The organism is Streptomyces sp. NPDC055140, assembly GCF_053607285.1.
The window spans coordinates 1-56652 of record NZ_JBSGTG010000026.1 but is presented as its reverse complement, the minus strand read 5'-3'; the positions used below and the strand labels follow the sequence as shown (position 1 = coordinate 56652).

General features: G+C 70.5%; 48 protein-coding genes and 1 pseudogene (1 of these 49 only partly in view). 16 read left to right on the top strand and 33 right to left on the bottom strand.

The annotated features are described in order from the left end of the window. Positions 1 to 116 carry the 3' end of a ferritin-like domain-containing protein gene (locus tag ACWFR4_RS36415; protein WP_453463606.1) on the top strand. The gene continues 367 nt to the left of window position 1, outside the view, so only the last 116 of its 483 coding nucleotides appear in the window; the start codon falls outside the window, past its left edge; the stop codon is at positions 114 to 116. Between the two features lie 65 nt (positions 117 to 181). Further along, on the top strand, positions 182 to 1075 hold the full coding sequence (locus ACWFR4_RS36410) for an aminoglycoside phosphotransferase family protein (RefSeq protein WP_453463603.1): 894 nt from the start codon (positions 182 to 184) through the stop codon (positions 1073 to 1075). A gap of 85 nt (positions 1076 to 1160) precedes the next feature. Here the strand turns inward: ACWFR4_RS36410 and ACWFR4_RS36405 are convergent, their stop codons facing one another. The 18 genes from ACWFR4_RS36405 to ACWFR4_RS36320 form a co-directional block, all read right to left on the bottom strand. Beyond that, a complete protein-coding gene (locus tag ACWFR4_RS36405; protein WP_453656137.1) occupies positions 1161 to 2855 on the bottom strand; it encodes a proline--tRNA ligase in 1695 nt (564 codons plus the stop codon). Positions 2856 to 2934: 79 nt separating this feature from the next. Continuing rightward, the gene (locus tag ACWFR4_RS36400) at positions 2935 to 3477 is read right to left on the bottom strand and encodes a GNAT family N-acetyltransferase (protein WP_453463598.1); all 543 of its coding nucleotides are present in this window, start codon (positions 3475 to 3477) and stop codon (positions 2935 to 2937) included. A gap of 40 nt (positions 3478 to 3517) precedes the next feature. Beyond that, entirely contained in the window at positions 3518 to 4282 is a 765-nt protein-coding gene (locus ACWFR4_RS36395; RefSeq protein WP_453463596.1) for an ABC transporter ATP-binding protein, read from the bottom strand. Beyond that, positions 4279 to 5079 carry an ATP-binding cassette domain-containing protein gene (locus tag ACWFR4_RS36390; protein ID WP_453463593.1) on the bottom strand — a complete coding sequence of 267 codons (801 nt, stop codon included), beginning with the start codon at positions 5077 to 5079 and terminating at the stop codon, positions 4279 to 4281. Before ACWFR4_RS36390 ends, ACWFR4_RS36395 begins: the two co-directional genes overlap by 4 nt. Next, the gene (locus ACWFR4_RS36385; RefSeq protein ID WP_453463591.1) at positions 5076 to 5894 is read right to left on the bottom strand and encodes an ABC transporter permease; all 819 of its coding nucleotides are present in this window, start codon (positions 5892 to 5894) and stop codon (positions 5076 to 5078) included. Before ACWFR4_RS36385 ends, ACWFR4_RS36390 begins: the two co-directional genes overlap by 4 nt. Beyond that, positions 5891 to 6856, bottom strand: a complete 966-nt coding sequence (locus tag ACWFR4_RS36380) for an ABC transporter permease (RefSeq protein WP_453656136.1) — start codon at positions 6854 to 6856, stop codon at positions 5891 to 5893. Before ACWFR4_RS36380 ends, ACWFR4_RS36385 begins: the two co-directional genes overlap by 4 nt. After that, entirely contained in the window at positions 6856 to 8379 is a 1524-nt protein-coding gene (locus tag ACWFR4_RS36375; protein ID WP_453656135.1) for an ABC transporter substrate-binding protein, read from the bottom strand. Before ACWFR4_RS36375 ends, ACWFR4_RS36380 begins: the two co-directional genes overlap by 1 nt. Before the next feature lie 44 nt (positions 8380 to 8423). Beyond that, positions 8424 to 9146 (bottom strand): DUF1684 domain-containing protein, encoded by a 723-nt coding sequence (locus ACWFR4_RS36370; RefSeq protein ID WP_453656134.1) that lies wholly within the window; start codon positions 9144 to 9146, stop codon positions 8424 to 8426. A 160-nt stretch (positions 9147 to 9306) separates the two neighbouring features. Beyond that, on the bottom strand, positions 9307 to 10155 hold the full coding sequence (locus ACWFR4_RS36365; RefSeq protein ID WP_453463580.1) for a GNAT family N-acetyltransferase: 849 nt from the start codon (positions 10153 to 10155) through the stop codon (positions 9307 to 9309). 251 nt (positions 10156 to 10406) lie between these two features. Next, on the bottom strand, positions 10407 to 11561 hold the full coding sequence (gene ispG / locus ACWFR4_RS36360) for a flavodoxin-dependent (E)-4-hydroxy-3-methylbut-2-enyl-diphosphate synthase (protein ID WP_453656133.1): 1155 nt from the start codon (positions 11559 to 11561) through the stop codon (positions 10407 to 10409). Positions 11562 to 11805: 244 nt separating this feature from the next. Next, positions 11806 to 13098: a M50 family metallopeptidase gene (locus tag ACWFR4_RS36355; RefSeq protein ID WP_453656160.1), complete on the bottom strand. Its 1293-nt coding sequence runs from the start codon at positions 13096 to 13098 to the stop codon at positions 11806 to 11808. Positions 13099 to 13106: 8 nt separating this feature from the next. Continuing rightward, positions 13107 to 14381 (bottom strand): 1-deoxy-D-xylulose-5-phosphate reductoisomerase, encoded by a 1275-nt coding sequence (gene dxr / locus ACWFR4_RS36350; RefSeq protein ID WP_453454957.1) that lies wholly within the window; start codon positions 14379 to 14381, stop codon positions 13107 to 13109. Positions 14382 to 14439: 58 nt separating this feature from the next. Further along, positions 14440 to 17169 carry a preprotein translocase subunit SecA gene (gene secA, locus ACWFR4_RS36345; RefSeq protein ID WP_453656159.1) on the bottom strand — a complete coding sequence of 910 codons (2730 nt, stop codon included), beginning with the start codon at positions 17167 to 17169 and terminating at the stop codon, positions 14440 to 14442. 103 nt (positions 17170 to 17272) lie between these two features. After that, complete coding sequence (locus tag ACWFR4_RS36340) at positions 17273 to 17665, bottom strand: hypothetical protein (RefSeq protein WP_453656132.1); 393 nt, start codon at positions 17663 to 17665, stop codon at positions 17273 to 17275. Between the two features lie 60 nt (positions 17666 to 17725). Beyond that, positions 17726 to 19666 carry an acyl-CoA dehydrogenase family protein gene (locus ACWFR4_RS36335; RefSeq protein ID WP_453656131.1) on the bottom strand — a complete coding sequence of 647 codons (1941 nt, stop codon included), beginning with the start codon at positions 19664 to 19666 and terminating at the stop codon, positions 17726 to 17728. Between the two features lie 266 nt (positions 19667 to 19932). Next, complete coding sequence (locus ACWFR4_RS36330; RefSeq protein ID WP_100595112.1) at positions 19933 to 21378, bottom strand: aldehyde dehydrogenase family protein; 1446 nt, start codon at positions 21376 to 21378, stop codon at positions 19933 to 19935. A gap of 170 nt (positions 21379 to 21548) precedes the next feature. Next, entirely contained in the window at positions 21549 to 23246 is a 1698-nt protein-coding gene (locus ACWFR4_RS36325; RefSeq protein WP_453469061.1) for a PucR family transcriptional regulator, read from the bottom strand. Between the two features lie 139 nt (positions 23247 to 23385). After that, the gene (locus ACWFR4_RS36320; RefSeq protein WP_453656130.1) at positions 23386 to 25647 is read right to left on the bottom strand and encodes an ATP-binding protein; all 2262 of its coding nucleotides are present in this window, start codon (positions 25645 to 25647) and stop codon (positions 23386 to 23388) included. A 229-nt stretch (positions 25648 to 25876) separates the two neighbouring features. Between ACWFR4_RS36320 and gabT the strand changes: the two genes are divergently transcribed. Both gabT and ACWFR4_RS36310 read left to right on the top strand, forming a co-directional pair. Further along, positions 25877 to 27211, top strand: a complete 1335-nt coding sequence (gene gabT / locus ACWFR4_RS36315; RefSeq protein WP_116509281.1) for a 4-aminobutyrate--2-oxoglutarate transaminase — start codon at positions 25877 to 25879, stop codon at positions 27209 to 27211. 271 nt (positions 27212 to 27482) lie between these two features. Continuing rightward, positions 27483 to 28163 (top strand): phosphatase PAP2 family protein, encoded by a 681-nt coding sequence (locus ACWFR4_RS36310; RefSeq protein ID WP_453461844.1) that lies wholly within the window; start codon positions 27483 to 27485, stop codon positions 28161 to 28163. Between the two features lie 18 nt (positions 28164 to 28181). Here ACWFR4_RS36310 and ACWFR4_RS36305 read toward each other — a convergent pair whose 3' ends face one another. The 7 genes from ACWFR4_RS36305 to ACWFR4_RS36275 form a co-directional block, all read right to left on the bottom strand. Continuing rightward, on the bottom strand, positions 28182 to 28649 hold the full coding sequence (locus ACWFR4_RS36305) for a hypothetical protein (protein ID WP_453461841.1): 468 nt from the start codon (positions 28647 to 28649) through the stop codon (positions 28182 to 28184). A 116-nt stretch (positions 28650 to 28765) separates the two neighbouring features. Further along, positions 28766 to 30193: an NAD(P)/FAD-dependent oxidoreductase gene (locus ACWFR4_RS36300; RefSeq protein WP_453656129.1), complete on the bottom strand. Its 1428-nt coding sequence runs from the start codon at positions 30191 to 30193 to the stop codon at positions 28766 to 28768. Between the two features lie 13 nt (positions 30194 to 30206). After that, positions 30207 to 31004 carry an ABC transporter permease gene (locus ACWFR4_RS36295; protein WP_453461836.1) on the bottom strand — a complete coding sequence of 266 codons (798 nt, stop codon included), beginning with the start codon at positions 31002 to 31004 and terminating at the stop codon, positions 30207 to 30209. Further along, the gene (locus ACWFR4_RS36290; protein WP_453656128.1) at positions 31004 to 31936 is read right to left on the bottom strand and encodes an ABC transporter permease; all 933 of its coding nucleotides are present in this window, start codon (positions 31934 to 31936) and stop codon (positions 31004 to 31006) included. Before ACWFR4_RS36290 ends, ACWFR4_RS36295 begins: the two co-directional genes overlap by 1 nt. Continuing rightward, positions 31933 to 33087, bottom strand: coding sequence for an ABC transporter ATP-binding protein (locus tag ACWFR4_RS36285; protein ID WP_453461830.1), 1155 nt, complete (start codon positions 33085 to 33087; stop codon positions 31933 to 31935). Before ACWFR4_RS36285 ends, ACWFR4_RS36290 begins: the two co-directional genes overlap by 4 nt. Positions 33088 to 33135: 48 nt before the next feature. Then, entirely contained in the window at positions 33136 to 34383 is a 1248-nt protein-coding gene (locus tag ACWFR4_RS36280) for a polyamine ABC transporter substrate-binding protein (protein ID WP_453656127.1), read from the bottom strand. Positions 34384 to 34453: 70 nt separating this feature from the next. Further along, the gene (locus ACWFR4_RS36275; RefSeq protein WP_453656126.1) at positions 34454 to 35983 is read right to left on the bottom strand and encodes a gamma-aminobutyraldehyde dehydrogenase; all 1530 of its coding nucleotides are present in this window, start codon (positions 35981 to 35983) and stop codon (positions 34454 to 34456) included. A 206-nt stretch (positions 35984 to 36189) separates the two neighbouring features. Here ACWFR4_RS36275 and ACWFR4_RS36270 point away from each other — a divergent pair, with 206 nt between their 5' ends. Continuing rightward, positions 36190 to 36777: an NADAR family protein gene (locus tag ACWFR4_RS36270; RefSeq protein WP_453656125.1), complete on the top strand. Its 588-nt coding sequence runs from the start codon at positions 36190 to 36192 to the stop codon at positions 36775 to 36777. 70 nt (positions 36778 to 36847) lie between these two features. Here the strand turns inward: ACWFR4_RS36270 and ACWFR4_RS36265 are convergent, their stop codons facing one another. Further along, positions 36848 to 37864: a DUF4190 domain-containing protein gene (locus ACWFR4_RS36265; protein WP_453656161.1), complete on the bottom strand. Its 1017-nt coding sequence runs from the start codon at positions 37862 to 37864 to the stop codon at positions 36848 to 36850. Between the two features lie 61 nt (positions 37865 to 37925). On the opposite strand from ACWFR4_RS36265, the pseudogene ACWFR4_RS36260 reads away from it, so the two are divergent. The 3 genes and pseudogenes from ACWFR4_RS36260 to ACWFR4_RS36250 form a co-directional block, all read left to right on the top strand. Beyond that, positions 37926 to 39034, top strand: a pseudogene (locus ACWFR4_RS36260) (adenosine deaminase); the annotation flags it as partial. A 21-nt stretch (positions 39035 to 39055) separates the two neighbouring features. Beyond that, positions 39056 to 39736: a glycerophosphodiester phosphodiesterase gene (locus tag ACWFR4_RS36255; RefSeq protein ID WP_453461817.1), complete on the top strand. Its 681-nt coding sequence runs from the start codon at positions 39056 to 39058 to the stop codon at positions 39734 to 39736. 247 nt (positions 39737 to 39983) lie between these two features. Beyond that, a complete protein-coding gene (locus ACWFR4_RS36250) occupies positions 39984 to 40376 on the top strand; it encodes a hypothetical protein (RefSeq protein ID WP_453461815.1) in 393 nt (130 codons plus the stop codon). 43 nt (positions 40377 to 40419) lie between these two features. Here ACWFR4_RS36250 and ACWFR4_RS36245 read toward each other — a convergent pair whose 3' ends face one another. Beyond that, on the bottom strand, positions 40420 to 41613 hold the full coding sequence (locus ACWFR4_RS36245; protein ID WP_453656158.1) for a polyamine ABC transporter substrate-binding protein: 1194 nt from the start codon (positions 41611 to 41613) through the stop codon (positions 40420 to 40422). 198 nt (positions 41614 to 41811) lie between these two features. Then, positions 41812 to 43251 (bottom strand): gamma-aminobutyraldehyde dehydrogenase, encoded by a 1440-nt coding sequence (locus tag ACWFR4_RS36240; protein ID WP_453461813.1) that lies wholly within the window; start codon positions 43249 to 43251, stop codon positions 41812 to 41814. Positions 43252 to 43432: 181 nt separating this feature from the next. Between ACWFR4_RS36240 and ACWFR4_RS36235 the strand changes: the two genes are divergently transcribed. The 6 genes from ACWFR4_RS36235 to ACWFR4_RS36210 all read left to right on the top strand — a co-directional run bounded on the left by ACWFR4_RS36235 (position 43433) and on the right by ACWFR4_RS36210 (position 49115). After that, positions 43433 to 43930, top strand: coding sequence for an Lrp/AsnC family transcriptional regulator (locus ACWFR4_RS36235; RefSeq protein WP_100595184.1), 498 nt, complete (start codon positions 43433 to 43435; stop codon positions 43928 to 43930). After that, a complete protein-coding gene (locus ACWFR4_RS36230) occupies positions 43915 to 45294 on the top strand; it encodes an aspartate aminotransferase family protein (protein WP_453461811.1) in 1380 nt (459 codons plus the stop codon). The genes ACWFR4_RS36235 and ACWFR4_RS36230 overlap by 16 nt, the downstream gene beginning before the upstream one ends. Before the next feature lie 194 nt (positions 45295 to 45488). Then, entirely contained in the window at positions 45489 to 46235 is a 747-nt protein-coding gene (locus ACWFR4_RS36225; protein WP_453461809.1) for an ABC transporter ATP-binding protein, read from the top strand. After that, positions 46217 to 47383, top strand: a complete 1167-nt coding sequence (locus ACWFR4_RS36220) for a hypothetical protein (RefSeq protein ID WP_453656124.1) — start codon at positions 46217 to 46219, stop codon at positions 47381 to 47383. The genes ACWFR4_RS36225 and ACWFR4_RS36220 overlap by 19 nt, the downstream gene beginning before the upstream one ends. A gap of 152 nt (positions 47384 to 47535) precedes the next feature. Then, positions 47536 to 47943: a VOC family protein gene (locus tag ACWFR4_RS36215; protein ID WP_453461803.1), complete on the top strand. Its 408-nt coding sequence runs from the start codon at positions 47536 to 47538 to the stop codon at positions 47941 to 47943. A 32-nt stretch (positions 47944 to 47975) separates the two neighbouring features. Beyond that, on the top strand, positions 47976 to 49115 hold the full coding sequence (locus ACWFR4_RS36210; RefSeq protein ID WP_453461801.1) for an LOG family protein: 1140 nt from the start codon (positions 47976 to 47978) through the stop codon (positions 49113 to 49115). A 52-nt stretch (positions 49116 to 49167) separates the two neighbouring features. Here the strand turns inward: ACWFR4_RS36210 and ACWFR4_RS36205 are convergent, their stop codons facing one another. From ACWFR4_RS36205 to rlmN, 5 genes are all read right to left on the bottom strand, one after another. Beyond that, positions 49168 to 49980, bottom strand: coding sequence for a maleylpyruvate isomerase family mycothiol-dependent enzyme (locus ACWFR4_RS36205; protein ID WP_453656123.1), 813 nt, complete (start codon positions 49978 to 49980; stop codon positions 49168 to 49170). 10 nt (positions 49981 to 49990) lie between these two features. After that, complete coding sequence (locus ACWFR4_RS36200) at positions 49991 to 51046, bottom strand: ABC transporter ATP-binding protein (RefSeq protein ID WP_453656122.1); 1056 nt, start codon at positions 51044 to 51046, stop codon at positions 49991 to 49993. Then, positions 51046 to 52656, bottom strand: a complete 1611-nt coding sequence (locus ACWFR4_RS36195) for an ABC transporter permease (protein WP_453461792.1) — start codon at positions 52654 to 52656, stop codon at positions 51046 to 51048. Before ACWFR4_RS36195 ends, ACWFR4_RS36200 begins: the two co-directional genes overlap by 1 nt. A gap of 107 nt (positions 52657 to 52763) precedes the next feature. After that, positions 52764 to 53849 (bottom strand): thiamine ABC transporter substrate-binding protein, encoded by a 1086-nt coding sequence (locus ACWFR4_RS36190; RefSeq protein WP_453656121.1) that lies wholly within the window; start codon positions 53847 to 53849, stop codon positions 52764 to 52766. Between the two features lie 209 nt (positions 53850 to 54058). Further along, a complete protein-coding gene (gene rlmN / locus ACWFR4_RS36185) occupies positions 54059 to 55165 on the bottom strand; it encodes a 23S rRNA (adenine(2503)-C(2))-methyltransferase RlmN (RefSeq protein ID WP_453656120.1) in 1107 nt (368 codons plus the stop codon). A gap of 290 nt (positions 55166 to 55455) precedes the next feature. Between rlmN and ACWFR4_RS36180 the strand changes: the two genes are divergently transcribed. Then, positions 55456 to 55659 (top strand): hypothetical protein, encoded by a 204-nt coding sequence (locus ACWFR4_RS36180; RefSeq protein WP_453656119.1) that lies wholly within the window; start codon positions 55456 to 55458, stop codon positions 55657 to 55659. Further along, a complete protein-coding gene (locus ACWFR4_RS36175; RefSeq protein ID WP_453656118.1) occupies positions 55656 to 55871 on the top strand; it encodes a LexA family protein in 216 nt (71 codons plus the stop codon). Before ACWFR4_RS36180 ends, ACWFR4_RS36175 begins: the two co-directional genes overlap by 4 nt. Positions 55872 to 56652 lie beyond the last annotated feature (781 nt).

The following is a 56652-nucleotide window of genomic DNA, read 5'->3' as shown; positions in this document are numbered from 1 at the left end:
ACGCGCTGCGGGAGGCGGCGGTGCGGGCGGTGCGGTGGCGGGGCGGCAGCGTAGCCTTCCCTGGTCTCGCCGAGCGGTCCGCGGCGCCCGAAGCGTCCGCGACACCGAAGGCGTAGCAGGCACGGTCACACGTACGGTCCGCGGTGACGGGGACGGTCACGGGGAAGGGAGTTACTCACGCATGTCTTTCGAACCGCCGAAGCGGCTGGTCAACGCGCTCGGCGAGGTGCGGGACGACGGGGCGTCCGCGTGGCTGGCCAGGGTGCCGGAGATTCTTCAAGAGGCCGTGGAACGGCTTGAGTTGACGGTCGAGCGGGTGCATGTGCCGGGCGGGCGCAGCAGTCTCGTCGTCCTGGTGCGGCGGGCCGACGGGTCGCCCGCCGTCCTCAAACTGGCGCCGGAGCGCTTCCGCCCGGAGGCGGAGCACGCGGCTCTCACGCACTGGAACGGCTTCGGGGCGGTGCAACTCCTCGGCGACGGGGGCGATCTGCTCCTGGAGCGGCTGCATCCCGAGGTGTCGGTGCGCTCGCTGCCCGAGGCGAAGGCGCTGTTGGAGGCGGCCGGCACGCTACGCAGGCTGTGGGTGGACCCGCCGTCCTGGCGTTCCTGCGAGACGGTCGCCGACCGGACGGGCCGTCAGGCCGGGGCGATGCGGGCCACCGCCGCCGCGGAGCCGGATGTCGTGCCCCTGGTCGATGCGGCGCTCACGGCGCGGGACGAGCTGCTCGTGGCTCCGCCGGAGGTACGGCTGCTGCACGGGACTTTCCGGCAGAGCAAGGTGCTGGCCGGGGAGCGGACGCCGTGGCTCGCGGTCGGGCCCGACCCGGTCGTCGGCGAGTGCGCCTTCGATCTCGCGCGGCTCGTCAGGGACCGGGTGGAGGACCTGATCGCGTCGCCGTCCGGTGCGGCGACGACGCGGCGGCGCGTGAAGCGGCTCGCGGAGTCCCTCGAGGTGGACCAGGAGCGGCTGCGCGGCTGGACGCTCTTCCGTGCGGTGGAGTCCGGTGTACGGGCACTGCGCGTGGGGCGTGGGCGGGACGCGGAGTTGTTGCTGGAGTTCGCGGGCTGGCTCTGACGGTTGTCGGTGCGGGCCGGACGGGCTCATCGCGGAACATGACTGAGGGCCGGGACATCACGTCCCGGCCCTCAGTGCTCGCGTATCAGGCCGTGAGGCGCGCGATGGCCTCTTCGACCGTCACTTCCTCGCGCTCGCCGGTCCTGCGGTCCTTCAGTTCCACGATGCCCTCGGCCGAGCGGCGGCCGGCGACGAGGATCTGCGGGACACCGATCAGTTCGGCGTCGGTGAACTTCACGCCCGGCGAGACACCGGCGCGGTCGTCGACCAGGACGCGGACCCCGGCGGCGCCCAGCTTCTGGGAGACGTCGAGCGCCAGCTCCGTCTGGAGGGCCTTGCCGGCGGCGACCACGTGGACGTCGGCCGGGGCGATCTCCTTGGGCCAGCACAGACCCTTGTCGTCCGCGGTCTGCTCGGCGAGGGCGGCCACCGCGCGGGAGACGCCGATGCCGTACGAGCCCATGGTCACGCGGACCGGCTTGCCCTGGTTGCCGAGGACGTCGAGCTGGAAGGCATCGGCGTACTTGCGGCCGAGCTGGAAGATGTGACCGATCTCGATGGCGCGGTCGAGGCGCAGGCCGGTGCCGCACTTGGGGCAGGGGTCGCCCGCCTCGACCACGACGACGTCGAGGTAGTCGTCGACCTCGAAGTCGCGGCCCGCGACGACGTTCTTCGCGTGCTTGCCGGGCTTGTTGGCGCCGGTGATCCAGGCCGTGCCGGCGGCGATGCGCGGGTCGGCGATGTAGCGGACCTTCTCCAGGCCCTGCGGGCCCACGTAGCCGCGTACGAGGTCGTCGCGGCCCTCGAAGTCCTCGGCCGTGACGAGCTCGACGACGGCCGGGGAGAGGTGCTCGCCGAGCTTGCCGAGGTCCACCTCGCGGTCGCCGGGCACGCCCACGGCGACGATCTCGCCGTCGACCTTGACCAGGAGGTTCTTCAGGGTCTCCGAGGCCTGGACGCCGAGGTGGGCGGCGAGGGTCTCGATGGTCGGGGTGTCGGGGGTGTCCAGCTCCTCGACGGCCGGGTGCTCGGCGCTCTCGGGGGCCGGGGCGACGAAGGTGACGGCCTCGGTGTTGGCGGCGTAGTCGCAGGCCGGGCAGTCGACGAAGGTGTCCTCGCCGGCCGGGGCCGGGGCGAGGAACTCCTCGGAGGCCGAGCCGCCCATCGCGCCGGAGACGGCGGAGACGATGCGGTGGTCGAGGCCGAGGCGCTCGAAGATCTTGATGTACGCCGCGCGGTGCAGGGCGTACGACTCGGCCAGGCCCTCGTCGGTGGTGTCGAAGGAGTACGAGTCCTTCATGAGGAACTCGCGGCCGCGCAGGATGCCGGCGCGCGGGCGGGCCTCGTCGCGGTACTTCGCCTGGATCTGGTAGAGGATCACGGGCAGGTCCTTGTAGGACGAGCACTGGTCCTTGACCAGCTGCGTGAAGATCTCCTCGTGGGTCGGGCCGAGGAGGTACTCCGCGCCCTTGCGGTCCTTGAGGCGGAACAGCTCGGGGCCGTACTCCTCCCAGCGTCCCGTCGCCTCGTAGGGCTCCTTGGGCAGCAGGGCGGGGAGCAGGACCTCCTGGCCGCCCATGTCGTCCATCTCCTCGCGGACCACGCGGGCGACGTTCTCGAGGACCTTCTTGCCCAGCGGCAGCCAGGACCAGATGCCGGCGGCCGTGCGGCGCACGTACCCGGCACGGACGAGCAGCTTGTGGTTGAGCGTCTCGGCGTCGGCCGGGTCGTCACGCAGTGTCTTGACCATCAACTTGGACATGCGCTGGACCTGGGCCATGATTTTGACTCCTGCTGCGAAAGGTAGGGATGTGCAGGAGGTTAGCCGGGTCCGTCCCGCGCCCGGAAATCGGCTGCCTTCAGCGACGCAGCGGGAGCGGTGCGCCCATGACCGCGTAGGGCCGTGGAGCGCTGGGGAAGACGACCTGCCGGGCGAGGTCCTCGTAGCCGAGCGAGTGGTACAGGCCGCGGGCCGGGCTGTCGAAGTCGATGGCCGAGAGGATCGACCTGGGCTCGTCGGCGCTGTCCGTGATCGTCGTGATGAGGGACCGGCCGATCCCGCGTTTCTGGTACCGGGGGTGGACGTGCAGCTCGGTGATCACGAAGGAGTCGTCGAGCCATCCGTCCAGCGAGCGCGAGCGCAGATAGGGCTCCACCACCGTGGACCACCAGTGGGCGCGGTCGTTCGGCATGCCGTAGACGAAGCCGACGAGCCGGCCGCCCGCGGTGTGGGCGCCCAGAGCGCGCGCTCCGGGGTAGGTGAGGTGCCGCAGCACGATCTGGCGGCGCACGGCGATCTCGTCGTCGCTCAGGCCGAAGGCGTACGCCTGCACGGCCAGTGCCTCGTCCACGTGTTCCGCGAGGTCGAGAGGCCCGATGGTGACGACGTCGTCCTGGGTCATGACGGGGAGACTACAGGGCCGTCCGGCGCCCCTCATCTGATCAGACGGGCAGCCGGGGAACGCTGTCGAGCAGCCGCCGCGTGTAGGGGTGTTCGGGCGATCCGAGCACGTCACGGGTCTCGCCCTGCTCGACGACGCGTCCGCGTTCGAGTACGGCGGTCCGTTCGCACAGGGCGGCCACCACGGACAGGTCGTGGGAGACCATGACGATGGTCAAGCCCCGCTCCCGCTTGAGCTCGCCGAGCAGGTCGACGACCTTGACGCGGGTGGTGACGTCGAGCGCGCTGACGGGTTCGTCGGCGAGCAGGACGCGCGGATCGCACACGGTGGCCCGGGCGATGGCGATGCGCTGGCGCTGGCCGCCGGAGAACTCGTGCGGGTAGCGCGACGCCGCGTCCGCCGGGAGCCCGACCTGTTCGAGGGCCTCGGCGACCTTCGCGTGCGCGGCGGCGCCGGTGGCCACGCCGAGCGAGCGCAGCGGCTCCGCGACGATGCGGCTGACGCGCTGGCGCGGGTCGAGGGAGGCGTACGGGTCCTGGAAGACGCACTGCACGGAGCGCCGGAAGCGCCGCATCTGCTCGCGGTCGCCGAGCCGCAGCGGGTCCCCGTCGAAGCGGACCGTGCCGGTGGTGGGGCCGGCGAGGCCGAGGAGCAGCCGGAGCAGGGTCGTCTTGCCGGCCCCCGACTCGCCGACGAGCGCGAGGCTGTGGCCCGCGTCGACCTTGAGGGAGACGTCCTCGACGACGGGCGCCGCGCTCCCCCGGTAGGTGTGTCCGACCGAGTCGAGTTCCAGTACGGCGGTCATCGGGGCTCTCCCAGGTCGAGGGCTGATTCGAGCTTCCGCGCGCTGTCGACGAGCGCCTTCGTGTACGCCTGCCGGGGCGCGCGCACCAGGTCGCGTACCGTCCCGTCCTCGACGGCGCGCCCGTCCTTCATCACGAGGACGCGGTCGGTGACGCGCGAGACGACGGCCAGGTCGTGGCTGACGAAGAGGACGGCCATGCCGCGCTCGCCGACGAGGGTGTCGAGCAGAACGAGCATTTCGGACTGCACGGTGACGTCGAGCGCGGTGGTCGGCTCGTCGGCGATGAGCAGACCGGGGTCGCAGGCGAGCGCCATGGCGAGGGCCACGCGCTGGCGCTGGCCGCCAGAGATCTCGTGCGGGAACGCGCGGGCGATGCGCCCGGGTTCGGGCAGCCTGACCTGTTCGAGGGCTTCGGCGACGGCCTTGCGGAGCGCGTCGCCCTTGAGGCCGCGGCGGCGGCGCAGCGGTTCGGCGAGCTGCCTGCCCACGCGCATGAGCGGGTCGAGCGCGGTCAGCGGCTCCTGGAAGACGATCGCGGCGGCGCGGCCGCGTACGTCGACCAGCCGCTTCTCGCTCGCGCCGACGATCTGGGTGCCGTCGAGCTCGACGCTGCCCGTGGCGGTCATCCCGTCGGGGAGCAGGCCGAGCACGGCGAGGGTGGTGAGTGACTTGCCGGACCCGGACTCGCCGATGAGGCCGAGCCGTTCGCCCCGGTCGACGGAGAAGCTGAGGTCGGAGACGAGGTCGCGGCCGTCGCCGGTGCGGATGGTGAGGTCGCGTACGTCGAGCAGGCTCATGCCGCTGTCCTCCTGCGCCGGGCCGGGTCGAAGGTGTCGCGCAGGCCGTCGGCGACGAGGTTGACGCCGACGACGAGCAGCACGAGGAGGATGCCGGGCGCGAGGGCGCCCGCCGGCGCGGTCGTGAACGTCGCCTGGGCCTCCTGGAGCATGCGCCCCCACGAGGCGTTGGGCGGTGGGGCGCCGAGGCCGAGGTAGGACAGGCTCGCCTCGGCGAGGACGGCGAGTCCGAACTGGAGCGCCAGGTTGACCGAGAGTGTCGGCCAGATGTTGGGCAGCACATGCTCGCCGACGATCCGCGGCCAGGACGTGCCGGAGGTGCGTGAGGCGGTGATGTAGTCCTGCGCGAGGACGCGTTTGGCCAGGATCCGGGTGAGGCGCGCGACGATCGCGCTCTGGGCGAGGCCGATCGCGATGATCGCCGAGGTGAGGGTCGCCGAGCGGGCGGAGACGATCAGCATGGCGAGCAGCAGCGTCGGGAACGCGATGAGGATGTCGAGCAGGGCCGAGACGGTGTCGTCGAACCAGCCCTGCGCGAACGCCGCTATGAGGCCGAGCGTGATGCCGACGACGGCCGCGATCAGGACGGACCCGAGCCCGGCCGCGATCGCGATCCTGGACCCGGTCATGAGCTGCGTCAGCAGGTCGCGGCCGAGTTTGTCGGTGCCGATCAGGTGTCCGTCGCCCGGCCCGGCGAGTCGTCCGCCGGAGGTGTCCGAGGGGTCGTACGGCAGCCAGAAGAGGGAGACGAGCGCGATGAGGGCGATGAGTCCGGCGAGGACGCACCCCGTCCACAGGGTTGCGGAACGCTTCATCGGGCGCCTCCCGAGAGCCGGTTGCGCAGCCGTGGGTCGATGATCCGCTGCACGAGGTCGGCGGCGAATCCGATGAGCAGCACGGCGAGGGTGGAGACGAACAGGACGCCCTGGATGACGGGGTAGTCGTGCTGGGCGATGCCGGTGGCGAGCAGGGAGCCGAGTCCAGGAAGCGCGAACACGGACTCGACGACGACCGCGCCGAGCAGGGTCGACGCCAGTTCGATGCCGAGGATCGAGATGACCGGCACGGAGGCGTTGCGCAGTCCGTGGCGCCACATGGCCTGTCCGAAGGACGAGCCGAGGGCGCGGGAGGTGCGCAGGAAGTCGCTGTCGAGGACGTCGAGCGTCGCCGATCTGACGTAGCGGATCAGGGACGCCGACATGACCAGGGCGATGGTGACGACGGGCAGGACGAGGGAGCGGATCGCCTGTGCGGGGTCGGACCAGCCGTCCTGCGGGAAGCCGCCGGACGGCAGCCAGCCCGCGTTCAGCGCGAACACGACGATGAGGATCATGCCGAGCCAGAACACCGGTACGGCGATGCCCAGTTGGGACACCCCGCTGAGCAGGGCGCCGTACCAGGTGCGGCGCTTGTACGCGGCGACGAAGCCGGCCGGGACCGCGATCAGTACGGCGAGCACGAACGCGGACAGGGTCAGCGGCACGGTGACGCTCAGGCGCTGGACGACCTCGGGTCCGACGGGCAGCGAGCTGACGAAGGACGTGCCGAGGTCGCCGGTCGCGAGCTGCCCTGTCCAGTGGGTGAACTGCTCGGGCAGCGGTTTGTCGGAGCCGATGGAGTGCCGTGCCGCCGCGATCTGCTCCGGCGAGGCGCCCACGGAGGTCAGGGCGTTCGCCGGGTCGCCGGGCAGCATCCTCAGGAGCACGAACAGGACGATGCTCGCGAGGACCAGGGAGACGACGAGGAAGGCGAGGCGGCGCAGGAGATAGCCGGTCATCAGCCCTTCTTTATGTCGTACGCGAAGAACTGCGAGTTCAGGCCGTTGAGCGGGTAGCCGGACAGCTTGCTGCTGGCGACGACGATCTGCGGGTACAGGTACAGCCAGTCGCTGGCGGCGTCCTCTGCGGTCTTGCGGTTGACCTTCTTGAGGATGTCGGTCTGCTGCTGGGCCGACGACGCCTTCTCGGCGTCCTCGACCCACTTGACGACCTGCTTGTTGTCGTAGCCCCAGTAGAAGTCGGGGTTGCCGTACCAGACGACGTCACGGTCGTTCACGTGCTCCTGGAGCGTGGCCGAGAAGTCGTGGTTCTTGTAGACCTTCGTGTACCACTCGTCGGGCGTGATCGTGTTGATCTTGACGGTGATGCCGACCTTGGCGAGCTGCGACTTGATGAAGGTGGCGGCCGTCGGGTGCGGGTCGTAGTTCGGGGTGTCCAGCGTGAAGCTGAAGCCCTTCGCGTAACCGGCCTCCTTGAGGAGCTTCTTGGCCTCGGTCGGGTCGTACGCGTTGACCTTGGTCAGGTCCTCGTACCAGGGGTCGGTGGGCGGCACCATCGACCCGATCTCCTTGCCGTAGCCGCCCCAGACGGACTCGAGGAGCTTCTTGTCGTCGATCGCGGACGAGACCGCCTTGCGGACCTTGACGTCCGTGAAGGGCTTGGCCTTGTCGTTGAAGGCGAGCAGGAGCTTGGTCGTCGAGTTGCCGTCGTTGACCTTGTAGCTCTGGTTGGACTTGAACTGGTCGAGGGCGTCGGGCGACTGCTCGCTGGTGACGACGTCCACGGCGTTCGTCAGAAGCGCGTTGTTCAGCGCGGTCGCGTCCTTGTAGTAGTGGAAGACGACCTGCTTGTTCGTGGCGGCGGTGCCCCAGTAGCCGGGGAAGCGGTCGAGGCCGAGCGCGGAGCCGCGCGTCCACTTGCCCAGCTTGTACGGGCCCGTGCCGTCCTCGGTCGTCTTCAGGTTCTTCGCCTGGTCGTTGATGATCCAGACGTAGGACAGGTTGTAGACGAAGGAGATCGACTTCTGCTTCAGCGTGACCTTCACGGTCTTCGCGTCGGGGGTGTCGATCGTCTTGATGACCTCGAGGTTGCTCTTGCGCGCGGACTGCGAGTCCGGCGCGATCACCTTCTCCAGGCTGTACTTGACGTCCTTGCTGGTCAGCGCCTTGCCGCTGTGGAACTTCACGCCGTCGCGCAGGGTCAAGGTGTAGGTGAGCCCGTCGCCGGAGACCTTGTAGTCCTTGGCGAGGAGGTTGTCGACCTTGCCGTCGTCGGTGAGCTTGAACAAGCCCTCGTAGACATTGCCGTTGAGCGCCTCCGTGACGCCCTGGCCGCCGCCTCCGGTGTTGTCGAGGTTCTGCGGCTCGTACAGGGAGCCGATGTTGACCGTGGCGTTCTTGTCGTACGAGCCACTGCCGTTGCTGCTGCTGTTGTTGTCGCCGGAGCCACCGCACGCGGCGAGGGTCACGGCGAGGGCGACGGTGAGCACACCGGCGGACAGGGGCTTCTTGGGGAGGTTCATGGAGGCTGCCTTCGTGCGGGGCGCGGGGAGGGGGAGCGCGGGGATCAGTGCTGGTCGGCGAAGCCGTCGCGGAAGACGGGGAGCTTCTCGCCCGCTTCCACGGGCAGATGGAAGCGGTTCTGCCGCGGCGGCATCGGACAGTTGTACTGATCGGAGAAGCCGCACGGCGGGACGAACGCGCGGTTGAAGTCGAGCCGCACCCGCCCCTCTCCCGTGCGCTCGACGAAGAGGAACCGGCCCGCGCCGTAGGTGGCCGTCCCGTTGGTCGGGTCGCCGAAGACGAGCAGCAGCGTGCCGTCGTCGTCGAAGGCGCTGAGTGTGTGGTCGGTGCCGTCGACGGTGAGCGCGATGTCGCCGGGGACGGCGAGGTCACGGGTGCCGCCGTTGTCCCGTATGTGCTCGAAGGCGACGCGGCGGCCGTCCTCGACGGGGGTGTACGTGGCGTCCAGAACCCAGGCCGGGTCGAACGGGAACGCGTCGGTGCTCTCGAAGTTCCGGATCGCGGGGGACTCGGCGTCCCAGAACCGCAGCGCGTACTCGGGCTCGCCGGTCACCATGTCGGTGCGCTCGACAGTGGTGACGGTCACGCTGTCGCGCTGTCCGGCGCGGGCCGCCGTGAGGTCGGGGCGCTCGCCTGCGGGCAGCCAGCGGGTCTCTACGAGGGCGAGGTTCCCGGTGGGACCGGTGACGGAGCGGTGCCGCTCGGCACGCCACTCCTCCCAGGCCTGGGAGGAGTCACTGGCACGGTCGGGCATGGCGGCACTCATTCGCGTAGAAACTCATCAGCATCCACACCGGTGCGCACGGAAGGTTGTTCACACTGGGTGAAGCTTGAACCAAAGGAGCTTCTTTATCTTCCATAAGCGGCGCTAATGTCAAATGACGCCAGAAATGTGAGACAGATGCCACGGGAAGCGCGCCGACGCGTCAGAACAGGACGCTCATGAAGGCGCCGACTTCCTCGAATCCGACCCGGCGGTACGCGGCCCGCGCCGGGGTGTTGAAGTCGTTCACGTACAGGCTGACCAGCGGCGCGACATCCGCGAGCGCATAGCGCAGGACCGCCGCCATGCCCGGGGCGGCAAGGCCGCGGCCGCGGTGTTCGGGGGCGATCCACACGCCCTGGATCTGGCAGGCCCGCGTCGTCTGTGCACCGATCTCGGCCTTGAAGATCACCTTGCCGTGCTCGTCGAGCCGGGCGAACGAGCGCCCCGAGCCGACCAGCTCGGCCACCCGCGCCTGGTACAGCAGGCCCCCGTCACCGGCGAGCGGCGAGACGCCGACCTCCTCAGTGAACATCGCCACGCACGCCGGCATGATCGTCTCCATCTCGTCCTTCCGGACGCGACGGACGTACGGGTCCGGGACGATGTCGTCGGGGAGCCGGTCGGTGACCATGAGGGGCTGCTGGGCGCGTACGTCCCTGGCCGGGCCCCAGTTCGGTTCGAGCAGCCGCCACAGCTGGGCGGTGGGCTCGGCGGGGCCGACGATGGAGGAGCAGCGGCGCCCGGCCCTGCGGGCCCGGTCGGCGAACCCGCGCACGGCCCTCGGGGTGGCGCAGATCGGGACCAGGTTCGCGCCCGCGTAGCAGAGGGACTCGAGCATCCCGTCCTCGTACCAGCCCCACATCTCGCCGCCCAGACGCCACGGGTCGAGGCCCGCTACCTGGACGCGGGACGCCACGAAGGCATTGACAACCGGCTCGCGGTCCAGCACGGCGAGCGCGGCGTCGAGGTCACTCGGTTCGAGGACCCGGGTGGTGGTCTGAGTCAACAACGGGACGGCTCCATCACTCCTTGCGGGCAACGACAACCCGTCGAACACCCTGCTAGCGTCGCCGTGAGCTCGCTCGCGAGCACCGGTCAGGGCTTGACCGTCGCGTCACGGCGAGAAGCCCCTCGGGGCGGAAGTCACACGGTCTGCTGATCTCCGTACTTTAGCCGGAGAAGCTGAGCAGCACACCGCACGCAAGGGACCCGGGCGCCACCTCCGGAGGGGCACCCGGGTCCCTTGCGTCACGTGGTGCGTCAGCTGACGGAGACCTCGGGCTCGCCACTCATGACGCCGTCCCGTTCCATCTGCTCGGCGATCTTCATCGCCTCTTCGATGAGGGTCTCGACGATCTTCGACTCGGGGACGGTCTTGATGACCTCGCCCTTCACGAAGATCTGGCCCTTGCCGTTGCCCGACGCGACGCCGAGGTCGGCCTCGCGGGCCTCGCCCGGTCCGTTCACGACGCAGCCCATGACGGCGACACGCAGCGGGACCTCCATGCCGTCGAGGCCCGCGGTGACCTCTTCGGCCAGCTTGTAGACGTCGACCTGGGCGCGTCCGCAGGACGGGCAGGAGACGATCTCCAGGCGGCGCGGCTTGAGGTTGAGCGACTCCAGGATCTGGTTGCCCACCTTGATCTCCTCGACCGGCGGGGCCGACAGGGAGACGCGGATGGTGTCGCCGATGCCCTCGGAGAGCAGCGCGCCGAACGCGACGGCGGACTTGATGGTGCCCTGGAAGGCCGGGCCCGCCTCGGTGACGCCGAGGTGCAGCGGGTAGTCGCACTGGGCGGCGAGCTGGCGGTAGGCGTTCACCATCACGACCGGGTCGTTGTGCTTGACCGAGATCTTGATGTCGCGGAAGCCGTGCTCCTCGAAGAGTGACGCCTCCCACAGGGCGGACTCGACGAGCGCCTCGGGGGTGGCCTTGCCGTACTTCTTCAGGAGCCGGGCGTCGAGCGAGCCCGCGTTCACGCCGATGCGGATCGGGGTGCCGTGGTCCTTGGCCGCCTGCGCGATCTCCTTGACCTTGTCGTCGAACTGCTTGATGTTGCCCGGGTTCACCCGGACCGCGGCGCAGCCCGCCTCGATGGCGGCGAAGACGTACTTCGGCTGGAAGTGGATGTCCGCGATCACGGGGATCTGCGACTTCTTCGCGATGACGGGCAGCGCGTCGGCGTCGTCCTGCGTGGGGCAGGCCACACGGACGATCTGGCAGCCGGACGCGGTGAGCTCGGCGATCTGCTGGAGCGTGGCGCCGATGTCGGACGTACGGGTCGTCGTCATGGACTGCACCGACACCGGTGCGTCTCCGCCGACCGCCACGGTGCCGACCTGGATCTGCCGGCTCCTGCGGCGCTCGGCGAGCTTGGTCGGAACGGACGGCATGCCGAGAGAAATCGCAGTCATCTGCTGTGCAACCCCAAGGTGTGGAATCGAGACCCGAGAAGAAGACACGGATCGGGGTCCCGTGGTGAGCGGGCTCCAGGCTTCGAGATTACGGCACCGGCCTGGCAGCAAGCACATCACGTCCGGAAGTCCACCCAAAGGTAGGCGGCCGGGCACAGAGCATGCCCGGCCGCCCTCCCGTCTCCCGCCACCGTCCTGCTCGACGCGTCGCACGCGGGCCCTTTTGTCTCTGAACGGTCGGTGACTACGTGATTTTGACCGGGTTGACGACGTCCGCGATCAGTACCAGGACGGTGAAGCAGACGAAGATTCCGGCCACGACGTAGGCGACGGGCATCAGCTTCGCCACGTCGAACGGGCCGGGGTCGGGCCGCTTGAAGACCTTCGCCACGTTCCGTCGCAGGGACTCCCACAGGGCGCCGGCGATGTGCCCGCCGTCCAGGGGGAGCAGCGGCAGCATGTTGAAGAGGAACAGCGACAGGTTGAAGCCCGCGACGAGCATCAGGGCCATGCCGAGCTGCTGGGTCGCCGGGATGTCCAGGTTGAAGATCTCCCCGCCGACTCGGGCGGCGCCGACCACGCCCATCGGCGAGTCCGGCTCACGCGGGCCGTCGCCGAAGGCCGCGTCCCACAGGGCCGGGATCTTGCCGGGCAGCGCCGCGAGCGAGTTGACGGCGTCGCCGACCCGGTCGCCCATCCACGTCACGGAGTCGCCGAAGTCCTGGCGCACGACACCGGTCGAGGCGCTGAAGCCGAGGAATCCGGCGTTGATGTACTCGCCCTGGACGAGCTGGCCGCTGCTGTCCTTCTTCGCCACCTGGTTGGTGGCGATCTTGGCGTGCAGGACCTTCTCCTGGCCGTCGCGCTGGACGACGATGTCGACGGTCCTGCCGGGGTTGGCGCGGATCTCGTCGGACAGGGTGTTCCACTGGTCGGTCTTCACGCCGTTGAACGAGACGATCTTGTCCTTGGCCCGCAGTCCGGCCGCGGCGGCCGGGGACGCGGGGTCGGACTTCTTGCACGTGTCGCGGTTCTCGCTCTGCTTGACCACGCACTGCTGGACCGAGCTGACCGTGGTGGTCTGCTGCGTGATGCCGAAGCCCATCAGGACGGTGAAGAAGAGGCCGACCGCGAGGATCAGGTTCATGAAGGGGCCCGCGAACATCACGATGACCCTCTTCCACGGCTTGCGCGTGTAGAAGAGCCGCGTCTCGTCGCCCGGCTGGACCTCCTCGAAGGCCGCCGCCCGCGCGTCCTCGACCATGCTGCGGAACGGTGAGGTGGAGCGGGCCTCGATCTTCCCGTCCGGGCCGGGCGGGAACATGCCGATCATGCGGATGTAGCCGCCCAGCGGGATCGCCTTGACGCCGTACTCCGTATCGCCCTTCTTGCGCGACCAGATGGTCGGGCCGAAGCCGACCATGTACTGCGGCACGCGGATCTTGAAGAGCTTCGCGGTCGACAGATGCCCCAGCTCGTGCCAGGCGATCGAGACGAGGAGTCCGATCGCGAAGACGACTATGCCGAGGATCATCATCAAGGTCGTCATGCACGAGCCTCCGCGGTCGATGTCGCCTGTGCCGTCAGTTCGCGGGCCCGGGCGCGTGCCCAGGTCTCCGCTTCGAGGACGTCCGCGACGGTCAGGGAAGTTCCCGACGTCGTGGTCGAAGGTACGCCGTGTTCCTCGACGACCTTCGTGACGGTGTCCATGATGCCGTTGAACGGCAGCGCGCCGTTCAGGAACGCGTCCACACACTCCTCGTTTGCGGCATTGAACACTGCCGGGGCCGTGCCCGCGAGCTCGCCGACGTGCCGGGCGAGCCCGACCGAGGGGAAGGCCTCGGTGTCGAGAGGGAAGAACTCCCAGCTCGACGCCTTCGTCCAGTCGAACGCGGGCGCCGCGTCGGGGATCCGCTCGGGCCAGCCGAGGCCGATCGCGATGGGTCCGCGCATGTCGGGCGGCGTGGCCTGGGCGAGGGTGGAGCCGTCCGTGAACTCGACCATGGAGTGCACGTACGACTGCGGGTGCACGACCACCTCGATCCGCTCGAACGGGATGTCGTAGAGGAGGTGCGCCTCGATCACCTCCAGGCCCTTGTTGACGAGAGTCGCTGAGTTGACGGTGATGACCGGGCCCATCGCCCAGGTCGGGTGCGCGAGCGCGTCCTCGGGCGTGACGTGCGCGAGGTCCGCCTTGGTCCGTCCCCGGAAGGGGCCGCCGGACGCGGTGACGACAAGCTTGCGGACGTCCGAGCGCTTGCCGGCCGCGAGGCCCTGGAAGAGCGCGGCGTGCTCGGAGTCGACCGGGATGATCTGGCCCGGCTTCGCGAGCGCCTTGACCAGGGGGCCGCCGACGATGAGCGACTCCTTGTTGGCGAGGGCGAGGGTGCGTCCTGCCTCCAGGGCGGCGAGTGTCGGGGCGAGGCCGATGGATCCGGTGATGCCGTTGAGCACCGTGTGGCAGGGGGAGGCGGCGAGCTGGGTGGCCGCGTCGGGGCCCGCCAGGATCTCGGGGAGCGGCTCGCCGTCGGCGTACTGCGCCCTCAGGGCCTCGCGCAGGGCGGGCACGACATCCTCGCGGGCGACAGCGACGGTGCGTACGCGCAGCTGCCTGGCCTGTTCGGCGAGCAGGCCGACCCGGCCGCCCGCGGCGGACAGCGCCGTGACCGTGAACCGGTCGGGGTTGCGCAGCACCAGGTCGATGGCCTGGGTGCCGATCGAGCCCGTGGAGCCGAGGATGACGACGTCCCGCGGGCCGTCCGAGCCGGCGGGGTCGAAGACGAGGTGCGGGTCCGCGAGGGGGGATGCGCTGTCGCTCATACCCTCCATTGTGGCGTGGCCTCCCGTCCTCCTGGACAGCGCGTCCCCCGGCGGTTCGTCATCGCCCGCGCCGGCGGCGGTCCTTCGGCCGGACGGGCGGGGGCGGGGAGCCTGCGGGCGGCTCCACGTCGCCCGGTGCGACCTCGGCGGGGGCGGTATTGAGGTCGCCTTCCTGCATGCCCCCGGCGGTGTCCAGGGTGGGCGCGCTGAAGTGGAGACGGTCGGGGCGCCGGGCCGCGTCGAGCGCGACGGAGGGCGGCGCGTCGGCGGTGGTGTCGAGGTTGAAGACGTAGCCGACGGACTCCTCCTTGATGGCGTCCATCATGGCCGTGAACAGGTCGAACCCCTCGCGTTCGTATTCGAAGATCGGCTCGCGGCCCAGCGTGTAGCGCAGGCCGATGCCTTCGCGGAGGTAGTCCATCTCGTAGAGGTGTTCGCGCCATTTGCGGTCGAGGACGGCGAGGACCACGACGCGTTCCAGATCGCGCAGGGCCTCGAGGCCGACCTCGCTCTCGCGTTCCTCGTAGCGGGCGTGGATGTCGTCGGTGACCGCGTCGACGAGGAGACCGGCGGTCAGATCGGCACGCCCGCCCGCCTCGTCGTCGAGCTCGCCGGGGGTGATGCCGCACGCGTAGAGCTCATGGAAGGCGGCCCAGAGCGCGTCGAGGTCCCACTCCTCCGGGTAGCCCTCGGCGGTCTCGTGGGTGATGTACGCCTTGATGGTGTCGTCCATGAAGAGAAGGATCTGGGCGCGCAGGTCCTCGCCTTCCAGGACGCGGCGCCGCTCACGGTAGATGAGGGTGCGCTGCCGGTTGAGGACCTCGTCGAACTTGAGGACGTCCTTGCGGGACTCGAAGTGCTGCTGCTCGACCTGGGACTGGGCGGAGGCGATGGCGCGGGTGACCATCTTGTTCTCGATGGGCATGGACGCGGGGAGGTTCGCCATCGCCATGACGCGGTCGACGACCTGGGCGCGGAACAGACGCATCAGCTCGTCCTCGAGGGACAGGTAGAAGCGGGACGCCCCGGGGTCGCCCTGGCGTCCCGAGCGGCCGCGCAGCTGGTTGTCGATGCGCCGGGACTCGTGCCGTTCGGTGCCGAGGACGTAGAGCCCGCCGAGCTCCTTCACCTCGTCGTGCTCGGCGGCGGCGGACGCGGCGACGCTCTCCTCGACGGCGCGGCGCCGGTCGGGGTCGTCGTCCTCGGCGGGGCCGCGTTCGTCGAGTGCGGCGGCGGTCATCGCCTCCGGGTTGCCGCCGAGCATGATGTCGGTGCCGCGGCCCGCCATGTTCGTGGCGACGGTGACGGCGCCCTTGCGGCCGGCCTGGGCGACGATCTGGGCCTCGCCACGGTGGTTCTTGGCGTTGAGGACCTCGTGCCGGATGCCGTGCCTCCTGAGCTGCTCGGACAGGAGCTCGGACTTCTCGACGGAGGTGGTGCCGACGAGAACGGGCTGGCCGGCGGCGTGCCTTTCGGCGATGTCCTCGACGATCGCGTCGAGCTTGGCGCGCTCGGTGCGGTAGATCAGGTCGGGGTCGTCGCGGCGGACCATCGGCCGGTTGGTGGGGATGGGTACGACGTGCAGCTTGTAGATCTGGTGGAACTCGGCGGCCTCGGTCATGGCGGTGCCGGTCATGCCACCGAGCTTGGAGTAGAGGCGGAAGAAGTTCTGCAGGGTGATCGTGGCGAGCGTCTGGTTCTCGGCCTTGATGTCCACCCCTTCCTTGGCCTCGATGGCCTGGTGCAGGCCCTCGTTGTAGCGGCGGCCCGGGAGGATGCGGCCGGTGTGCTCGTCGACGATGACGACCTCGCCGTCGATGACGACGTAGTCCTTGTCGTTCTTGAAGTGCTCCTTGGCCTTGAGCGCGTTGTTCAGGTGCCCGATGAGCGGGGTGTGGGCCGCCTCGTAGAAGTTCTCGATGCCGAGCTGGTCCTCCAGGTAGGAGACCCCGCGGTCCAGGATCGCCACGGTCCGCTTCTTCGGGTCGTACTCGTAGTCGTACGTGGCCCGCAGCCCGGCGAGCCGGTCCTTGTCGGCCTGGCTGGTGAAGTGCTCGTCCTGGACCTGGACGCCGTTCATGTGCTGGACCAGTCCCGCGAAGACGCTGTACCAGCGGGTGGGCTGGTCGGCCGGGCCGGAGATGATCAGCGGGGTGCGGGCCTCGTCGATGAGGATCGAGTCCGCCTCGTCGACGATCGCGAAGTGGTGGCCGCGCTGCACCAGTTCGTCCTTCGACCACGCCATGTTGTCGCGCAGGTAGTCGAAGCCGAACTCGGTGTTGGTGCCGTACGTGATGTCACAGGCGTACGCGGCGCGCCGCTCGGCCGGGTCCATGTCGTTCCTGACGACACCGACGGTGAGGCCCATGAACTGGTAGGCCCGGCCCATCCAGTCGGCGTCGCGCTCGGCGAGGTAGTCGTTGACGGTGACGAGGTGGACGCCCTTCCCGGCCAGCGCGTTGAGGTAGACGGGCAGGGTCGCGGCCAGGGTCTTGCCCTCGCCGGTCTGCATCTCGGCGATGTTGCCGAGGTGGAGCGCGGCGCCGCCCATGACCTGTACGTCGAAGTGGCGCATGCCGAGCGTGCGGCGCGCGGCCTCGCGGATGGCGGCGAAGGCCTCGGGCATGAGGTCGTCCAGGCTCTCGCCGTCGGTGTGGCGCTGCCTGAACTCGGCGGTGAGGGCCTGGAGCTCGGCGTCGGTGAGCGCGTGGAACTCCTCCTCGACCGAGTTGACCTGGTCGGCGACGCGCTGGAGCTTGCGCAGGACCCTGCCTTCGCCCGCGCGCATGATCCTGGCGGTGATGTGGTCGAATCCGGTACCCGGCACAGGAGCCTCCCCCCTGTACCCAATGTCCGCCTCGTCGCCCTTTGAGGCAAGGAGGCGGGCCCGGTCACTGCCCGGTCATGGACCGAATGTAGTGACTGAGGTTGGCACTGAGGACGCCGCGCACGTAGAGGATCGCGCCGGCCATCCCGATGGGGAGGGAGAGCGCGAGGACGGCGAAGATCATCGGCCAGGGTTCGAGGACGCAGACGTTGGCGATGCTGTCGTCGTAACCGCTGCGGATCTCCTCGAAGAGGAGCGGGTCGTCGCAGCCGGCGCCGTGTTCACCGTCGGACGCGAGGAGGAAGCCCGGCGGCAGCAGGAGCCGGGCCAGGACGTACAGCCACAGCAGCGCGGCGACGACGAGGAGCCAGAAGCCGCGGATACGCGTCTTCAGCGCGTGGTCGAGGAACCGTCGTTCCAGGTCGTTGCGGTACTTGCGCTCGTCACGGACTGCCATCTCCCCCGGGGCCCGTGGTCCTTGCGGTGAGCAAGATACCCGCGGGCCCCGGGGCGCGGTTCAGCGGATGGGGCGGTGGACGTTCTGCCGCTTCGAGGGGCCGGGGGTCGCGTCCGCGATCCACGCGCCGTCGCCGCTCGGGTCGATGACACCCTCCTCCAGCCAGGTGTACGACCCGCCGAGGACACCCTTGGTGACCTTGCGGTCCAGTTCGTCGGTGTTGTGCCACAGGCGCCCGAAGAGTTCGTCGACGCGGACGCGGGACTGGCTGCAGAACACGTCGGCGAGCTGGTAGGCCTCGCGGCCGTGTTCGCCGGTGGCGCGCAGGTGCTCGGCCCGCACGCAGGCCGCGCTCATCGCGAAGAGTTCGGCGCCGATGTCGACGATCCGGCCGAGGAAACCCTGCTTGGTCTCCATCTTTCCCTGCCAGCGGGACATGGCGTAGAAGGTGGAGCGGGCCAGCTTGCGCGCCGAACGCTCCACGTAGCGCAGATGGCCGGAGAGGTCGACGTGACCGTCGGGGTGGAACTCGCCGTAGGAGTTGGGGAGTTGGCCTGGTCCGGCGACGAGCTTCGGCAGCCAGCGTGCGTAGAAGCCGCCGGCCTTCGCGCCCGCCTTCGCCTTGTCGGACAGGGACTTGTCGGGGTCGATCAGGTCGCCGGCGACGGACAGGTGCGCGTCCACGGCCTCGCGGGCGATGAGGAGGTGCATGATCTCCGTCGAGCCCTCGAAGATGCGGTTGATGCGCAGGTCGCGCAGGAGCTGCTCGGCGGGGACGGCGCGTTCGCCGCGCGCGGCGAGGGACTCGGCGGTCTCGAAGCCGCGGCCGCCGCGGATCTGGACCAGCTCGTCGGCCATCAGACAGCCCATCTCGGAGCCGTAGAGCTTGGCGAGGGCGGCCTCGATGCGGATGTCGTTGCGGTTTTCGTCGGCCATCTGCGAGGACAGGTCGACGACGGCTTCGAGCGCGAAGGTCGTGGCGGCGATGAACGAGATCTTCTGGCCGACCGCCTCGTGGAACGCGACCGGCTTGCCCCACTGCTCACGGGCGCCCGACCACTCGCGGGCGATCTTCAGGCACCACTTGCCCGCGCCCACGCACATCGCGGGCAGCGAGAGCCGGCCCGTGTTGAGGGTGGTGAGGGCGATCTTGAGGCCGGCGCCCTCGGGACCGATGCGGTTCGCGGCCGGGACCCTGACCTGGTGGAAGCGGGTGACTCCGTTCTCCAGGCCGCGCAGGCCCATGAAGGCGTTGCGGTTCTCGACCGTGATCCCTTCGGAGTCGGCCTCGACGACGAAGGCCGTGATGCCGCCCTTGCGCCCCTCCGCCTTCGGCACCCGCGCCATGACGACGAGCAGGTCGGCCACGACGCCGTTCGTCGTCCACAACTTCACGCCGTCGAGGACGTACGAGTCCCCGTCGGGCACCGCGGTCGTGGCGAGGCGCGCCGGGTCCGAACCGACGTCGGGCTCGGTCAGCAGGAACGCGGTGATGTCGGTGCGGGCGCAGCGCGGCAGGAAGGTGTCCTTCTGCTCCTGCGTCCCGAAGATCTTCAGCGGCTGCGGTACACCGATGGACTGGTGGGCCGACAGGAGGGCACCGATCGCGGGGTTCGCGGAGCCGACCAGGGACAGGGCCTTGTTGTAGTAGACCTGCGTGAGGCCGAGGCCGCCGTACTTGACGTCGATCTTCATGCCGAGGGCGCCGAGCTCCTTGAGCCCGTTGATCACCTCGTCGGGGATCTGCGCCTCGCGCTCGATACGGGCCGAGTCGATGTGTGTCTCGCAGAAGTCGCGCAGCTTGGCGAGGAACTCCTCGCCGCGCCGGACGTCCTCGCCCGCCGGATGTGGATGGGGGTGGATCAGGTCCAGCCTGAAACGCCCGAGGAAGAGCTCCTTGGCGAAGCTCGGCTTGCGCCAGCCCTGTTCGCGCGCGGCCTCGGCGACCTGCCGGGCCTCGCGTTCCGTCACGGATGGCTGCTGGGAAGTTGGTGCCGCCATGGGGGCTCACCTCGCCGCGAGTAGGGGCCGTTCGGCATCGACTACCGACGGGTGCTACTCGGTCGTATGTACCCGAAAACCGGCAACCCGACCACCCCTCGCGCACCGATCGGGTCATCGGCATCGGCATCCGGGGGACATGGGTCCGTCGGGCCTGTCGTCAAACGAAGGCCCGGGAACGCGGACGGCCGGAGCCCCCGCACAGTGGGCTCCGGCCGTCCATGGCCGGCGTACGGATCAGGCGCACGCCGGGGTCTTGCGCGGTCCTACAGGGCGAGGCCCGTCAGGACGAGCACGCGCTCGTACGTGTAGTCGTCCATCGCGTAGCGCACGCCCTCACGGCCCACGCCGGACTGCTTGGCGCCGCCGTACGGCATCTGGTCCGCGCGGTAGGACGGGACGTCGCCGATGACCACACCGCCGACCTCGAGGGCACGGTGGGCGCGGAACGCGGTCTGCAGGTCGTGCGTGAACACGCCCGCCTGGAGGCCGTACTTGGAGTCGTTGACCGCGGCGAAGGCCTCGGCCTCGCCGTCGACCTTCTTGACCGTGAGGACCGGTCCGAAGACCTCCTCGCAGGAGATCGTCACGTCGGCCGGCACGTCGGCGAGGACGGTCGGGGCGTACGTGGCGCCCTCGCGCTTGCCGCCCGCGAGCAGCGAGGCGCCCGCGGCGACGGCCTCGTCGACCCAGGACTCCACACGCTTGGCGGCGTCCTCGCTGACCAGCGGGCCGACGTCGGTGGCGTCGTCCGCGGGGTCACCGGTGACCTGCGCCTCGACGGCCGCGACGATCTTCGGCAGGAGCCGCTCGTACAGGGAGGCGTCGGCGATGACGCGCTGCACGGAGATGCAGGACTGGCCGCCCTGGTAGTTGGAGAAGGTGGCGATGCGGGTCGCCGCCCAGTCCAGGTCCTCGTCGGAGGCCCAGTCGCCGAGGACGACGGCCGCGCCGTTGCCGCCGAGCTCCAGCGTGCAGTGCTTGCGCGGCACGCTGTCCATGATCGCGTAGCCGACCGGGCCCGAGCCGGTGAAGGAGATGACCGGCAGGCGCTCGTCCTGGACCAGGGCGGGCATGCGGTCGTTCGGGACCGTGAGGACGGACCAGGAGCCGGCCGGGAGATCCGTCTCGGCGAGCAGCTCACCGAGGATCAGCGAGGAGATCGGCGTGGCCGGGGCCGGCTTGAGGATGATCGGGGCGCCGACGGCGATGGCCGGGGCGACCTTGTGGGCGCTGAGGTTCAGCGGGAAGTTGAACGGCGCGATGCCGAGGACCACGCCGTGCGGAATGCGGCGGGTCAGGGCGAGCCGGCCGGTGCCGCCCGCGTCGGTGTCGAGGCGCTGGGCCTCGCCGCCGTTGAAGCGGCGGGCCTCCTCGGCGGAGAAGCGGAAGACGGAGACGGCACGGCCGACCTCGCCGCGCGCCCACTTGATGGGCTTGCCGTTCTCGGCGGAGATCAGCTGGGCGATCTCCTCGGTGCGCTCGGTCAGCCGGTCGGCCACGTGGTTGAGGGCCTTGGCCCGTACGTGGGCGGGGGTGGCGGCGAACTCGTCGCGGACGGCGTACGCGGCGGCGACGGCTTCCTCGACCTGCGCGTCCGTGGGCACGCTGACCTTGCCGACCAGCCGACCGTCGTAGGAGTTGGTGACGTCGAAGGTGGCGTCACCGGTGGCCTCGCGGCCCGCGAGCCAGAAGGCGTGAGTGGCGGTCATAGTCGGTCCCGGCCCTTCCGCAGTGGGTGTGTACTGGGGTCTTTCCGGACCAACGGTAGGCGGGCCCGGCCGGAGCCGTGTTTGTCCGACGTGTCGGAATCCGCGAGCGCGGCGCGCCTCTTTGGCAGAGGCGGGTGCAGGTTCTGTCCGGAAGGGCGGGCCGGGTGGGCCTATTCGCCGCCCGCGCTCGTCACCTTGAGAGCCAGCCACAGCTCCATGCGCACGTCCGGGTCGTCGAGCGAGCGGCCGAGGATCTCCTCGACGCGCCGCATCCGGTAGCGCAGGGTGTGGCGGTGCACGCCGAGGTCGGCGGCGGCCGCGTCCCACTGGCCGTGCCGTGACAGCCAGGCGCGCAGCGACGCCACGAGGTCGCCGCGGCCGGTCGCATCGTGGTCCTTCAGTGCCCGCAGGAGGCCGTCGGCGAAGGCGCGTACGGCGTCGTCGGCGAGCAGCGGCACGACGGAGCCCGCCGCGACCTCCTCGTGCTCGACGAGGGCGCGCCCGCGCCGCCGGGCGACCGACAGGGCCTGTTCGGCCTGCTTGTACGCGGTCGCAGCGGCGATCGGCCCGGCCGGTGCGGACAGGCCCACCACGAGTTCGTCCTCCTCGCCCGCGCCGCCCTGCTCGCGCTGGGTCAGGCGGGCGGTCTCCAGGGCCTCGGCGTACTGGGTGCAGGCGCCCGCGGACGCGCCGCCGTCGGCGGCGAGCAGGACGAGCCGGTCCCCGTCGGGCACCACGAGGACGGCCTCGCCGGAGCGGGCCGCGGCGGCCTCCACGACGTCGGCGAGCCCGGTGAGCGGGTCGCCGGAGGCTGCGACGGCCGCCGCCCCCGTGCCCGGCGCGGGCCGCTCCGGCTTGTCGAGGGCCACGCGCGCGTGGCCGTCGGCGTGCGCACGGCCCGCCGACGCGGACGCGACCTCGGCGACGATCATCCGGAAGGGCGCGTCGAGCAGCCCTCCGTACAGGTCCCCCGCGACGGTCCTGGCGTGTTCGGGCTCCCCGGCGAGCAGCATCCGCAGGACTGCGGCGCCGATGCGCTGCTCGGCGGAGTGCAGCGAGCGGGAGCGCTCGGTGGTGAGGGTGAGCAGGGCGATGGCGGAGTGCAGCGCGTAGCGCTCGGCGGTGCCGAGGGCCGCGGCGGTGCCCACGGCGAGCGCGGCGCGGGGCCTGCGTCCGGTGCCGAGCGAGTGCAGTTCTACGCGGTCCTCGTCGCCACCGCCGTGCTGTTCGCTGCCGCCGACCACGGCGCTGGCCGGGGCGGGCCGCTCGCGCAGCCGCTCGACGTCGGCGACGAGCCGGGCCGCCCGGCGCCCGGCCCACTCCGGCGCGGCGGCGACCACGGCGCCCGAGGCGTCGTACAGCGCGGCCCAGCCGTCGACCTGGCCGGCGAGCGCGCCGAGCAGCCCCTCGGGGCCGCCGCTCAGCGCCTGCTTGGTCAGCTCGCGCTGCGCGGCGAACCCCGCGGTGACGGCGCGGTACTGGTCGGCGGCGATGGCGGCGGAGACGGCCTTGCTGATGGCGATGAAGGGGGTGCGGCGCGGCACTTCGAGGAGCGGGAAGCCCTCTTCGCGCGCCGCGTCGACGAGAGCCTGCGGCACCGCGTCGTAGTTGACGCCGACGGCGAAGCCGAGCCCGACGACCCCGGCGCCCGCGAGCCGCTTCACGTAGCGGCGCATCGCCTCCGGGTCCTCCGCGTCCAGCTTGAGCGCGGTGAACAGGAGCAGCTCGCCGCCCTCCATGTACGGCACGGGGTCGGCGAGCTCACTGACGTGGGCCCAGCGCACGGCGGTGTCCAGCCGTTCCTCCCCGGCGCGCACGGTCAGCTTGAGCGCGGAGTGGTGGACGAGGGAGGCGAGCGTGGGCGGCATGAGGCCTTCAGGTGTGCGACAGGTGGTGCTCGGGTGGGGGTGGATCCTGTGGATCTTTTGGCCGGTACGTATGAACGACCAGTGTCGATTCTGCCTCACCGTACGTACGACTGCGGCCGTCCCCACCCAGCGGGCCGCCTCAGTCGCGCAGGTCCACCAGGAGCGGGGGCGCGTGCTCGCCGCGCACCGTCGTCAGGGACAGGACGGCGTGGCCGGGCGGCACGGCGTGCGCCAGTTCGGAGGCGGACCAGCGCTCGCGCTCGACCTGGCGGACGGTGACGGCCCGTGCGGTCGGCGCGTTGCCGGTGATGACGCGGCGCAGCATGTGGACGGTCTTGCCGAGGGGGGTCTCCGCGATGATCTGCCGGTCGGTGACGTCCCGCGTCTCGGTCCACTCCTTGCCCCACACCTCGGCGAAGTCCTGGCCGTCCCAGGGGGTGAGGCCGGACAGCGCCATGCGGCAGCCGACGGCGCCGAGGAGCGGTCCGCGCAGGGGCCGCGGCACGTCGTCGAGGGTGCGCAGGGTCAGGACGGCGCCCGCGTTCGCGGACCGCAGCCGCTGGACGCCGCGCACGGCCTGCGGGGTCACGGCGCCGGTCGCGTCGTCCAGGATCAGACAGGCGAAGAGCGAGCGGTCGTCGCGGACGGACGCGCTGGCGACGAACTGGGCGAGCACGAGGCGCGCGAGGATCCGCGACGCGTCGGCGTGCCCGCGTTCGGGCAGGTCGATGCGGACGCGTACGGGGTGGTCGAGGGCGCGCAGCGAGAACGGCCTGCCCCGGCCCGTCGTGTCGAAGAACGAGGCGAACGCGGGCCGGTCCAGGAGCGCCACCCGGTCGGCGAGCACCGCGCCCACGTCCCCCGGGTGTCCCAACTGCCGCTCGCGCGCGTCGAGTTCGCGGATCATCGCCTCGTGACCCGCGTCGGTGAGCGCCTGCCGCAGCGCGGCGAGCGGCTCCGGGGCGCCGTCGAGGAGGCGGCGCAGCTCGGGCACGGAGGGGAAACGGCCGTGGACGGCGTGGTACGGCCCGATGAGCTGGGCGATGACGGTGGTGGAGCGGCGGCTGTCGCCGCCGGGGTGCGGGTCGGCGAGGTCCCCGACGAGGGCCTCGGCGAGCACCGCCGCGGCCTCGTCGGGGTCGCTCGTGCCGCCGTACAGGTCCAGGTCGTGAACGGACTCGGGGTGGCCGATGCGGATGACGACGTCGTAGCCGTCGGAGGCGCCTAGGCCCGAGCCCGCCGCGCCGACGACCACGACGGCGGCGCGGCCGGCCAGCGCGCCCAGGCACAGGGACTCGGCGAGCGGCCACACGACGCTGCCGGTCTTGCCTGTCCCCGCGGGGCCGACGGCGAGCAGCGAGGTGCCGAGCAGATCGGGCCCGAAGGCGAGACCCGTGCCGCGGTAGGCGTAGGGGTTGCGTGGGTCGTCGGCGGTCGTGCCGATCCTGACCTGGGCCGTGGCGAGGTCGTGGCGGGCGGCGCGGGCGGGCAGGTCGCGCGCGCCGGAGGGATGCAGGCAGGCGGCGGCGCCGTCCTTCACGACGGCAGCCGTGAACGAGGCGAGGGGGTGGCTGCCGCGGCGGACGCCCTGCCAGGCGCGGGCGATCCGGGCCTGGTCCACGTCGCGCATCAGCCCGGCGCGGGCGTCGGCGGCGAGCCGGTCGGCGGCGTCGGCGGCGCCCGCGGCCCGGAGCTGGGGCCAGCGTGCCGGGTCCTCCTCGGGCGCGGGGGCGGGCTGGTCCGACTCATCGCGGCGCAGGCTCGGGGGGACGAAACGGTGCAGGGTCGGCGGCACGAAGCGGCGCAGGTACGGGGCGACGAAGCGGCGCCAGACCTCGCCCCAGCGGCCGAGTCGACCCACGCCGACCATGATCGCCAGGACGACGAGAAGGAGGTAGCCGTTGTAGAGCAGGCCCTTGCCGATCCGGTTGTCGCTGCCGAGCCAGGCGTCGGGGGCGAGCAGTTGCAGCGGCAGGAACCACCAGCCGCCGAGGTAGCCGTTCCAGAGCAGCGACCAGACGAGCCACCCCACGAGGAACGCGATCACCGCTCCGCTGAGGAGCTGCCGGGCCGGGATCACCTCGGGTTCCTGCGCGGGCCTCGGCCGGTGCGCGAACCGCCAGATGCCCGGTTCGGCGGCGGGCCGCGGGGCCCGCAGCCACCCGAGGAAGGTGGCCCCGACGGCCCCGTCGGACGCTCCGGCGGCGCCGGGGGCGTGCGTGGGGCGGGGTGGCGGGGCGCTGGGACGTGCGGACGAACCCATGCCCGCTCCCCCGCCGGTTCCCCCATTGGCCGACACCGCCGGAGGCGTCGGCGGCCCCGCGGGGCGCGGCACCGGTGTGGCGTGTGTGCCACGAGCGTCGTGCGTGCCGCCAGCGCCCTGCGTGCCGTCGGTGTCCATTGCCCTTGCCCCCTGACCTGCCGGTCTGTGTGTCCGCGGGTCAATCTAGTGCCCCTGCATGGGGAGTTCACCGGTTACGCGCCCGGACCTGGGGCGATCCCCGCTGCGGCGCCCTATGTCCACGACGGACAACGCAATCCGCGAACCGCGCCCGGATGGAGCATGCCCCACCCCGCCCCTCGCCCCTAACCTGCGAAGAAAGCACCCGAAACACCCCCAGGAGCCCCGCATGAGCGCAGTCCCGCAGGAGCGCCGCGTCGTCACCGCCATCCCCGGTCCGAAGTCGCAGGAGCTGCAGGCCCGACGTACCGCCGTGGTCGCGGCCGGCGTGGGCTCCACGCTGCCGGTCTTCACCGCCCGCGCCGGCGGCGGCATCATCGAGGACGTCGACGGCAACCGCCTGATCGACTTCGGTTCCGGCATCGCCGTGACCTCGGTCGGCGCCTCCGCCGAGGCCGTCGTGCGCCGCGCCTCCGCCCAGCTGCAGGACTTCACCCACACCTGTTTCATGGTCACGCCGTACGAGGGCTACGTGGCCGTCGCCGAGGCGCTGGCCGAGCTCACGCCGGGTGACCACGCCAAGAAGTCCGCGCTGTTCAACTCGGGCGCCGAGGCCGTCGAGAACGCCGTCAAGATCGCCCGTGCGTACACCAAGCGCCAGGCCGTCGTCGTCTTCGACCACGGCTACCACGGCCGTACGAACCTGACGATGGCGCTGACCAGCAAGAACATGCCGTACAAGAACGGCTTCGGCCCGTTCGCGCCCGAGGTCTACCGCGTGCCGGTGGCCTACGGCTACCGCTGGCTGACCGGCGCGGAGAACGCGGGCGCCGAGGCCTCCGCCCAGGCGATCGACCAGATCACCAAGCAGATCGGCGCCGACAACGTCGCCGCGATCATCATCGAGCCGGTCCTCGGCGAGGGCGGCTTCATCGAGCCGGCGAAGGGCTTCCTGCCCGCGATCCGCCAGTTCGCCGCGGACAACGGCATCGTCTTCGTCGCGGACGAGATCCAGTCCGGCTTCTGCCGCACCGGCCAGTGGTTCGCGTGTGAGGACGAGGGCATCGTCCCCGACCTGATCACGACCGCCAAGGGCATCGCGGGCGGTCTGCCGCTCGCCGCCGTGACGGGCCGCGCCGAGATCATGGACGCCGCGCACGCGGGCGGCCTCGGCGGCACCTACGGCGGCAACCCGGTGGCCTGCGCCGGTGCGCTCGGCGCCATCGAGACCATGAAGGAGCTCGACCTCAACGCCAAGGCGAAGAACATCGAGGCCATCATGAAGGCCCGCCTCGCCACCATGGCCGAGAAGTTCGACATCATCGGCGACATCCGTGGCCGTGGCGCGATGATCGCCATCGAGCTCGTCAAGGACAAGGGCACCAAGGAGCCGCACCCGGCGGCCGCCGCCGCGCTCGCCAAGGCCTGCCACGCCGAGGGTCTGCTGGTCCTCACCTGTGGCACCTACGGCAACGTGCTGCGCTTCCTTCCCCCGCTCGTCATCGGTGACGACCTGCTCAACGAGGGCCTGGACATCATCGAGACCGCGTTCGCGGGCGTCTGAGCCGCTCCGGCGACTTCAGGCAACGGTCAGGGCGTGTGAAGAACGTGTGCGGGGCCGATGACGGGTTGCCGTTCCGGCTGTCGGACGCCCACGCCCTGCCGTACGGTTTCTGCAGATGAGAGAAACACCCCGCCCACAGGGGACTGTGGGCGAAACCGGGACGGAGCCTCCCCAGCCCCGCCCTGGTCGTGCCCTCGCGCACACACCCGGAGCTTCCGGCTCCGGAACTCCTCACCGATCGGATGGCCGCCCGCCCCAAACCCCCCGGGGCGTGCGGCAAACCGGTCAGATCGGCCGCCTCGGAACTACCCCCCCTGTTCCGGGGCGGCCGACCATTTTCCGCTGGGCCGCCGTTCTGAGCGCCCTGCTCTTCCTCTTCCTCACCTGGCAGATCGCCGTCGGCGGTGCGCTGCGCCGCGCGGACGAACGCCTCGGCGACGCGATCGGATCCAGCCGCCTGCCGAAGCGGGCCGCCGAACTCCTCGCCGACCTCGGCAACATCACCGTCGCGCTCCCGGTCCTCGCCGCCGTCCTCGGCTACGCCGCCTGGCGCGCCCGCCGCGACGGCGTGCCCCGCTGGTGGACGCGCCTCGTCACCGCCGCGCTCACGATGGCCGCCGTCCCGCTCCTGGTCGTCCCGATCAAGGAGACCGTCGCCCGGACGGGCCCGGCCGTGATGGGCCCCGGCACCGGCTTCTACCCGTCGGGACACGCGACGACGGCTGCGGTCGCGTACGGCGCCTGCCTGCTCCTCCTGCTGCCGTACGTGCGCGGCGCCTACGTACGCCGCGAACTCGTCATCGGCTACACCGTCCTGAACGCGGCCGTCGGCTTCGGTCTGGTGCGGCGCGGCTACCACTGGCCGCTGGACGTCATCGGCGGCTGGTGCCTCTCAGTGGTCCTGCTGTACGTGATGTGCGCGGTGTGGGCGGGCCGGGCGCCGCGCGGCTGACCCGGCCGGCCCATCGGGCTACTCGTGCGTGTCGTCCCGCGCGAGCTGCGCCGCCGCCTCGTGCATCGTCAGTTCCAGGACGGTCGGGTCGGTGAGGGTGCCCGAGCCGTCGGGCGGGATCAGCCAGCGGACCCCGCCGGCGGCGCGGCCCGGAAGGGGATGCGGCACGACGATCCAAGTGCCGCGGCCGGCGCCCCGCACCCCCGTGCCGATCCAGCGGGTGGCCGTGCCGGTGGGTACGAAGAAGCCCATGCGGGCGTCACCGAAGTCGGCGAGCACGGGGCCCGGCCGGTCTATGACGCGGGTGAGCACGTCGAGCGTCGGATACCCCAGCTCGCCGGGGAGGATCAGTACGTCCCAGAGCCTGCCCGCGGGAAGGAGCGCGACCCCGAGGGGGTTGCGCTCCCATTCCCAGCGGCAGGCGTCCGGATCAGGCGCCACGGACGCCAGCCACTCGACCGCCGACTTCGCCCCCGAGCCAGTCATGGCGGGACCTCCTCTTCCTGGTACGCAGCTGCCGAAAGCTGTGCGTGTCACCAGGGAGAGGAGGCCGGGGCGCGAGCATTACGCGGGTTCTGCCCACGAGTTGTCGCGGACTCGGGTCAGCTGTCGAAGCCGAGGCCCGCCTTGTCCATCGCCTTCAGCCACAGGTTGCGCCGGCCGCCGTTGTCGTCGGCGCGCGCCAGGGACCACTTGGTGAGCGCGATCCCGGTGTAGGCGAACGGCTCGGGCGGGAAGGGCAGCGGCTTCGTGCGGACCATCTCCAGTTCCGTACGCTCCGTGCGCTCGCCGGAGAGCAGGTCGAGCATCACGTCCGCGCCGAAGCGGGTCGCGCCCACGCCGAGGCCGGTGTACCCGGCGGCGTACGCGACCCGGCCCTTGTGGGCCGTGCCGAAGAACGCCGAGAAGCGGGAGCACGTGTCGATGGCGCCGCCCCACGCGTGGCTGAAGCGCACCCCCTCCAGCTGCGGGAAGCAGGTGAAGAACTGGCCGGCGAGCTTCGCGTACGTCTCGGGCCTGTGGTCGTATTCGGCGCGCACCCGGCCGCCGTAGGGATAGATCGCGTCGTAGCCGCCCCACAGGATCCGGTTGTCCGCGGACAGCCGGAAGTAGTGGAACTGGTTGGCCGAGTCGCCGAGGCCCTGGCGGTTCTTCCAGCCGATGGAGGCCAGCTGGTCGTCGGTCAGGGGCTCGGTCATCAGCGCGTAGTCGTAGACCGGGACGGTGTACGAGCGCACGCGCTTGACCAGGGACGGGAAGACGTTCGTGCCGAGCGCGACGTGCTGGGCGAAGACGCGCCCGTAGGGAGTGCGGACCGCGGTCCCGGCGCCGGACGAGGAGAGTTCGAGCGCCGGGGTGTGCTCGTGGATGCGCACGCCGAGGTCGAGGCAGGCCTGCTTGAGGCCCCAGGCGAGCTTGGCGGGGTGCAGCATCGCGACGCCGCGCCGGTCGTACAGGGCACCGAGGAAGGTCGGCGAGTCGACCTGTTCGCGGGTCGCGTCGGCGTCGAGCAGCTCGGTGCCGCCGGCGAGCCCGGCCTCGGTCAGTTCCTGGTGGAACTCATGGAGTTCGGTGACCTGGTGCGGCTCGGTGGCCACGTCCAGTTCGCCGGTGCGCTCGAAGTCGCAGTCGATGGAGTAGCGGGCGACCGCGTCCTCGATCGCGTCGAGGTTGCGGTCGCCGAGCTCCTCCAGCTTCCCGATCTCGCCGGGCCAGCGGGCCAGCCCGTTCGCGACGCCGTGCGTGAGGGAGGCGGCGCAGAAGCCTCCGTTGCGGCCGGACGCCGCCCAGCCCACCTCCTGCCCTTCGAGCAGGACCACATCGCGCCCGGGGTCGCGCTCCTTGGCGAGGAGCGCGGTCCACAGTCCGCTGTAGCCGCCGCCGACGACCAGCAGGTCGCAGCGTTCGTCGCCGGTGAGCGCCGGCCGGGCCTCGGGCCTGCCGGGGTCGTCCAGCCAGTAGGACAGCGGCTTGGCGTCCGCCAGTGACTTGATCCAGTCGGTACCACGGTTCATGGCACGTGCGGCCATGATTTCAACTCCCTCAAACTGCCTTGTTCTTACGCCTGCCGACCAGCATCGCGGCAAGGACGAGCAGCACGGCGACGATGAACATCGCCGTACCGATGACATTGATCTGAACGGGCGTACCGCGCTGCGCCGATCCCCAGACGAACATGGGGAAGGTCACGGTCGAGCCCGCGTTGAAGTTGGTGATGATGAAGTCGTCGAAGGAGAGCGCGAAGGCGAGCAGCGCGCCCGCGGCGATGCCCGGCGCGGCGATCGGCAGGGTGACCCGTACGAAGGTCTGGACGGGACCGGCGTAGAGGTCCTGGGCGGCCTGTTCGAGGCGCGGGTCCATCGACATGACGCGCGCCTTGACGGCCGTCACGACGAAGCTGAGGCAGAACATGATGTGGGCGATGAGGATCGTCCAGAAGCCGAGCTGCGCGCCCATGTTGAGGAAGAGCGTGAGCAGCGAGGCGGCCATGACGACCTCGGGCATCGCCATCGGCAGGAAGATCAGCGAGTTCACGGCGCCGCGTGCGCGGAAGCGGTAGCGGACCAGGGCGAAGGCGATCATCGTGCCGAGGACGGTGGCGCCGATGGTCGCCCACAGGGCGATCTGGAGGCTCAGCGACAGTGAGCCGCACATGTCGGCGACGCCGCAGGGGTTCGTCCACGCGTCGAGCGAGAACTCCTGCCACTCGTAGTTGAAGCGCCCCTTCGGCTTGTTGAAGGAGAACACCGTCACGATGACGTTGGGCAGGAGCAGATAGCCGAGGGTGACCAGACCCGCGATGACGACGAGATTGCGGCGCAGCCAGCGTACGAAGGGCATCAGACCAAGTCCTCCGTTCCGGACCGGCGGATATAGACGGTGACCATGATCAGGATCGCGGCCATCAGGATGAAGGAGAGTGCCGCCGCCGTCGGGTAGTCCAGGATGCGCAGGAACTGCGTCTGGATGACGTTGCCGACCATGCGGGTGTCGGTGGAGCCGAGCAGGTCCGCGTTGACGTAGTCACCGGCGGCGGGGATGAAGGTGAGCAGCGTGCCGGAGACGACGCCCGGCATGGAGAGCGGGAACGTCACCTTGCGGAAGATGGTGGCGGGCGTGGCGTACAGGTCGCCCGCGGCCTCGTGCAGCCGGCCGTCGATGCGCTCCAGCGAGGTGTAGAGCGGCAGGATCATGAACGGCAGGAAGTTGTACGTGAGTCCGCAGATCACGGCGAGCGGGGTCGCGAGGACACGGTCGCCGTCCGTCATGCCGATCCAGCTCGTGACGTCCAGGATGTGCAGGGCGTTCAGCGTGCTGACGACCGGGCCGCTGTCGGACAGGATCGTCTTCCAGGCCAGCGTGCGGATCAGGAAGCTGGTGAAGAACGGCGCGATGACGAGGATGAGGACGAGGTTGCGCCAGCGTCCCGCGCGAAAGGCGATGAGGTAGGCCAGCGGGTAGCCGAGCGCCAGGCACAGGACCGTGGCGGCGCCCGCGTACAGCACCGAGCGCAGGAACTGCGGCCAGTAGTCGCCGAGCGCGTCCCAGTAGGTCGCGAAGTGCCAGGTGACCTTGAAGCCGTCCTCCAGGGAGCCCGTCTGGATCGACGTCGACGCCTGGTAGACCATCGGCAGGGCGAAGAAGACGACCAGCCACAGGAGGCCGGGCAGCAGCAGCCAGTACGGGACGAGGCGGCCGCGCTTGCGTGGCCGGACGGCGGTGGCGGCGGTCTTGCCTACCGGCTCCGCGGGGGTCTTGGTGACGGTCGTCATGCGGCGGCGTCCTCCTCGACCTTCGCGGCGCCGGCCTCGATGTCCTGGGCGGCGTCGAGGCCGAAGGTGTGGGCCGGGTTCCAGTGCAGGACGACCTCGGCCCCGGGCGCGAGGCGGCTGTCGCGCTCGATGTTCTGCGCGTAGACCTCGAAGGCGTCGCAGAGCGGGCTGTCGATGACGTACTGCGTGGAGACGCCGATGAAGCTGCTGTCGGCGACGCGGCCGGTGATGCGGTTGCGGCCGTCGGGTATGGAGCCCGCGTCGTCGGCGTGGGTGAGGGAGATCTTCTCGGGGCGCACGCCGACGAGGACCTTCCCGCCGGTGGTGGCGGCGGCCGTACAGCGGGCGGCGGGCAGTACGAGCTTGCCGTCGCCGGCCTTCAGGGTGAGGTCCTCGCCGCTGCGGCCGGCCACCTCGGCCTCGATGAAGTTCGACGTGCCGAGGAAGTTGGCGACGAACGTGGAACCCGGGTTCTCGTACAGGTCGGCCGGGGCGCCCAGCTGTTCGACGCGGCCCGCGTTCATCACGGCGACGGTGTCGGCCATGGTCATGGCCTCCTCCTGGTCGTGCGTGACATGGACGAACGTGATGCCCACCTCGGTCTGGATGCGCTTGAGTTCGAGCTGCATCTGGCGGCGCAGCTTGAGGTCGAGGGCGCCCAGCGGCTCGTCGAGGAGCAGCACCTTGGGGTGGTTGATCAGGGCGCGCGCCACGGCGACGCGCTGCTGCTGGCCGCCGGAGAGCTGGTGCGGCTTCTTGCGGGCCTGCTCGCCGAGCTGGACCAGGTCGAGCATCTCCCCGACCTGCTTCTTCACGGACTTGATGCCGCGGCGGCGCAGACCGAAGGCGACGTTCTCGAAGATGTCGAGGTGCGGGAAGAGCGCGTACGACTGGAAGACAGTGTTCACCGGGCGCTTGTAGGGGGGCAGCGCGGTGACGTCCTGGTCGCCGAGCATGACCGTGCCGGAGCTGGGCTCCTCGAGCCCCGCGATCATCCGCAGGGTCGTGGTCTTGCCGCAGCCCGAGGCACCGAGGAGGGCGAAGAAGGAGCCCTGCGGCACGGTCAGGTCCAGCGGCTTGACGGCGGTGAAGGAGCCGTAGGTCTTGCTGATCCCGGCAAGGCGGACGTCGCCGCCGTTTTCTGTCGTCATGGTGCAGTCCAGGGAGTCGTGGGGTCAGGGGGCTCGGTGCTGCGGTTCTCACGCGCCGGTGAGCTGGGCGAACTTCTCCTCGAACGCCTTGTCTTCCTTGGACGTGAGCGAGCGGAAGCCGTGCGCCTTGGCACTCATGGTCTTGTCGGGAACGATCAGCGGGTCGTTCGCGATCTTCTTGTCGATCCTGGCGAGTTCGGGCTTCACGCCGTCGACGGGGGTGACGTAGTTGATCCAGGCGGCCAGCTCGGCGGCGACCGGAGGCTCGTAGTAGTAGTCGATGAGCCTTTCGGCGTTCGTCTTGTGACGGGCCTTGTTGGGGATCAGCATGTTGTCCGTCCCGTACATGAAACCGCTGTCGGGGATGTGGAACTTGATGTCGGGGTTGTCCACCTGGAGCTGCACGATGTCGCCCGACCAGGCGAGACAGGCCGCGAGGTCGCCCTTGCTCAGGTCGGAGATGTAGTCGTTGCCGGTGAAGCGGCGGATCTGCTTGCTGTCGACGGCCTTCTGCATCCGGGCTATCGCCGCGTCGAAGTCGTCGGACGTGAAGGTGCCCGGGTCCTTGCCCATGTCGAGCAGCATCATCCCGACGGTGTCACGCATCTCGGAGAGCAGGCCGACCCTGCCCTTCAGCTTGGGGTCGTCGAGCAGCTGCGAGACCGAGGTGACCTCTCTGCCGTTCGTGGCCTTGGTGTTGTACGCGATCACCACGGCGATGCCCTGCCACGGGTACGAGTAGGCGCGGCCCGGGTCCCAGTCGGGGCTGCGGAACTGCGGTGACAGGTTCGCGTACGCGTGGGGCAGGTTGGCGGGGTCGAGCTTCTGGACCCAGCCGAAGCGGATCAGCCGCGCGGCCAGCCAGTCGGTCAGGACGATGATGTCCCGGCCGGTGTCCTGGCCCGCCGCGAGCTGCGGCTTGATCTTGCCGAAGAACTCGACGTTGTCGTTGATGTCCTCGGTGTACTTGACCTGGATCCCGGTGCGCTTGGTGAACGCGTCCAGGGAGGGCCGGTGCTTCTCGTCGTCGCTGAGGTCGATGTACTCGGTCCAGTTGGAGAAGTTGACCACCTTCTCGTCGGCCGAGTGGTCCTCGGACGAGACGCCGCCCTGGCTCTTGCTCGCCGCGGGGATGCCGCAGGCGCTCAGCGACCCGATCCCGCCGACGGCGAGCGCGCCGCCCGCGGAGGCGCGCAGCAGGGAACGGCGGGTCATGGCCGCCCTGCCGTTGCGGAAACTGCGCCGCATGGCGGCGAGTTGTACAGGGGACAGGCTGTCGGGCTCGTACTGCTCCATGCGCTTGGATGCCCTTTCGGGAGGGTCCCTTGCGGGAGGGTGTGCGGCCGCCCTGTGGGCGGCCTGATGACTATCGGTCCCCGAAGATCGTGCGGTGCCAGTCCTTCCGGGCGACCGCGGTGTTGTCGAACATGACGTGCTTGATCTGCGTGTACTCCTCGAAGGAGTAGGCAGACATGTCCTTGCCGAAGCCGGACGCCTTGTAGCCGCCGTGCGGCATCTCGCTAAGTATCGGGATGTGGTCGTTGACCCAGACGCAGCCCGCCTTGATGTCGCGGGTGGCGCGGTTGGCCCGGAACACGTCCCTGGTCCAGGCCGAGGCGGCCAGGCCGTAGGGGGTGTCGTTGGCGAGGCGGATGCCCTCGTCGTCGCTGTCGAAGGGCAGCACGACGAGTACCGGGCCGAAGATCTCGGCCTGGACGATCTCACTGTCCTGGGCGGCGTCCGCGACGAGGGTCGGCCGGTAGTACGCGCCCTGCTCGAGGTCGCCCTGGGGGATGACGCCGCCGGCGACCACGCGCGCGTAGGAGCGGGCCCGGTCGACGAATCCGGCGACGCGGTCGCGCTGGGCGTGCGAGATCAGCGGACCGAGGTCGGTGTCCGGGGCGAACGGGTCGCCGACCCGGATGTCCTCCATGAGGTCGGCCACGCCCTGCACGAAGGCGTCGTAGAGGGGGCGCTGCACGTACGCGCGCGTGGCTGCCGTGCAGTCCTGGCCCGTGTTGATGAGGGCGCCCGCGACCGCGCCGTGCACGGCTGCCTCCAGGTCGGCGTCGTCGAACACGACGAACGGCGCCTTGCCGCCGAGCTCCAGGTGCAGCCGCTTCACGGTGGAGGTGGCGATCTCGGCGACGCGCTTGCCGACGCCCGTCGACCCGGTGAAGGAGGTCATGGCGACGTCGGGGTGTCCGACGAGGTGCTCGCCGGCGTCCCTGCCCGCGCCCGTGACGATGTTGACGACACCGTCGGGGATGCCCGCCTCGGTCGCGGCCTGCGCGAACAGGAGGGAGGTGAGCGGGGTCAGCTCGGCGGGCTTGAGCACGATGGTGTTGCCCGCCGCGATCGCCGGAAGGACCTTCCAGGCGGCCATCTGGAGCGGGTAGTTCCAGGGAGCGATGGACCCGACGACACCGATGGGTTCGCGCCGCACGTACGAGGTGTGGTCGCCGCTGTACTCGCCGGCGGACTGGCCCTGGAGGTGCCGGGCGGCGCCCGCGAAGAACGCGGTGTTGTCGACGGTCCCGGGGACGTCGAACTCGCGGCTCAGCTTGAGGGGCTTGCCGCACTGCAGGGACTCGGCCTGTGCGAGGTCCTCGGCGCGCTCGGCCAGGACGCCCGCGAAGCGGTGCATCGCGTCGGAACGCTCGCCCGGTGTGGCGCCGGCCCAGCCGGGGAAGGCCTCGCGGGCCGCGGCCACGGCGGCGTCGACGTCCTCGGTGCCGGCCAGCTCGTACGTGTAGACGTCCTGCCCCGTGGCCGGGTCGACGACTGCGTGGGTGCGGCCGGATGTGCCCTTGGTGAGACGGCCCGCGATGTACTGGGCACCTTCGGCGAACCGGTCCTGGGCCTGGAAGCGGGTGCTGTTGCCAGGGTTGTGCATTATCGCTCTCCTCCGCCGGAGCCCCGTCCCGCGGGGCTGGCGTAGCTCCAGCTCGATTTGAGTGCCGATCCTGACAGAGGCGATGTACTGCAACAAGTGATTCCGTTGTTGCCTTTTGGTTACGCGACGGAATCTGTCGACCAGGTGTCGAGTCCCCCTGAAGAACCAAGGACGGAGTGTCCGTGGTGCGTGCCAGACTCGCGTGCATGGGGAAGATCGACAAGCTTGAGGGGAACGCGCCCATCCACGACCGGGACTCGCTGGTCAGGGCGGTGGAAGCGGGTGTACGGGTCAAGTACCTGCACTTCTGGGGGCACACACCGCGGGCGGACGGCAGAGTCGGGGCGAGCTGCCTCAGTCAGTGGTGGGTCGCGCCGTTCACGGTGGACGGGGTCGAGTACGCGACGGCCGAGCACTGGATGATGGCCGCGAAGGCCCGGCTGTTCGGGGACGCGGAGGCCGAGCGCAGAGCCGTCGGGGCGGCACATCCCTCGCAGGCCAAGAAGGCGGGGCGCCTCGTGCGCGGCTTCGACGAGGACACCTGGGCGCGCGAGCGGTTCGGGATCGTCGTCGAGGGCAGCGTGCACAAGTTCGCGGCGCACGCGGATCTGCGGGAGTTCCTGCTCGGGACCGGCGAGCGCGTCCTGGTCGAGGCCAGCCCGCTCGACCGCGTGTGGGGCATCGGACTCGCGGCCGACGCGGAGGCCGCCGGCGATCCGAGACGGTGGCGTGGGCCCAATCTGCTCGGGTTCGCGCTGATGGCGGCGCGTGAGCGGCTGGCGGACCGGGCCTGACGGCCCGGCCCCCGTTGCCGGTGTCCTACGTGTCGATGTCCTACGCGTCGATGCCCTACGCGTCTACGTCCTACCGGGCGGCGGAGTAGCCGCCGTCGTCGCTGCTGCCGCTCGACGAGCCGCTGTCGGCGATGACGAAGACCATCAGGACCAGCGCGAGCACCAGTCCGCCGATGCCGCAGATCAGCCCCGCCAGCGCCTGACCGCGGTTCGTGGCCTCGCCCCGGGTCGCCTTCGCGCGGCCGATGGCGCCGAAGATGATGGCGAGGATCCCGACCACGATCGCGATCGGCCACAGGATGAAGCCGACGACCGAGATGATCCCGAGCGTCAGGGCGGCGACGCCCATGCCGTTCGCGGGGCGCGGCTGCATCCCGGGCCAGCCGTAGCCGGGACCGCCGTAGGGCATCGGGGCCGGGCCGGTCGCTGCGTGGCGGCCGTAGCCGTAGCCGTACGGGGCGGCCGGGTAGCCGTAGTGCATCTGCCCGGGCCCGTCGGGCGAGACGGGCGGCGGGGGCACGGGTTCCCCGGGCGGCGCGAAGGGATTGACTCCCGGCGCCCAGGGGGCCCCGGCCTGCGTCGCCGGGTAGCCGGGGGACATCGCATAGGGGGCACCCGGCGGCTGGGCGTGCGGGTGCGGGTGCTGCGGCTGTTGTGACCAGCGGCCGGGGGCCGGCGCGGCGCCCGGGGAGGGCGGGGCGAACGGGTTGTACGGCTCGGCGGGCGGGGTCGGCGAGGACGGGGACGAGGGCACCGCGAAGGGGTCCACCTGCGTCTCGGCGTGGGACGGCGGGGTGAACGGGTCCACCTGCGTCTCCCCCTGCGACGGCGGGGCGAACGGATGCGCGGGCGCCCCAGCAGCCGGCCCGGCGGCGTCCTGTGGCACCGCGTCCCGCGGGCCCGGGTCCGCCGGGGCCGCCCATGGGCCCGATTCCCGCTTCCCCAGCGACACCCTGCCCTCAGGCGGGTCTCCCGCACCCCGGTCCCCCGGCCCCGTCCCCCACTCCGGCGAAGCCGCCGGACCGTTGGCGCCCTCGGCGCCCTCCGCGCCGTCAGCGCTCTCTCTGCCCTCTGTGTCCTCGGACATCGCTCGCTCGTCCCCTTCTTCTCCCACCCAGACGTCCCGCCATGCTACGGCCGCCGCCTGGGCTCGGCCGGGGCACGCCTACGATGACTGCGACCCACCGATCAGCCGATCAACCAAGTTCCTGGGGAGGAATCCGTGACCGATCTGCATGCCTTTATCGCCGGACTGCCAAAGGCAGAGCTGCATGTGCACCACGTCGGCTCGGCGTCCCCCCGGATCGTCTCCACGCTCGCGGCCCGACACCCGGACTCCAAGGTCCCGACGGACCCCGAGGCGCTGGCCGACTACTTCACGTTCACGGACTTCGCGCACTTCATCGACGTGTACCTCTCGGTCGTCGACCTCGTGCGCACGCCGGAGGACGTCCGCCTCCTCACGTTCGAGGTCGCGCGGGACATGGCCCGGCAGAACGTGCGCTACGCCGAGCTGACCATCACTCCGTACTCCTCCGTCCGCCGCGGCATCGACGAGTACGGCTTCATGGAGGCGATCGAGGACGCCCGCAAGGCGGCCGAGGCCGAGTTCGGCACCGTCCTGCGCTGGTGCTTCGACATCCCCGGCGAGGCGGGGCTCGAGTCCGCCGAGGAGACCGTGCGGCTCGCGACCACCGACACGATCCGCCCGGAAGGCCTGGTCTCCTTCGGGCTCGGCGGGCCCGAAATCGGCGTGCCGCGGCCCCAGTTCAAACCGTACTTCGACCGCGCGATCGCCGCGGGCCTGCACTCCGTGCCGCACGCCGGCGAGACGACGGGCCCCGGGACGGTCTGGGACGCGCTGATCCACCTCGGCGCCGAACGCATCGGCCACGGCACGACGTCCGCCCAGGACCCGAAGCTCCTCGCCCACCTCGCCGAGCACCGCATCCCCCTCGAGGTCTGCCCGACGTCGAACATCGCGACGCGCGCCGTGAAGACCCTCGAGGAACACCCCATCAAGCAGTTCGTCGACGCCGGGGTCGTCGTCACCGTCAACTCCGACGACCCGCCGATGTTCGGCACGGACCTCAACACCGAGTACGCCGTCGCCGCCCGCCTCCTCGACCTCGACGAGCGGGGCGTGGCCGCGCTCGCCAGGAACGCGGTGGACGCGTCGTTCCTCGACGAGCCGGGCAAGGCCCGTATCACCGAGGAGATCGACACCTACACGGACACGTGGCTCGCCCGGGCATGACCGGCTGACCACAATGGGGCCATGCGTACCGTGACTGCCGTGGCCCACCGGGGCGACCCCTACCGCGTCCGTGAGAACACCCTCGCCTCCCTGCGCTCCGCGCTGGAGCAGGGGGCGGACGCAGTCGAGATCGACGTCCGTCTGACCCGCGACGGCGTGCCCGTACTGCTGCACGACTCCACGCTCAAGCGGCTGTGGGACCACGACCGCCCGCTCTCCGCGCTCTCGTACGACGAGGTGCGCGGCGTCACCGCGGGCGGCGTGCCCACCCTCGAACAGGCCCTTGAGGTACTGGCCGAGCGGCGGGTGATGGTGGACCTGCCGGGCGCGGACGTGCGCACGGTCCGTACGGTCATCGGCGTCATCCGTGACTGCGGCGCCGACGAGCGTGCCTACTACTGCGCGGGCGCCGAGACGATGCTGGCGGTACGGCGCGCGGACCCGGCCGCCGAGATCGCGCTGACCTGGACGACGCTGGCCCCGCCGCGGCCCGGCGTGCTCGAAGCGATCAGGCCCACCTGGCTCAACTACCGTTTCCCGCTGGTCAGTCGGGAGCTGACGGCCCATGTGCACCGCCAGGGCCTCCTGGTCTCCGCGTGGACCCCGGACACGAAGTCGGCGATGCGGCGCCTCCTCGGCCTCGGCGTCGACTCGATCACGACGAACCGCATCGACGTCCTGTCCGGGCTGCGCGGCGACTGATCGCCAGGCCCCCCGCGATCTGTCGCGGGGGGCATCAGCATGGCGGCGATCAAACGCTGACCTGCCCGCCTGTACCCCGTCTGCGCGACGCTAGCCCGTTCGAGTGGCGCATCTCACGCCGCGGCCTTAGCGTCGGAACGAGCACCACGGGGCCCAGGGCCCCCCGATCGGCCGGGAGCATACTTTGCGGAGTAACTCACTGAAGGCAGCGCTCGCACTCTGTGCAGCCGCATCCCTCGCAGCAGCCATGGCTCCGGCTTCCGCCTCCGCCTCCGCCGCGGCGGAGCCGCAGCATCGGACCGGCGTCCCCGTGATCGTCAACTGCACCTGGCAGCCGCAGGTGCGGCCCACGGACTTCCTGCTCGCGTGCGGGGACGGCAACAGCCGCCTCACCTCGCTCCACTGGTCGCAGTGGGGCCCGAGCAAGGCGGTGGCCACGGGCACGAGCTGGGTCAACGACTGCAAGCCGTACTGCGCCGCAGGCAAGTTCCGCTCGTACCGCGTCACGGTCCGCCTCGACCACCCGCAGTCCTGGACCAAGCACCAGGACACCCAGCACTACTCCCGCATCACGCTCACCTACCCGAACGGCCACCCGGACGCGTTCCAGCAGGTCATGACCACACCGCTGTGGAACTGATCCGGGCGGGAACCGGCCGGCCCCCTCGCACCACCCCGCGATCTCACAACCCCGCGATCGCGTTCCACCGCTTGGCGAGTTCCGGGCGCTCCTTGGACGTGATGTCGCGCGCGATCGCGAGCCGTCGGCGCATCGTGTCGTCGGGGAAGATCAGCGGGTCCTCGGCGAGTGCCGCGGTGTCCTTGTCCTTCGAGTCGGCGAGGATCTCGCGGGCGGCCGGCACGGGGCTCACGTAGTTGACCCAGGTGGCCAGCTCGGCGGCGACCTCCGGCCGGTAGTAGAAGTCGATGAGGGTCTCGGCGTTGCGCTTGTGGTCGGCGAGGTTGGGGATCATCAGCGACTCGGCCCACAGCTCGCCGCCCTCCTCGGGCACCACGAACTCGATGTCCGGGTCGTCGGCCTTGAGCTGGATGACGTCGCCGCTGTAGGCCTGGCAGGCGAGGACGTCGCCGCTGGAGAGGTCCTTGATGTAGTCGTTGCCGGTGAAGCGGCGGATGTGATGGCTCTTGACGAGCTTCTCGACCTGGTCGCACACGCGGTGGAAGTCGTCCGGGGTCCATCGGGTGATGTCGACGCCGTTGCCCTGCATGAGCAGCGCGAACGACTCGTCGAGCCCGGACAGCAGCGTGACCTTGCCCTTGAGATCGGCCGCCCACAGGTCGGACACGTGCTTGATCTCGCGCCCTACCCTGCGCTTGTTGTACGCGATGCCGGTGATGCCCGACTGCCACGGCACGGTGTACTTGCGGCCGGGGTCGAAGTGCGGCGAACGCAGCAGCGGGTCGAGGTACTTGGCGACATGCGGCTGCCGGGCACGGTCCATCTCCTGGACCCAGCCGAGCGTCACGAACTTGGCGCACATCCAGTCGCTGATGACGATGAGGTCCCGGCCGGTCTTCTGATGGTTCATCAGGGACGGGCTGATCTTGCCGAAGAACTCGTCGTTGTCGTTGATCTCCTCGATGTACTTGACGTCGATCCCGGTCTGCTTCCGGAAGGCGTCGAGCGTGGGCCGCTTCGACGGATCGTCGTCGTCGACGTCGATGTAGAGCGGCCAGTTGGCGAAGACGAGCCGCTTGTCGCTGCCGGAGCGGTCGGTCGCGGCGCGGTCCCCCGGCGCGACATAGGCGGCGGGCACACCGCATCCCGAGGCGAGCGCGCCGACCGCCGCGGCCGTGGCACCTCCGCCCAGGGCACGCATCAGGGAACGCCGGGACAGGGACGGCTTGGGGTTCATCGGGGTCGCTCGCACCTGTGCAGGATGCCCGCGACCAGCGGAGCCGGACAATGGACGCTGCGTCAAGCCGACGGGGTGAGAGCCGACACACTGTCGATCACCCGGCACCCCGCCGCGCACCCACCTGCCCCGGACACGCGACCGCCCCCGCGCGGCCGGAGCCACGCGGGGGCGGGTGGAGCGGGTCGGTGCTGGTGATCAGCCCTCGATCGACGTCATGACGTGCTTGATGCGCGTGTAGTCGTCGAAGCCGTACGCCGACAGGTCCTTGCCGTAGCCGGACTTCTTGAAGCCGCCGTGGGGCATCTCGGCGACCAGCGGGATGTGGGTGTTGATCCACACACAGCCGAAGTCGAGGATCTTGGACATGCGCATCGCGCGCGCGTGGTCCTTCGTCCAGACCGAGGAGGCCAGCGCGTACTCCACGCCGTTCGCCCACTCGACGGCCTGCGCCTCGTCCGCGAAGGACTGGACGGTGATGACCGGGCCGAAGACCTCGTTCTGGATGATCTCGTCGTCCTGCTTGACGCCCGAGACGACGGTCGGGGCGTAGAAGTAGCCCTTGTCGCCGACGCGGTGGCCGCCGGCCTCGACCTTGGCGTGCGCGGGCAGGCGCTCGATGAAGCCGGTGACCTGGGCGAGCTGGTTCGGGTTGTTGAGGGGTCCGTAGAGCACGTCCTCGTCGTCCGGCTGGCCGGTCTTCGTGTCGGCCGCCGCCTTGGCGAGGGCCTGCACGAACTCGTCGTGGATGGACTCGTGGACGAGGACGCGGGTGGCGGCCGTGCAGTCCTGGCCCGCGTTGAAGAAGCCCGCCACCGAGATGTCCTCGACGGCCTTGGCGATGTCGGTGTCCTCGAAGACGACGACCGGGGCCTTGCCGCCGAGCTCCAGGTGGACGCGCTTGACGTCCTTGGCGGCGGACTCGGCCACCGAGATGCCGGCACGCACGGAGCCGGTGATGGAGGCCATCGCCGGGGTCTTGTGCTCGACCATCGCGCGGCCGGTCTCGCGGTCACCGCAGATGACGTTGAAGACACCCTTGGGGACGACGGAGCCGATGATCTCGGCGATCAGCACCGTGGAGGCCGGGGTGGTGTCCGACGGCTTCAGGACGACCGTGTTGCCCGCGGCGAGCGCCGGGGCGAACTTCCAAACGGCCATCATCATCGGGTAGTTCCACGGCGCGACCTGGGCGCAGACACCGATGGGCTCGCGGCGGATGATCGAGGTCAGGCCCTCCATGTACTCGCCGGCCGAGCGGCCCTCGAGCATGCGCGCCGCACCCGCGAAGAAGCGGATCTGGTCGACCATGGGCGGGATTTCCTCGGACCGGGTCAGGCCGGTCGGCTTGCCGGTGTTCTCGACCTCGGCGGCGATGAGCTCCTCGGCCCGCTCCTCGAACGCGTCCGCGATCTTGAGGAGGGCCTTCTGGCGCTCACTGGGGGTGAGGTCGCGCCAGGCCGGGAACGCGGCCGCGGCGGCGGCCATGGCGGCGTCCACGTCGGCGTCGCCGGACAGGGGGGCGGTCGCGTACGCCTCACCGTTGGCCGGGTTGACCACCTCGGTGGTCCGTCCGTCGGCGGCGTCCCGGAACTCACCGTCGATGTAATTGCGCAGACGACGCAGCTCGCTGGTCACTGAGGCGGCCCTCCTGGTCGGATGTCCATTGGATGAGATACCACCCTAATCGGTAGTCCCACGCTTTCAACACCCCCCGACCCGTCGGATCTGCGAAATCCGTGAACTTCGAGCCCTCAAACAACGAATTTCATCGATCCGGGCTTGCGGAACTGTCGACTCCTCGTGCATGGTGGGGGACGTGGCCAGTCGCAGCGCAGACCCAAAGGGATCGAGGAACGGCACCGGCACCCCGCCGCTCGACGCCGTTTCCCTCGCCATCATCGAACAGCTCCAGGAAGACGGCCGCAGGCCGTACGCCGCCATCGGCAAGGCCGTAGGCCTCTCCGAAGCGGCCGTGCGACAGCGCGTCCAGAAGCTGCTCGACCAGGGCGTGATGCAGATCGTCGCCGTCACGGACCCGCTCACCGTGGGATTCCGCCGGCAGGCAATGGTCGGTATCAACGCGGAGGGTGACCTCGATCCCGTCGCCGAAGCGCTGACGGCCATGCCGGAAGTCGAGTACGTGGTCATGACCGCGGGCTCGTTCGACCTCCTCGCGGAGGTCGTGTGTGAGGACGACGACCAACTCCTGGACGTCATCAACAAACGCATCCGGACCCTTCCCGGCGTGCGCTCCACCGAGAGCTTCGTCTACCTCAAGCTCAAGAAGCAGACCTATATGTGGGGAACCCGATAGCCGTGAGCAAGGACCTCAGCCGAACCGCGTACGACCACCTGTGGATGCACTTCACCCGCATGTCGTCCTACGAGAACGCGCCCGTTCCCACCATCGTGCGTGGCGAGGGCACCTACATCTACGACGACCAGGGCAAGAAGTACCTCGACGGGCTCTCCGGCCTGTTCGTGGTGCAGGCCGGCCACGGACGCCGGGAGCTTGCCGAGGTCGCCGCCAAGCAGGCGACCGAGCTGGCCTTCTTCCCCGTGTGGTCGTACGCCCACCCGAAGGCTGTGGAGCTGGCCGAGCGCCTCGCCCACTACGCCCCGGGTGACCTCAACAAGGTCTTCTTCTCCACTGGTGGTGGCGAGGCCGTCGAGACCGCCTGGAAGCTTGCGAAGCAGTACCACAAGCTCAACGGCAACCACACCAAGTACAAGGTCATCTCCCGCGCGGTCGCCTACCACGGCACCCCGCAGGGCGCCCTGTCGATCACCGGCCTGCCGGCCCTGAAGGCCCCCTTCGAGCCGCTGGTCCCGGGCGCGCACAAGGTGCCGAACACCAACATCTACCGCGCCCCGATCCACGGCGACGACCCGGTGGCCTTCGGCCGCTGGGCCGCCGACCAGATCGAGCAGGAGATCCTCTTCGAGGGCCCCGAGACCGTCGCCGCGGTCTTCCTCGAGCCGGTGCAGAACGCCGGTGGCTGCTTCCCGCCGCCGCCCGGCTACTTCGAGCGCGTGCGCGAGATCTGCGACCAGTACGACGTGCTGCTCGTCTCGGACGAGGTCATCTGCGCCTTCGGCCGCCTCGGCACGATGTTCGCCTGTGACAAGTTCGGCTACATCCCGGACATCATCACCTGCGCCAAGGGCATGACCTCGGGCTACTCCCCGATCGGTGCGACCATCGTCTCCGACCGGATCGCGGCGCCGTTCTACAAGGGTGACAACACCTTCCTGCACGGCTACACCTTCGGTGGCCACCCGGTCTCCTCGGCCGTGGCGCTCGCCAACCTCGACCTGTTCGAGCGCGAGGGTCTCAACCAGCACGTGCTCGACAACGAGGCCAGCTTCCTCAAGACGCTGCAGAAGCTGCACGACCTGCCGATCGTCGGCGACGTCCGCGGCAACGGCTTCTTCTACGGCATCGAGCTCGTCAAGGACAAGGACACCAAGGAGTCCTTCACGGACGAGGAGTCGGAGCGCGTGCTCTACGGCTTCGTGTCCAAGAAGCTCTACGAGTACGGCCTGTACTGCCGCGCCGACGACCGTGGTGACCCGGTCATCCAGCTGTCGCCGCCGCTGATCTCGGACCAGTCCACCTTCGACGAGATCGAGGGCATCATCCGCCAGGTCCTCACGGAGGCCTGGAGCAAGATCTGAGCCTGACGGCTCCCGCGGCCCGGCTGCGCCCATCCGAGTGAGATGGGGGCGGCCGGGCCGCGTCCTTTCCCGACCCGCCCCGGCGAATACCTAGCGTGCCCAGTGACCGATCGGCCCTGCCTTCGTTCCCCCGTAAGGGGGACGGCTCGTCTTACGGCATTTCTGATCTGAAGTCTCTGAACGAGGTGTTCGCCATGGTGGCCCCACCGGACAACGACGTACTCTGGGCACGCGCCCTGCACTTCTCACACAACGGCTCGCCCGCGCTCACCGGTGTCTCGCTCGGTGTCCGCGAGAGCGAGATCCTCGCCGTCACCGGGCCGCGCGGCAGCGGCAAGACGACGCTCCTGCAGTGCCTCTCAGGCCAACTCCTGCCGCAACAGGGCGAGGTCTGGTTCAACAGCACCCCCGTGCACACCATGGGCCCGCTCGTCAGGGAACGGCTGCGCCGCGACCGCTTCGCCTGGATCGACCCCGAGCCCCACCTCGTGCCCGAGCTGAACGCCTGGGAGAACACGGCGCTCGCCCTGATGATGCGCGGCGGCAGCCGCCGCGCCGCCAAGGCCAGTGCCCTGGAGTGGCTGGAGCGCCTCGACATCGGCATGTGCGCCCGCAAGCGCCCGCACGCCCTGATCCAGTCGGAACGCCAGCGCGTCGCCATCGCCCGCGCCCTGGTCACCGCGCCCTCGGTGCTCTTCGCCGACGAGCCCACCGCGCCCCTGCACCGCGCCGACCGCGCCCACGTCCTGCGCACCCTGATGGCTGCGGCCCGCTCGCACGGCATCACCGTCGTCCTCGCCACGCACGACACCGAGGTCGGCGCCCTGGCCGACCGCACGGTGTCGCTCCTCGACGGACGCCGCGTGAACACGGTCCACCTGCCCGGGGTACCCGGCGGCACCGACGCGGAAGGCCGGGCCGCGTGCTCGCTCTCCGTCTAGCCCGCGGGGGCCGGCCCGTCGTCCAGCTGCGCAGGCTCCTGGTCGCGGCTGCCTCGGCCGGCACCGGATTCCTCCTGCTGTGCACGCTCGGCTACGCGATGGGCCACCCCGACGCCTCCACCGGATCCCTGCTGCGCCTGGCCTGGTGCGTGGTGCCGATCGCCGCGACCGTCCACCTCGCCGTCGCCGTCGCCCGCACCGACCCGGGCACCAAGCCGCGTCCCGGCCTGTCCGCGGTCGGCCTCGGCCCGGCACGTCTCACGCTCATCTCGGCCATCTCCACCGCGGTCGCCTGCATGCTCGGCTCGATGCTGGCACTGCTGGTCTTCCTGCACCTGCGCGGCGACCTCTCCGGACTGCCCTTCGACGGGGCGGCACGCGGTCTACTCGCCTCCGACCGGCCCCTGCCCGTGGCCGCCACCCTGACCCTGCTCGCCCTGGTCCCGCTCGCCGCGTCCGGCGCCTCCGCCCTCGTGCTGCGCCCGCGCGCCGCCAAGGCCGGCGAGCCCCAGCCGGACCCACGCGATCCCGCCGCCCCGGTGCCCGCGCCGACCGGCCTGCCATGGGGCGTTGCGCTGCTGGCCACCGGCCTCGCAGTGGAGACATACGCCTCCCGCGCGCACGGCACCGCGGGGTTCCCCATGCCGGGCGGTCTCGACGGCAGCCCGGCGGGCGTGCTGGCCGGCTGGACACTGACGGCCCTCGGCCTCGCGCTCGCGGGTCCCGGACTCACGTACCAGTGCGGCCGGGCCCTTCAGTCGGTGCGGCCCGGGGCGGCACGGCTCCTGGCGGGCCGGGTGCTTCAGGAGGAGGCCCGTCGTATCGGCCGCCCCCTGGGCGTGGTCTGCGCGGTGGCCTCCGGCGCGTACGCGGGGCTCACCCTCTGGTCGGGACGTCAGCCCGACCTCGGCCCGCTGTCCGCGCTCGGCGCCGTCCTCGTCATGGGCTGTACGGTCGCCACGCTCCTGACGGCCGCGATCGAGGCCAAGCACGCCCGCTCCGACACCATGGCCGCCCTGCTCCGGCTCGGCGCCCCCACGAGTCTCCTCCGGGGCGCGGCCGGGCTGCGCGCGGCGGCACTGCTCGCCGTGTTCGGGCTGCTGACATGGGCCGTCGCGGAACTGGCGGCGCTCCCGCTCGCGCCCTGAGCGGGGCCCGCACCCTCTCGTTGCGGGCTCCCGAAAAAGATCGAAAGAAAGTTCGCGGCGGGCGATGAGTTACGGGCGGGCCTCACGTCTAACCCTGCGTACGGCACAGCGACGCAACACCGAGACCAGCGAGCGAAAGCGACGGACCCACCATGTACCAGCAGATGATCTTCCCGAACCTCGCCGTGAACGACCTCGACGCGTCGAAGAAGTTCTTCACCGAGCTCGGGTACTCGATCAACCCGCAGTTCTCCGACGAGACCTGCGCCTCCGTGGTGGTCAGCGAGCACATCGTGGTCATGCTGCTCACCAAGGAGAAGTACGCCGCCTTCACGAAGAAGACGATCGTCGACTCAACCAAGAACACCGAGGTGCTCCTGTGTCTGAGCGCCGAGAGCCGCGAGAAGGTCGACGAGCTCGTCGACAAGGCGATCGCCGCGGGCGGCACCGAGACCGGCGAGAAGCAGGACCACGGCTTCATGTACGGCCGCGCCTTCGACGACCCGGACGGCCACACCTGGGAGATCATGTGGATGGACCCGGCGGCCATCCAGGGCTGATCTTCAGGGGTACGGCGCCCTAGCATGGGCGGGTGCAGACCTCTGAACCCGCCCCGCGCAGGCCCGCGATCCCCCACACGGACGCCGGCCGTGAGATCGAGACGCTCGACGAGTTCGACGAGGTCGTGGCCGCGCACGGCTCGCTCTCCGGACGCCGCGTGCAGGCCGTCGACCTGACGGAGCGTACGGACGAGCTGCTCACCCTGGACGCCGAGGGCGCCGTCTTCCTCGGCTGTCCGATGGGGCCCGACGCCGCGGCCCGGATCCGCGCCATAGGCGCCCTGGTCTTCCCGCCGGTCCCCGGCCTCCCCTTCGACCCGTACCGAGGCCGTCTCTACTCCCCCGACGAGCTGTTCGCGGGCCTCGCAGAGGGCGGATACGAGTCGACGCCGGACGCCCGCGCGTACGACTGGTTCCAGCAGACCAAGGCCGACCACGACGTTTTCGCGTCGATGCTGCGCGCCGTGCACGACGACTCCGTCTCCGACGCCCTCGACGAACTCCTCGTCGGCACCAGCGTGGTAGGGGTCATGGGCGGTCACGCGATGGCGCGCGGCACGGACGGGTATGCGGGCGCGGCGCGGCTCGGCAGGACGCTCGCGCGATCCGGGGTCACCGTCGCCACGGGCGGCGGCCCGGGCGCGATGGAGGCGGCGAACCTGGGCGCGTACGCGGCACGGTTCGACGACGGAATGCTGACCGAGGCGCTCCGGCTCCTTTCCGCCGCGCCCTCGTTCACCCCGTCCGTCACGGCGTGGGCGTCGGCCGCCTTCGAGGTGCGCTCCCGCTGGCCGGACGGCGGCGACTCGGTCGGCATCCCCACCTGGTTCTACGGCCACGAGCCGCCGAACGCCTTCGCCGGGCACATCGCGAAGTACTTCGCGAACGCCACCCGCGAGGACGGGCTCCTGGCCCGCTCGAACGCCGGCGTGGTCTTCCTGCCGGGCGCGGCCGGCACCGTCCAGGAGATATTCGACAACGCGACGCCGAACTACTACGAGTCCCGGGGCGCGCCCACGCCCATGGTCCTCGTCGGCCGCGCCCACTGGACGGAGCGCATGCCGGCCTGGCCGCTGCTCACCGCCCTGGCCCGCGAACGCTCGATGGACGCGCGGATCGCGCTGGTGGACACCGTGGAGGAAGCGGCGGACGCGCTCGCGAAGCTGGGCTGAACTCTTCGGCGGGCCGAACTCCTTGGCGGACTGCGCGGAAGCCGGGCCTGGGCTACCCGAACGTCGCCCGTTCCAGCCAGAAGTCCAGCAGCTCCCGCTCTCCCAGGACCTCCACGCGTCCGCCGTCGAGGGGCGCGCGCCGATAGAACGCGAGCAGCACATCGGTCAGCGGCCCCCGCAGGGCGACGGTCGCCTTCTCGTGGCCGCGGCGCCAGGTGAAGCCGTCCTCGCCCAGCTCGACCAGCCATTCGGCGTTCAGCTCCGCCGGTGCGTCGGTGGCGTGGAGGTGCAGGCTGCGCCCGCCGCCGCGCAGCTCCGCCGCGGTGTCGGACGGGTCCGACCGCTGGGCGTGGGCGACGATCTGCAGCCACTCGTCGATCGCGTCGGCGGCGAGTTCGGGCGCCACCTCGTACGCGGCCTGCGCCGTGAGCGCCGCGTCCGCCCGGTGGATCACGGTCTCGTGCGTCATGCGGCGCGCCCAGAACCCCGTGGTCTGCTGCCAGGACCAGGTCCATACGCGGGTGTCGGGGCCAAAGACGTGCAGCGTCCGCGCGGTCAGCTCGGCGCCTTCCATGAGCCAGGCCGCGAGCTCGGCCGGGTCGTCGCTCCCGGGCCCTTCGAAGCCCGGCACCTTCTCGTCGGGGATCTCCTCGGTCGCCCCGGTCCGTACGATCGCCTCGACCCAGCGGTGCGCGCCGCCGAGGTGCACGACGAGGTCGCGCAGGGTCCATTCGAGGCAGGTCGGCACGGTCGCCGTCAGGTCGGCGCCGACGAGATGCCCGGCCAACAGGGCGGTCTGCGCGACGACTTCGTCGCAGTAGCGGTCATGGGCGAGCTGTCCGGATGCCGCGGTCTCCGTCGTCATACGGCGGACCCTATGCGGCGGACGGGCCGTCCAGCACCACGATTTCGCCCGCGTCGAACGCCACCCCGACCTCGTCCCCCGGCTCCGGCGCGTCCCGCAGCGCGCAGGCCGCTTCGAGGCGGGGTGCTTCCGTGGCCTGGAGGTGTACGGCGACATGCGTGCCGCGGAAGGTGCGCGCGGTGACCGTGCAGGTCAGCTCAGCCTTGGCGGCGTCGACGAGGCGTACGCCCGCGGGCCTGACGAGGATCTTGGCGCGGCCCTGCGGGGACCCCGCGGGCACGGGCACCTTTCCCCAGGGCGTGTCGGCCGCCTCCCCGACGATCGTGGCGTCGACCACGTTGTCGAATCCGAGGAAGCGTGCCACGAACTCGTCGTCCGGGTGCTGCCACACCTCAAGTGGCGTACCGGACTGGGCGATCCGTCCGTCGCGCATCACCACGACGCGGTCGGCGAGCGCGAAGGCCTCGCCCTGGTCGTGCGTCACGGCGAGCACTGTCGTACCCAACTCGCCGAAGAGTTGCCTGAGTTCGACGACCAGACGCTCCCGCAGCGAGCGGTCGAGCTGGCCGAGCGGCTCGTCGAGCATCAGCAGGCGGGGTCGCGGGGCGAGCGCCCTGGCGAGGGCGACGCGCTGCTGCTCGCCGCCGGACAGCGAGGCCACGGCGCGCCCTTCGGCCCCGGGCAGCCCGACCAACGCCAGCAACTCCCGTACACGGTCCTGCTGTTCGGAGCGTGAGGCGCCGTGCATCCGCAACCCGAAGGCGACATTGCCGCCCACGTCGCGCTGCGGGAACAGCTGATGGTCCTGGAACATGAGGCCGACGCCCCGCCGGTGCGCGGGCACGCCCGACTGGTCACCGCCGTCGAGGAACACGCGTCCCCCGTCGAGCCCCTGGAGCCCGGCCACGACCCGCAGCAGCGTCGACTTGCCGCTACCGCTGGGTCCGAGCACGCACACGATCTCGTGCTCGGCGACCTCCAGATCGACCCGGTCGAGCGCAGCGTGCGCCGTTCTGGACGGACCGCCGAACCGCACGGTCGCGTCGTCCAGGGTCAGCAGGGCCATCAGAACTCCCCCGTCGTACGGTCCGTGCGGATACGTTCGAGCAGCAGCAGCGACACCGCGCACACCACCATGAGAATCGTCGAAAGGGCCATGGCCTGGCCGTAGTTGAGGTCACCGGCGCGGCCGAGGAGCCGCGCCACGGCGACCGGCAGGGTCGGGTGGTCCGGGCGGGCGATGAACACGGTCGCCCCGAACTCGCCGAGCGACACGGCGAACGCGAACCCGGCCGCGATCAGCAGAGCCCTGCGCACCATCGGCAGGTCGACCTCGCGCCAGGCCCGCAGCGGCGAGGCGCCGAGGACGGCGGCGGCCTCGCGCAGCCGCCCGTCGACCGCGCGCAGGACCGGCAGCATGGTGCGGACGACGAAGGGCACCCCGACGAGGGCCTGGGCCAGCGGCACCAGGATCCAGGTGCCGCGCAGGTCGAGGGGCGGCTTGTCCAGGGTGATCAGGAAGCCGAAGCCGACGGTGACGGCGGAGACGCCGAGCGGCAGCATGAGGAGCGCGTCGAAGCCTCGTACGAGACGGCCGGCTCTCCGCGTCAGGGCCGCGGCGGCGAGTCCGCCGATCACGACCGCGATGGCGGTGGCGGCGAGCGCGTACGTGAGGGAGTTCCCGATCGCCTCGATCGGCGGCACCAGGAACACACCGCTGTCGGACGAGGTGAGCGCCTTGTAGTAGGCGAACCCGAAGCCGTCGGGCCCCTCGAAGGACCTCTGGATCAGCACGCCGAGCGGCAGCAGGATCAGCACCGCAACCGTGGCGACCACCCCGGCGAGCAGCGCCCGCTGACCCGCGCCGCGCGGGCGCCGGGCGGTGTGCGCCGCGTCGACGAGGCGCAGCGCGCTCTCCCTCCGGCGCACGCTCCAGGCGTGCACGGCGAGGATGATCCCTACGGCGGCGAACTGCACGATCGTCAGGACGGCCGCCGTGGAGAGGTCGAAGATCTGCGCGGTCTGCCGGTAGATCTCCACCTCAAGAGTGGAGAACGTCGGCCCGCCGAGGATCTGGACCACGCCGAACGACGTGAACGTGAAGAGGAAGACCATCAGCGCGGCGGCCGCGACGGCGGGCCCGAGCGCGGGCAGCGTCACCTTCCGCCAGGCCGTCCAGCGGGAGGCGCCCAGCATCCGGGCGGCCTCCTCCTGCCGCGGGTCGAGCTGCGACCACAGTCCGCCGACGGTGCGTACGACGACGGCGTAGTTGAAGAAGACATGGGCGAGCAGGATCGCCCACACCGTGGTGTCGAGGCGTACGCCCCACAGACCGTCGAGCAGCCCGCCGCGGCCGACTAGCGCCAGGAACGCCGTGCCGACGACGACGGTCGGCAGCACGAACGGCACGGTGACGGCGGCCCTCAGAACCTGCTTGCCCCTGAACTCGAAGCGCGCGAAGACGTACGCGCCGGGGAGCGCGATCAGCAGCGTGAGGACGGTCGAGGCGAACGCCTGCCAGGTCGTGAACCACAGGACGTGCCGGATGTCGGGCTGCCCGAGCACGTCGGCGATCCGCCCGAACTGCCAGTGGCCGCCCGCCTTCAGGCCGCGGGAGACGATCGCCGCGACCGGATAGGCGAAGAAGATCGCGAAGAACGCGACGGGCACGGCCATCAGGCCGAGCCGCGCCGCGCTCCCGCGCCGACGACCCTTACGGGACTCAGCCGGAGGCTTTGCCGGGTGCTTCACCGGGTGCCTGACCGGAGGTTCCCCGGGGGGCGTCACTTCAGTACGAGTGAGGTCCACGTCTTGACCCAGGCGTCACGGTTGTCGGCGATCTTCTGCGGGGCCATGGTCTTCGGGGCGTCGACCTTGACGTCGTACTTGGCGTAGTCGGCGGGCAGGGCCGCGTCCTTCGTCACCGGGTCCACGAACATGTTCAGCGGCATGTCCTGCTGGAACTGCTTCGCGATCAGGAAGTCGAGGAGCGCCTTGCCGCCCTTCTCGTTCTTCGCGTTGCTCAGCAGGCCCGCGAACTCGGTCTGGCGGAAGCAGGTACCGGTCGCGACCCCGGTGGGGGCGGTCTTCGGCTGCGGGTCCGAGTAGATCGCCTCGGCCGGCGGCGACGACGCGTACGACACGACGAGCGGCCGGTCACCGCCTGGCTTCCTGCCACCGGCGGAGCCCGAGAACTCCTCGTTGTAGGCCTGCTCCCAGCCGTCGACGACCTTCACGCCGTTGGCCTTGAGCTTCTTCCAGTAGCCCTGCCAGCCGTTGTCTCCGTACTGCGCGGCGCTGCCCAGCAGGAAGCCGAGGCCGGGTGACGACGTCGACACGTTCTCCGTGACCAGCAGGTTCTTGTACGCGGGCTTGGCGAGGTCGTCGAACGAGGCGGGCGGCGTCAGCTTGTGATCCGCGAAGTACTTCTTGTCGTAGTTGACGCAGATGTTGCCGGTGTCGATCGGGGTGACCCGGTGCTTGTCCTTGTCGAGCTGGTACTCGGTCCCCACCTGGTCCAGGCCCTTGGCCTCGTACGGCTGGAAGAGCCCGTTGTCGAGGGCGCGCGACAGGAGCGTGTTGTCGACGCCGAAGAGGACGTCGCCCTGCGGGTTGTCCTTGGACAGGATGGCCTTGTTCACGGCCTCGCCCGCGTCACCGTCCTTCAGGACCGTGACCTTGTAGCCGGAGCGCTTCTCGAAGTCCTTGAGCACGCTCTTGGACACGGCCCACGAGTCATGGCTGACGAGGGTGACGGTCTTGGAGTCGGCCGAGTCCTTGCCGGAGCCGGATCCCCCGCACGCGGAGAGCGTGACGAGTCCGAGACCGGCCGCCACGGCGACGGCCGTGGCCTTGATGATGGTGCTCACTTAAGTTCCCTCCTGGGTGACCAGGAAGAGACGCGGCCCTGCCCGGGATCGCGGACGATGCCCGGGCAGGGCGCAACAGCTTGAGTGGCGACCGAACTTCCTACCCAGAATGACCTGGGCGAGGTTCAGAGGGTCTGCGGCCGATGCCGCACTCTCAGCGCTGTGGCGCTCCCCTGTCGGAATATGAAGATGTACGTACGCCAGTCAGGTTACCGCTCGGTGGCGGCGAGCTGACCGCACGCCCCGTCGATCTCCTGGCCACGGGTGTCGCGGACGGTTACCGGCACGCCGTGGGCCGCGATGGCCTCGACGAACGCCTTCTCGTCCTCGGGGCGCGACGCCGTCCACTTCGAGCCCGGCGTCGGGTTCAGCGGGATCAGGTTGACGTGGACGCGCTTGCCCTTGAGCAGGCGGCCGAGCCGGTCACCTCGCCAGGCCTGGTCGTTGATGTCCCGGATGAGCGCGTACTCGATCGAGATGCGGCGGCCCGACTTCTCGGAGTACTCCCACGCCGCGTCGAGGACCTCGCGGACCTTCCAGCGCGTGTTGACCGGGACGAGGGTGTCGCGCAGCTCGTCGTCGGGGGCGTGCAGCGAGACGGCGAGGCGGCACTTGAAGCCCTCGTCGGCGAACCGGTGCATGGCGGGGACCAGACCGACGGTCGAGACGGTGATCCCGCGCTGCGAGAGGCCGACGCCGTCCGGCTCGGGGTCGGTGAGCGCGCGGATGGCGCCGACGACCCGCTTGTAGTTGGCCAGGGGCTCGCCCATGCCCATGAAGACGATGTTGCTCAGGCGCGCCGGGCCGCCCGGGATCTCGCCGTCGCGCAGCGCGCGCATGCCGTCGACGATCTGGTGCACGATCTCGCCCGTCGACAGGTTCCGGTCGAGGCCGGCCTGTCCCGTGGCGCAGAACGGGCAGTTCATTCCGCAGCCGGCCTGCGAGCTGATGCACATGGTGACCCGGTCCGGGTAGCGCATCAGTACGGACTCGACGAGCGTGCCGTCGAAGAGCCGCCACAGGGTCTTGCGGGTGGTGTCCTGGTCGGTCGACAGATGCCGGACGACCGTCATCAGCTCCGGAAGCAGCGCCTCCTGCAGCTTGCCGCGCGAGCCGGCGGGGATGTCGGTCCACTCCGCGGGGTCGTGCGCGAACCGCGAGAAGTAGTGCTGCGACAGCTGCTTGGCGCGGAACGGCTTCTCACCGATCGCGGCGACGGCCTCCTTCCGCTCGGCGGGCGAGAGGTCGGCGAGGTGCCGCGGCGGCTTCTTGGCTCCGCGCGGGGCAACGAAAGTGAGTTCTCCGGGCTTAGGCATAACCGTTCCAGTGTCGCAGATCCGCTTACGTGACCTGGGGCACAAGAAGGAAGGGGCGGTCGTCACTAGTCGCCATTGGCCGTCGTAGGCCACCCCCGGACGGCCCGCAGACGGCCCACTGACGGCCCAGCCTTTCGGCTGTCGCGGCAACATCTGTGCAGGTTGGCGCGCTACTGGCCACCTCACGCCTGATGCCTCCCGGCACGCAGCGGGGCGGAGCCGTGAGCGTCCTGCCGGAGCCCGGTCAGTCCACTTGCCCAGAAATTCGAACACGCGCTCTAATTCGAGACATGGACCACCCCCTCCCAGATGACGTTCTGAACACACAGCGCGAGTGGGCCGTTACGTACGAGCGGCTCGCCAAGCAACCGGGCCGCACCGCACTGCGACGCCGCTTGTACCGCCTCTCCGTACGACTTGCGGCCTACCCCCTCAGCCCCGCGGAGCGCGTGGAGCTGCGACGGCAGGCCCGAGGCGAGGGAGGCCAGTCGTGAACGACCACTTGACCGAGCGGCAAGAACGCATCGTGCGATGCATCCGCGAGTGGGTCGCGGAAACCGGGGACTACCCGACCGTCCGCGAAATCGGCGCCGGCGTCGGACTCCGCAGCCCGTCAAGCGTGATGTACCACCTTCGCCGGATGGAAGCCCGGGGCATCGTGGTGCACGACGACCGACGACAGCGCTCGTACCGCCTCACTGGGTGAACCGCATCCACCCCGGAGGTCGGTCGCTACCGCGTAAGCCGGCCTGTCAGACGCACGCAAGTGCCCCGTCGCGAGCCCTCCTTCGGATTTGAACCGACGACCTGCGCATTACAAGCTGTCCGGGCTTGTTCCGTGGCGGTCCGGGGACATCCGATGACGGCCTCGCGTTGCAGGTCAGGCGGCGTGCGGGACGTCCACGGACGAGCGCGTATCGCAGCGGATTGAGCAGCAATCGAGACTAGAACTGAGACTAAGGTCTATCTCAGAACCGAGGTCTACTTAGGTTCAGCCGCACCCTACGCATCCCCAGCCCCCCCCGCCACCGGGCGAGGTTGTTCCGGGCAATGAGAATGTCGGGGTGGTCCGGGCCCAACACCCGAGTGCGGTCGGCCAGCAGCGCGGCGAACGCGTCGGCCGCACCGGCGATGTCGAGCGCTGCTGGAACCTGGCTCAATCGCCATGCTTGGGCAAGAGCTGAACTGGTTGAAGCCCCTGTCATGCGACGATCACGTTGATAGCGTGTCACCCAATCCACGGGTGGGGGTGGGCACATGGAGTGGTTCGTGGGGCCTCTCGTCGCGGTGCTCGCGGCGCTGTCCATGTACGGAGCAGTCCGGCTCTTTAGCGATCTACGCACCCGTCACTGGTTTCGTCCGGTCAAATCCCAAGAGCAGCCTCCCGAAGAAGGTTGCGTCCAGGGAAGTGGTGTACGGGTTCGACCTGATCCGGGGGTTTGCTCCGGCATCGGGATGGTGCCCGCATAGATGAACGGCCACCGGCT

Excerpts from the sequence above, each read along its gene's own strand:
- ACWFR4_RS36410 (WP_453463603.1), top strand. The coding sequence starts at position 182 with ATGTCTTTCGAACCGCCGAAGCGGCTGGTCAACGCGCTCGGCGAGGTG.
- ACWFR4_RS36405 (WP_453656137.1), bottom strand. The coding sequence starts at position 2,855 with ATGGCCCAGGTCCAGCGCATGTCCAAGTTGATGGTCAAGACACTGCGT.
- ACWFR4_RS36400 (WP_453463598.1), bottom strand. The coding sequence starts at position 3,477 with ATGACCCAGGACGACGTCGTCACCATCGGGCCTCTCGACCTCGCGGAA.
- ACWFR4_RS36395 (WP_453463596.1), bottom strand. The coding sequence starts at position 4,282 with ATGACCGCCGTACTGGAACTCGACTCGGTCGGACACACCTACCGGGGG.
- ACWFR4_RS36390 (WP_453463593.1), bottom strand. The coding sequence starts at position 5,079 with ATGAGCCTGCTCGACGTACGCGACCTCACCATCCGCACCGGCGACGGC.
- ACWFR4_RS36385 (WP_453463591.1), bottom strand. The coding sequence starts at position 5,894 with ATGAAGCGTTCCGCAACCCTGTGGACGGGGTGCGTCCTCGCCGGACTC.
- ACWFR4_RS36380 (WP_453656136.1), bottom strand. The coding sequence starts at position 6,856 with ATGACCGGCTATCTCCTGCGCCGCCTCGCCTTCCTCGTCGTCTCCCTG.
- ACWFR4_RS36375 (WP_453656135.1), bottom strand. The coding sequence starts at position 8,379 with ATGAACCTCCCCAAGAAGCCCCTGTCCGCCGGTGTGCTCACCGTCGCC.
- ACWFR4_RS36370 (WP_453656134.1), bottom strand. The coding sequence starts at position 9,146 with ATGAGTGCCGCCATGCCCGACCGTGCCAGTGACTCCTCCCAGGCCTGG.
- ispG (WP_453656133.1), bottom strand. The coding sequence starts at position 11,561 with ATGACTGCGATTTCTCTCGGCATGCCGTCCGTTCCGACCAAGCTCGCC.
- ACWFR4_RS36355 (WP_453656160.1), bottom strand. The coding sequence starts at position 13,098 with ATGATGATCCTCGGCATAGTCGTCTTCGCGATCGGACTCCTCGTCTCG.
- dxr (WP_453454957.1), bottom strand. The coding sequence starts at position 14,381 with ATGAGCGACAGCGCATCCCCCCTCGCGGACCCGCACCTCGTCTTCGAC.
- secA (WP_453656159.1), bottom strand. The coding sequence starts at position 17,169 with ATGCGCGCGGGCGAAGGCAGGGTCCTGCGCAAGCTCCAGCGCGTCGCC.
- ACWFR4_RS36340 (WP_453656132.1), bottom strand. The coding sequence starts at position 17,665 with ATGGCAGTCCGTGACGAGCGCAAGTACCGCAACGACCTGGAACGACGG.
- ACWFR4_RS36335 (WP_453656131.1), bottom strand. The coding sequence starts at position 19,666 with ATGGCGGCACCAACTTCCCAGCAGCCATCCGTGACGGAACGCGAGGCC.
- ACWFR4_RS36330 (WP_100595112.1), bottom strand. The coding sequence starts at position 21,378 with ATGACCGCCACTCACGCCTTCTGGCTCGCGGGCCGCGAGGCCACCGGT.
- ACWFR4_RS36325 (WP_453469061.1), bottom strand. The coding sequence starts at position 23,246 with ATGCCGCCCACGCTCGCCTCCCTCGTCCACCACTCCGCGCTCAAGCTG.
- ACWFR4_RS36320 (WP_453656130.1), bottom strand. The coding sequence starts at position 25,647 with ATGGACACCGACGGCACGCAGGGCGCTGGCGGCACGCACGACGCTCGT.
- gabT (WP_116509281.1), top strand. The coding sequence starts at position 25,877 with ATGAGCGCAGTCCCGCAGGAGCGCCGCGTCGTCACCGCCATCCCCGGT.
- ACWFR4_RS36305 (WP_453461841.1), bottom strand. The coding sequence starts at position 28,649 with ATGACTGGCTCGGGGGCGAAGTCGGCGGTCGAGTGGCTGGCGTCCGTG.
- ACWFR4_RS36300 (WP_453656129.1), bottom strand. The coding sequence starts at position 30,193 with ATGGCCGCACGTGCCATGAACCGTGGTACCGACTGGATCAAGTCACTG.
- ACWFR4_RS36295 (WP_453461836.1), bottom strand. The coding sequence starts at position 31,004 with ATGCCCTTCGTACGCTGGCTGCGCCGCAATCTCGTCGTCATCGCGGGT.
- ACWFR4_RS36290 (WP_453656128.1), bottom strand. The coding sequence starts at position 31,936 with ATGACGACCGTCACCAAGACCCCCGCGGAGCCGGTAGGCAAGACCGCC.
- ACWFR4_RS36285 (WP_453461830.1), bottom strand. The coding sequence starts at position 33,087 with ATGACGACAGAAAACGGCGGCGACGTCCGCCTTGCCGGGATCAGCAAG.
- ACWFR4_RS36280 (WP_453656127.1), bottom strand. The coding sequence starts at position 34,383 with ATGGAGCAGTACGAGCCCGACAGCCTGTCCCCTGTACAACTCGCCGCC.
- ACWFR4_RS36275 (WP_453656126.1), bottom strand. The coding sequence starts at position 35,983 with ATGCACAACCCTGGCAACAGCACCCGCTTCCAGGCCCAGGACCGGTTC.
- ACWFR4_RS36270 (WP_453656125.1), top strand. The coding sequence starts at position 36,190 with ATGGGGAAGATCGACAAGCTTGAGGGGAACGCGCCCATCCACGACCGG.
- ACWFR4_RS36265 (WP_453656161.1), bottom strand. The coding sequence starts at position 37,864 with ATGTCCGAGGACACAGAGGGCAGAGAGAGCGCTGACGGCGCGGAGGGC.
- ACWFR4_RS36255 (WP_453461817.1), top strand. The coding sequence starts at position 39,056 with ATGCGTACCGTGACTGCCGTGGCCCACCGGGGCGACCCCTACCGCGTC.
- ACWFR4_RS36250 (WP_453461815.1), top strand. The coding sequence starts at position 39,984 with ATGGCTCCGGCTTCCGCCTCCGCCTCCGCCGCGGCGGAGCCGCAGCAT.
- ACWFR4_RS36245 (WP_453656158.1), bottom strand. The coding sequence starts at position 41,613 with ATGAACCCCAAGCCGTCCCTGTCCCGGCGTTCCCTGATGCGTGCCCTG.
- ACWFR4_RS36225 (WP_453461809.1), top strand. The coding sequence starts at position 45,489 with ATGGTGGCCCCACCGGACAACGACGTACTCTGGGCACGCGCCCTGCAC.
- ACWFR4_RS36215 (WP_453461803.1), top strand. The coding sequence starts at position 47,536 with ATGTACCAGCAGATGATCTTCCCGAACCTCGCCGTGAACGACCTCGAC.
- ACWFR4_RS36205 (WP_453656123.1), bottom strand. The coding sequence starts at position 49,980 with ATGACGACGGAGACCGCGGCATCCGGACAGCTCGCCCATGACCGCTAC.
- ACWFR4_RS36200 (WP_453656122.1), bottom strand. The coding sequence starts at position 51,046 with ATGGCCCTGCTGACCCTGGACGACGCGACCGTGCGGTTCGGCGGTCCG.
- ACWFR4_RS36195 (WP_453461792.1), bottom strand. The coding sequence starts at position 52,656 with ATGGCCGTGCCCGTCGCGTTCTTCGCGATCTTCTTCGCCTATCCGGTC.
- rlmN (WP_453656120.1), bottom strand. The coding sequence starts at position 55,165 with ATGCCTAAGCCCGGAGAACTCACTTTCGTTGCCCCGCGCGGAGCCAAG.
- ACWFR4_RS36180 (WP_453656119.1), top strand. The coding sequence starts at position 55,456 with ATGGACCACCCCCTCCCAGATGACGTTCTGAACACACAGCGCGAGTGG.